Below are 55,684 nucleotides of genomic sequence, written 5' to 3'. Positions count from 1 at the left end.
AGCCCCCTCCCCGGAGGGGGCTCAGGGCGTTTCTCGGGGAAGGATCGGGGTGGTGCCCCATACCGGGACGCCGGCGCGCGCGACAGGCTCGGAGCAGGCGCACGCACGCGGCGCCGGCATCGAGAGGAGCCTCCCCGTGAACGACCACCACGCACCGACGCCCGCACCCTCCGGACGGCGCGACCGGCGTGCCGTCCGCCGCGGCGGCGTGGCCCTTGTGCTCGGCGCGGCACTCGTGACCGCCGCCGGGTGCTCCTCGGTGGTCGCAGGCCCCACGACCACCCAGGAGCGCGACGTCGAGGGCGTGCGGGCGGTCGACCTGCGGACCTCGGGCACGCTCACGATCGAGCTGGGCGAGGCACCCTCGCTCACCGTGACGGCGCGCGAGAACGTGATCGACGAGCTGACGTCCGAGGTCGACGACGGCACGCTCGTGCTCGGCCGCGAGGGCGGGCCGCGGTGGGGGACACCCGGCCGCATCGAGTACACGCTGGTGGTGACGGAGCTCGAGGCGCTCGCGGTGCGTGGGTCGGGCGACGTCGAGGCCGACGACGTCGCGGGCGAACGTCTGAGCGTGACCGTCGAGGGCTCCGGCGACGTCGTCGTCGAGGCGGTCGAGGTCGGGACGCTCGACGCCCAGGTCGCGGGGTCCGGCGGGCTCACGCTCGCCGGGCGTGCGGACGCCCAGAACGTCGTCGTCGAGGGCTCGGGCAGCTACGACGGAGGCGACCTCGAGACCCGGGAGGCCGTGATCGCGGTGCGCGGCTCCGGGGGCGCCGACGTCCACGTCACGCGGCGGCTGGACGTCCAGGTGGACGGCAGCGGCTCGGTGCGCCACACGGGCGGTGCCGAGGTCACCTCGGACGTCGACGGCTCGGGCGACGTCGTCGGCTACTGAGCCGCGGCGGTGCAGGGCCTCGTGCTCACAGCTCCTCGGCCGTGAACGTGTCGCACGCCTCGAGGCTGCCCTCGTCGTAGCCGGTGGTGAACCAGCGCCGGCGCTGCTCGCTCGAGCCGTGCGTCCAGGTGTGCGGGTCGACGCTCCCGCCGGACGTCTCCTGGATGCGGTCGTCGCCCACGGCCTCGGCCGCCGAGAGCGCGTCGGCGAGCTGTGCGTCGGTGATGGGCTCGAGGAACGGGATGCCGGTGTCCGGGTCAGGCATGGTCGCCGCACCGGCCCACATCCCCGCGTAGCAGTCGGCCTGGAGCTCGACCCGCACCGAGTCCGACTCCGCGCCACCGCCGCTGCGGTCCGCCCGTTCCATCACGCCCGCGACGTTCTGCACGTGGTGCCCGTACTCGTGGGCGGTGACGTACATCTCCGCGAGCGAGCCGCCCGAGGCGCCGAACCGGCTCTGGAGCACGTCGAAGAAGCCGAGGTCCATGTAGATGCCCTGGTCGGCGGGGCAGTAGAACGGCCCCGTGGCCGAGGACGCCTGGCCGCAGCCGGTTCCGATCCCGCCGGTGAACACGTCGACGGTCGGCAGCGGCACCTCACCCGCGCCCGCGAGCTCGGCGGCCCAGAACGCGTCGAGCGACTGGACCGTGGCCGACAGGCGGCAGCCGCGCTGCTCGTTCGCCTCGGCGGCGCTGCACTCCTCGATGACCGACGTGGTGCCGCGATCGCCGTCACCACCTCCCTCGAGGCCGTTCACGACGGGGCCGACGTCCACGCCCGTGAGCTGGTAGACGACGAACACCGCGATCGCGAGGATCCCCACACCACCACCGGCGACCACGCCGCCCCTGCGGCGTCGCACGCGACCGCCCTCGAACCGCCCGCCCTCGCTGAACGTCATGGCCACACGGTAGGGCGGCCCGGCCGGGGCGGCGCGGGCAGGGTCGTCACTCCGCGAGGCCCCGCGCGGCGAGGGCCTCGCCGGTCGCGCGGGCACGCCCGACGGCGCGCACCGCGGCAGGGACGAGCACGGCGCGGGGCTCGCGCTCGAGGCCACGTGCGCGCGCTGCGTCGCGCACCTCGGTGCTCGTGCGCACGAGCTCGGGCACGGTACGGAGCATGAGGCCCACGGCGAGGGCGACGAGCTCGGGGCGCAGCCCTAGGTGCCGGGCTGGTCGGGCGGCGCGCCCGATCGCGTCGAGCAGCCTGTCGGCCGGGGTGGTCGCCGTGACCAGGGTCGCGGCGACCACCAGGGTGACGAGGTCCGCGGCCACCTCGACCGCCGTGGCGGGGCCGCGGGCCCACCACTGGTAGGCGCCCACGAGCAGCGCCGTCACGAGCACGGGCCCGAGGCTGCGGGCCGTCGAGCGCAGCGGCAGCCGGGCCGAGGTCGCGAGCAGCGCCGTCGTGGCGAGAAGGCCCACGGAGGCCCAGGCTCCCGTCACCACGAGCACGCCGACCCCGAGCACCGCGAGCCCGAGTGCCTTGGGCCCCGGCCCGGTGCGGTGCAGCCACGAACGTCCGGGGTGGTAGAGGCCGAGCGGTCCGGCCCAGGGCGGGCGCTGCGGCGTGCCGGCCCTCCGCCTCACGACGTCCCACCCATGAGGGCGACGTACGCGTCCACGGCCACGTCGGGGAGGTCGTCTGCGACCACGCGACCGCCGTCGACCACCAGCACACGATCAGCGCGACGGGCGGCGTCGAGGTCGTGCGTGACGAGGAGCAGCTGCAGGTCGAGGCCGTCGAGCAGCTCGTCGACCACACGGCGCCAGCGCAGGTCGAGCAAGGTCGTCGGCTCGTCGCACACCAGGACCGACGGCTCGGTCGCGAGGACGCCGGCGAGGGCCAGCAGCTGCTTCTGCCCGCCCGAGAGGGCGTGCACCGGCACGTCGGCCCGGTCGCCCAGGCCGAAGCGTGCGAGCACCTCGCGGGCTCGGTGCTCGCGCTCGTGCGCGGGGACGTCGAGCCGGCGCAGGGACAGGGCGACGTCCTCCAGCGGGGTGGGCATGACGAGCTGCGCATCGGGGTCGGTGAACGTGAACCCGACGCGCCGACGCACCGCGGCGCCCTCGTGCGCGGTGTCGAGGCCGTCGACGCGCACGACACCGGCCGACGGCAGCGCCAGGCCGTTCACGAGGCGCGCGAGCGTCGACTTCCCCGAGCCGTTAGCCCCGACGACGGCGACGCGGCGCTCGGTCAGGGTGCAGGTGGTGGGCTCGAGCAGGGTGACCACCTGGTCGCCGGCGCCCGCGTACGCGGTGACGGTCGCACCTTCGAGCTCGATCACCGCGCGGTCAGCGCCTGCGCAGGTCCGGGAAGGCGCGCACGACCGCGATCGTCACCACGGCGGCGAGGAGGTTCTTGACGACGTCACCCGGGAGGAACACGGCCCCCGCGGCGATCGCCTCACCCGCGGACATGCCCAGCCGCGCACCCATCACGGTGATCCCGATCGGGTGGATGAAGGTGAGGCTCGCGGCCATCGCCGAGCCGAAGACCGCCAGGAGGACCAGCCTTCGCGCGCGCAGCGCACGCCCCGCGAGCCAGCCCGCGAGGGCCGCGGCCAGGGGGAACGCGAGCAGGTAGCCCAGCGACGGCTTGCCGAGCACCGCGAGCCCGCCGGTGCCCTGGGCGAACACCGGGAGACCCGCGAGGCCGACCGCGAGGTAGAGCAGCACGGCGAGCGCCCCGCGCACGGGTCCGAGCACCAGACCCGCGAGCATCACGCCGAAGGTCTGCAGCGTGATCGGCACAGCCATCCCGGGCACCGGGATCGCCGGCAGCACCGCGCACACCGCGATGAACGCCGCGAAGGTCGCCACGAGGGCGACGTCGGTCGCCACCGAGGCGCGTGCGACGGGCAGGGGGGCGGTGCGGTCGAGCTCGGCCATCGGTCTCCCTCGGTCCGACCCGTGGGCCGGGGTACGGGCGGGTGCCCGGGAATCAGGTCGGGCGTCACGCTAGCCGGTCGTAGGATGAACGGCGTTTGTGCCCGTCCACAAGGCCCCCGGGCACCCGTCGGAGGAAACCTCAGTGATCACCGCCCACGACCTCGAGCTGCGCGTCGGCGTCCGCGTGCTGCTCGAGCCCACGTCGTTCCGCATCGCTGCGGGCGACCGCATCGGGCTCGTGGGCCGCAACGGGGCGGGCAAGACGACGCTCACCCGTGTGCTCGCGGGCGAGGGCGTGCCGACGGCCGGCCGCGTCACGGGGACCGACGTGGGCTACCTCCCCCAGGACCCTCGCACGGGGGACCTCGAGGTGACGGCGGTCAACCGGATCCTCTCGGTGCGCGGCCTCGACACGATCGTCGCGAGCATGCGCGCGGCCGAGGGCGCCATGGCGAGCGCCGACGACGAGACGCGCGACGACGCGATGGACCGGTACGCGCGCCTCGAGACCCGGTTCACCGCGGCCGGCGGCTACGCCGCCGAGAGCGAGGCCGAGCGGATCGCGGCGAACCTCGGCCTCGACGCGCGCGTGCTCGCCCAGCCGCTCGGCACGCTCTCCGGCGGGCAGCGCCGACGCGTCGAGCTCGCGCGCATCCTGTTCTCGGGCGCCGACACGCTGCTGCTCGACGAGCCCACGAACCACCTCGACGCCGACTCGATCATCTGGCTGCGCGAGTACCTCAAGGACTACGCAGGCGGGTTCCTGGTGATCTCCCACGACACCGAGCTCATGCGTGCGACGGTGAACAAGGTCTTCCACCTCGACGCCAACAGGGCCGAGATCGACCAGTACAACCTGGGCTGGGACGCCTACCTGCTCCAGCGCGAGACCGACGAGCGCAGGCGCCGGCGTGAGCGCGCGAACGCCGAGAAGAAGGCCTCGGCCCTCCTCGCGCAGGCCGACAAGATGCGTGCCAAGGCCACCAAGGCCGTGGCCGCGCAGAACATGGCCCGTCGCGCCGAGAAGATGCTCGCGGGCCTCGAGGCCGAGCGCGCCACGGACAAGGTGGCGCGGCTGCGGTTCCCCGAGCCCGCGCCGTGCGGCCGCACCCCTCTCACGGCGAGCGGGTTGTCGAAGTCCTACGGCTCGGCCGAGGTGTTCACCGACGTCGACCTCGCGGTGGACCGCGGGAGCCGCGTCGTCGTGCTCGGGCTCAACGGCGCGGGCAAGACGACGCTGCTGCGGATCCTCGCCGGGGTCGAGCCGGCGGACACGGGCGAGGTGGTGCCGGGGCACGGCCTCAAGATCGGCTACTACGCCCAGGAGCACGAGACCCTCGACACGAGCATGACCGTCGTCGAGAACCTGCGGCACGCCGCCCCCGACCTCACGGACACCCAGGTCCGCTCCGTGCTCGGCTCGTTCCTGTTCTCGGGTGACGACGCGGACAAGCCCGCACGTGTGCTCTCCGGTGGGGAGAAGACGCGGCTCGCGCTCGCGGCTCTCGTCGTCTCCTCCGCGAACGTCCTGCTGCTCGACGAGCCGACCAACAACCTCGATCCCGCGAGTCGCGCCGAGGTGCTCTCGGCGCTCCACGGGTACACGGGTGCCGTCGTGATGGTCACCCACGACGAGGGTGCCGTGGACGCCTTGCAGCCCGAGAGGGTGGTGCTCCTGCCCGATGGGGACGAAGATCTGTGGAACGACAGCTACGCGGACCTGATCTCGCTCGCCTGAGCGGGCGGTGCGCGGCGCTCCTCGGTGAGGAGGACGGTCATGGGCGAGAAGTACCGCAAGGGTGCGCGCATCACGGGTGAGGGACGCCAGGACCTCGCGGCGGACCTCGTCGAGCGCTACCGCAAGGGCGAGACGATCCGCGAGATGGCCGAGGACATCGGCCGCTCGTACGGGTTCGTGCACGGGGTGCTGGTCGAGGCCGGCGTCCAGATGCGCGGACGCGGCGGGCCGACGCGCGGTGCGGCGGGGGAGGCGAGGCGGGCGGCCCTGCGGGGCGGTACCTGACCGCAGCGCGCTCGCGGACAGGGCGGCGGGTTCGCGCGCGCCGTCACCGCCCGCGCGCGGACTCCTGCGCGTCGAGGATGGCGTCCTCCTCGTCCTCCGCCGTGGGCCGACGACGACGCCGCCGCGGCGTGCGTCCCGCGGTCGGCGCGACGTGCGGGCCGCGCGCGGCCACGTCGGCGCGTTCCGCTGCCGGCAGTCCCGCGAGCTCGGCGTCCGCCTCGTCGCGTCGCAGCAGCAGCACGGCGCCGACGAACGCGCCGACGGCGAACACCCACCACTGGAACGCGTAGGACAGGTGCGAGCCGTAGTCGGTCGTCGGGCCGGGGAGAGTACGCAGCCCGGCCGGTGCACCGCCGTCCTCCTGGACGACGGCCGTGTAGAGGTCGAGCGTCTCCTCGACCGGCCAGCCGCCCGCGCGTGCGACCTGGGCCGGTGCGAGCGCCTGCACCTGGCCGGGGGGTGCGTCCCGGTCCGCGAGCCGTTCGGACGCGCGCAGGCGCACGACGAGGTCGACCTGTGCGGCGGGTAGCTCCGGCAGGTCGTCGACCCCGGCAGCGTCGTCGCTCGGCACCCAGCCGCGGTCGACGACGAGCACGCGGCCCGCGAGCGGGCCCTCGGTCAGCGTGAGTCCCGCGAGCACGTGGTACGCGGGGACGGAGTTGACAGGGCGGTTGCGCAGCAGCACCGTCGACCCGGGCAGGTAGGTGCCGCGTACGCGCACGTGCCGCCAGACGTCGTCCGCGTCGAGAGCGCCGTCCGGCGTCAGGACGTCGGCGAGCGGCACCACCGGGGCTGCCTCGTTCTCCTCGACGAGCGCGATCGCGGCGCTGCGTTCCTGGTGCCGGCTCCACTGCCACAGCCCCGCACCCACGCAGCCGAGCGCGACGAGCGCGGCGACCGCGAGGGTCGACACCCAGCGGCGAGCGCGTGGCCCCACCTCAGCCGTCCGCGGGCCCGAGGGCGCTCACGGGGACGGTCTCGCGGTGGAACCCCCGCGCTCCGAGGAACTGCTCGAGGTGCTCACGGTGGGCGTCGCACGCGAGCCAGACCTTGCGACGCGCGGCGGTGTGCAGCTTCGGGTTGTTCCAGCGCAGCCCCCACGCGGCGGCTGTTCGGCACCCGCGGGCGCTGCACACGACGTCGTCGTGCGGGGTCTCGGCCGTCATCGCGGCGGCCCCTGCGGGGCGGCGGGCAGCGACGGGGCCTCGAGGTAGGTGTCGGGCACCTGCCCGCGCTCACGGCCCGCGTTCGCGAGCACGACCGCGACGTAGGGCAGCACCACCGCACCTGCGAGGAGCAGCCACCGCGTCCAGTGGTCCACGAGCACGGCTCCGACGAAGCAGGCCATGCGGATCGACATCTGCGCGAGGTACCGGTGCGCGCGGCGTGCGAGATCCGCCTCGAGGGGCTCGGGGGCCGACGTGATGCTCGCGACCTCGGGCTCGCCGCCGCGGCGACCGGCGCGCCTGCGCCACCCGCCCGCGTCACCACGTGCTGCCGTCACCGCACGAGTTTATCCCGGCTCGCGGCGGGTCTCCGCCCCGGGGCCGGGCCTGCCGCGACGGGACTCGCGGACGGGCGTCGTGCCGCGGGCTCGCCGTCGGCTACCGTCGGGCGCGCACACGCAGCCCGCCCACCGGGCGGCCACGACCCGAGGAGCCTGAGTGAGCGACGCCACGACACCCGCCCCTGCACCCGCACCGACCGGCCGCAGCGTGCTGGTGACGGGCGCGAACCGGGGGATCGGCAGGGCCATCGCCGAGCGGTTCGTCGCGGCGGGTGACCGCGTCTCGACGATCTACCGCAGCGGCGACCTGCCCGACGGCGTGCTCGGCGTGCACGGCGACATGCAGGACACCGCCTCGATCGACGCGGCGTTCGCCGAGGTCGAAGCGGCTCACGGCCCGGTCGAGGTGCTCGTCGCCAACGCGGGGATCACGCGTGATCAGCTCCTCATGCGGATGACCGACGAGGAGTTCGAGCAGGTGCTCGACGTCAACCTCACCGGGACGTTCCGGTGCGTGCGCCGTGCCTCGAAGGGGATGATCCGGCTGCGCCGCGGGCGCATCGTGCTGATCTCCTCCGTGGTGGGCCTCTACGGCGGGACCGGGCAGGTCAACTACGCGGCGTCGAAGGCGGGCCTCGTGGGCATGGCGCGCTCGATCACGCGCGAGCTGGGTGCGCGGGGCATCACGGCGAACGTCGTGGCTCCAGGGTTCATCGACACGGCCATGACCGCGGCATTGCCCGCCGAGCGCCAGGAGGCCTACCGTGCAGCGATCCCGGCGGGTCGGTTCGCCGAGCCCGACGAGGTCGCGGGAGTCGTCGAGTTCCTCGCCTCGCCCGCGGCCGGCTACGTCACCGGGGCCGTGATCCCGGTCGACGGCGGGCTCGGCATGGGCCACTGACCGACACCGACCGACACCACCTGACACCCGCCCGCGCGGGCGACGCGAGCCACGACGAAGGGAACGACCATGGGCCTGCTGGACGGCAAGAAGCTCCTCGTGACGGGGGTGCTCATGGACAGCTCGATCGCCTTCCACGTCGCGCGCCTCGCCCAGGAGGAAGGCGCCGAGGTGGTGCTGAGCTCGTTCGGCCGTCAGCTGCGCCTCACCCAGACGATCGCGCGACGGCTCCCGAGGCCCGCTCCTGTGGTCGAGCTCGACGTCACGTCGCCCGAGGACCTCGAGGCGCTCGCGGGCCGGGTCCGTGAGCACGTGGACCACCTCGACGGGGTCGTGCACTCGATCGGCTTCGCGCCGCAGTCCGTCATGGGCGGGAACTTCCTGGCAGGGGAGTGGGAGGACGTCGCGACGGCCGTTCAGGTCTCGGCCTTCTCGCTCAAGTCGCTCGCCGTCGCCGCGCAGCCCCTGCTCGGTGCGGGGTCGAGCGTCGTCGGGCTCACCTTCGACGCACGGTACGCGTGGCCCGTCTACGACTGGATGGGGGTCGCCAAGGCCGCGTTCGAGTCGACCGCGCGCTACCTCGCGCGTGACCTCGGCCCGTCGGGCGTGCGCGTCAACCTCGTCTCCGCAGGCCCGATCCGCACCACGGCCGCGAAGTCGATCCCGGGGTTCGAGGCGATGGAGGGCGGGTGGCCCGAGCGCGCCCCGCTCGGCTGGGACGTGCGCGACCCCGAGCCGACCGCTCGTGCCGTCGCTGCGCTGCTGTCCGACTGGTTCCCGGCGACGACCGGTGAGATCGTCCACGTCGACGGCGGCTTCCACGCGATGGGGCTGTGATGCCCGACGAGCGCGGCCACCGACTGGTGCTGCTGCGCCACGCCAAGGCCGAGCCCGCCGGCCGGATCACCGACGAGCTGCGTCCGCTCGCGCTCACGGGCCGCAGGCAGTGCCCGGACGTCGCCGCGGGCCTGCGGACGGCGGGGCTCGTGCCCGAGCAGGTGCTGGTGTCCTCCGCGGTGCGCACCCGGCAGACCTGGGAGCTCGTGCGGGGCTCGCTCGGTGACGAGCCCGAGCCCGAGACCGAGGTGGACGACCGCCTCTACGGCGCGCGACCGGCTGACGTCCTGGACCTCGTGCGTGCGCTCGACGACCGGGTGCGTCACGTGCTCGTCGTGGGCCACGAGCCGACCATGTCCGGCACCGCGGCGCTGCTCGCGGCCGAGGGCGACCCCGCGCACCTCAGCCAGGTGCGGACGGGTCTGCCCACCGGGAGCTTCGCGGTGCTCGAGCTGCCCGCCTGGTCACGCCTCGACGCCGGGGTGGGACGTCTGCTCGACGTGGTGCGTCCCGTGCACTGACCCTCGCGGACCGGTCTCGGGGGCGGTCAGTCCTGTGCCGGCTCCAGGCCGAGGGCGGCGAGCACGCCGTCGAGGCGACCGCTCACCACCAGGTCGGCCTGGGCGCACACCACCGGCTTGGCGTTGAAGGCGATACCCGTGCCCGCGGCCGCGAGCATCTCCAGGTCGTTCGCGCCGTCACCCACGGCGACGGCGCGATCGAGCGGGACGCCCACCTGCGCCGCGAGCTCGCGCAGCGCGGCGGCCTTGGCCGAGCGGTCCACGACCGGACCGCTCACCCGGCCCGTGAGCTGCCCGTCAGCCACCTCGAGCGCGTTGGCGCGCACGAACCCGATCCCCAGGCGTGCCGCGAGCGGGCCCACGACCTCGACGAAGCCACCCGAGACGAGCCCGAGGGTCCAGCCGCGCGCATGCAGCTCGTCGCACAGGCGCTCGGCCCCCGGACTCAGCTCGACCTCGGCCAGCACGTCGTCCACCACCGTTGCGGGCAGGCCGGAGAGCGTCGCGACGCGCGCGTGCAGCGAGGCCGCGAAGTCGAGCTCCCCGCGCATCGCGCGCTCGGTGATCTCTGCGACCTCGGGCTCGGAGCCCGCCCTCGACGCGAGCATCTCGATCACCTCACCGGTGATGAGGGTCGAGTCCACGTCCATCACGAGGACGCTGGGCCCGTGGTCGAGCGGTGCGGGGGGCGTCGTCACGGTGGCAGGTTAGCCGGACGGGACGCACCCGCGGGTGGGCGTTCAGGCGCTGATCACCGTGCCCTTGGGCACCACCGTGATCCCCGACTCGGTGACCGTGAAGCCGCGCGCACGGTCCTGCTCCGGGTCGAGCCCCACACGGGCGCGTTCCTCGACCACCACGTTCTTGTCGAGGATCGCGCGGTGCACCTGCGCGTGGCGTCCCACCACCGTGCCGTCCATGACGACCGAGTCGCTCACCGAGGACCAGGAGTGCAGGTACACGCCCGGCGACACGACCGAGCCCGTGACCGTGGCCCCCGAGACGATCACGCCGGGAGAGACGAGGGAGTCCGCCGCGTGACCCAGCCGCCCGGGGCCGGCGTGGACGAACTTGGCCGGGGGCAGCTGGGCGTAGCCGCTGAAGACGGGCCACTTCGTGTTGTAGAGGTTGAAGACCGGGTTGACCGAGATGAGGTCGATGTTGGCGTCGTAGTACGAGTCGAGCGTCCCCACGTCACGCCAGTAGTCGCGGTCCCGGTCCGTCGACCCCGCGACGTCGTTGCGGATGAAGTCGTACACGGCCGCCGTGCCGCGCTCGACGAAGTACGGCGCGATGTCGCCGCCCATGTCGTGTCGCGACGTCGGGTTCTGCGCGTCCTGCGTGACGGCCTCGACGAGGGCGTCCACGTTCGCGACGTAGTTGCCCATCGACGCGAGGATCTCGCCGGGCGAGTCCGCCAGGCCCGTCACCTCGGTCGGCTTCTCGAGGAACGCCGCGATGCGCGTCTGGTCCTGCGGGTCGGTGTCGATCACGCCGAACTGGTCGGCGAGCTCGATCGGCTGGCGGATCGCCGCGACCGTGAACTCGGCGCCCGACGCGACGTGCGCGTCGACCATCTGCTCGAAGTCCATCCGGTAGACGTGATCGGCGCCCACGACCACGACGATGTCCGGCCGCTCGTCCTGGATGATGTTGAGGCACTGGAAGATCGCGTCGGCGCTGCCCAGGTACCAGTGCTTGCCCACGCGCTGCTGCGCCGGGACGGGCGCCACGTAGTTGCCGAGCAGCGGGGACATGCGCCAGGTCTTGGCCACGTGACGGTCGAGGCTGTGGGACTTGTACTGCGTCAGCACGACGATCTGCAGGTACTGCGAGTTGACCAGGTTCGACAGTGCGAAGTCGACCAGGCGGTACATGCCGCCGAAGGGCACCGCGGGCTTGGCCCGGTCCTTCGTGAGGGGCATGAGCCGCTTGCCCTCGCCACCGGCGAGGACGATTGCCAGGACGCGAGGTTGGGCCATGGCTCGACCCTAGGGCCGGGCCGGCCCGCGAGCCAGACGTCAGCGGGCATTCGGCGCTAGCGTGTCGCCTGTGCGCGTCGATCTGCTGACCAGGGAGTACCCACCCCACGTCTACGGCGGTGCCGGCGTGCACGTCGCGGAGCTCGCGCGGGTGCTGCGCAGCCGGGTCGACGTACGCGTGCGCTGCTTCGACGGGGCACGCGCCGAGGACGGCGTGGACGGCTACGACGTGCCCGCGGGCCTCACGGGCGCCAACCCCGCGCTCGCGACCTTCGGTGTCGACCTGCTGATGGCGGCCGACGTCGCCGGGGCCGACGTCGTGCACTCCCACACCTGGTACGCGAACCTCGCGGGCCACGTCGCCGGGCTGCTGCACGGCGTGCCGCACGTGGTGAGCGCGCACAGCCTCGAGCCGCTGCGCCCGTGGAAGGCCGAGCAGCTCGGGGGCGGCTACGCCCTGTCCGGCTGGGCGGAGCGGACGGCCTACGAGGGCGCCGCGGCCGTCATCGCCGTGAGCGCCGGCATGCGTGCCGACATCCTGCGCTCCTACCCGTCGGTCGACCCGGAGCGGGTGCACGTGGTGCACAACGGGATCGACCTCGACGGCTGGCGCCGGCCGCAGGGCGAGGGCGTCGCACGCGCCGAGGCCGTCGTGCGCGGGCTCGGCATCGACCCCGAGCGTCCGACCGTCGTGTTCGTCGGTCGGATCACGCGGCAGAAGGGCCTGCCCTACCTGCTGCGCGCGGTCGAGCGGCTCGCGCCCGAGGTCCAGGTGGTGCTGTGCGCGGGCGCACCGGACACGCCCGAGATCGCGGCCGAGGTGAGCGGCCTCGTCGCGGACCTGCGCGCGCAGCGCGACGGCGTCGTCTGGATCGAGCAGATGCTCCCGCGTGAGGAGCTCGTGGCCGTGCTGGCCGCGGGATCGGTGTTCGCGTGCCCCTCCGTCTACGAGCCCCTGGGCATCGTCAACCTCGAGGCGATGGCGTGCGGGCTGCCCGTGGTGGGCACCGCGACCGGTGGGATCCCCGAGGTGGTCGACGACGGCGTGACCGGCCTGCTGGTCCCGATCGAGCAGGTGCAGGACGGCACCGGCACCCCCGTGGACCCCGAGCGCTTCGTGAGCGACCTCGCGGCGGCGCTCGAGCGGGTCGCGCTCGACCGACCGCGCGCCGAGCAGATGGGCCGTGCGGCGCGCGCCCGCGTCGAGGAGCACTTCTCGTGGGACGCGATCGCCGACCGCACGCTCGAGGTCTACCGCTCGGTGCTCGCGTGACCTGACGGCGCCAGGCCGCCGTGCGCGGTCGCCGCGGTGACCGCACGCCGCGCCGCGTGGTCGACGTGACGCAGGGCGGCCGAGCGCTGGTCGGCCTGCCACAGGTTGATCGCCCCGCCGTCGTCGGCGGTCGCGAGCTCGACGATGGCCCGGAGCCTGAGCGCGGTCGTCAGCACGCCGACGGCGCGTGGGGCGGTGCCGGGCGGCAGGGCCCAGCCGGGGTCCGCCGTCGAGCGCAGGCTCGCGATGGTCTCGGCGGCGTCGGGTCGCCAGCGTGCGACGTCGAGCCCCGCGAGGGCCTCGGTCGCCTCGCGCAGCACGTGCCGCAGCGACTGCTCGGCCTCGGGAAGGGTGCCGACCACCCCCGGCAGCGTGGGTCGCCAGTCCGGGACCTCGTGCACGTGCCACGTGACCAGGTGCCCCTGCTCGTGCACGCTGCCGAACGGCACGACGTCGGGCACGGCCGCCCAGGCCCTGCCCTCGCGGTGCACGAGGACGCACTCGCCGGCCTCGAGGGCGGCAGGACCCACGGGGGCGGGCGTACCGCTCGGGTCGCCGGGGACCGGGAGGACGGCGGCTGCCGAGCGCTCGCCCGTGCCGCACACCGCGACGAGGTCCGCGAGCGGTGCGCCGTCGGGGAGATCGGGGTGACCGACGACGGTGTGCGGCTCGTCGTCGTCCTCGACGGCGCGGACCGCGCGGCGCACGGGTTCGGCGCCCGCTCCGACCGACTGCAGCCACAGGGCGAGCACGACGGCGCGTGGGGGGAGGATCACGCTGTCCATCCCCGTGACCCTACGCGGCGGCCGCCCGCCGGGCGCAGCCCCGCGCCGCGGGTAGGGTCAGGGGCCATGAGCGCGGTGCTGGACCTGCAGGACGTGAGCGTCCGTCGCGGGACGACGACGATCCTCGACCACGTGAGCTGGACCGTCAGCGAGGGGGAGCGCTGGGTGCTGCTCGGCCCCAACGGCGCGGGCAAGACGACCCTGCTCCAGATCGCCGCGGGGCGCATGCACCCCACGACCGGGGCGGCGCACGTGCTCGGCGAACGCCTCGGCGCGGTCGACGTGTTCGAGCTCCGACCGCGCATCGGGGTCGCGTCGGCCGCGCTCGCGGACCGGATCCCGGCCTCGGAGACCGTGCTCGACGTCGTGCTCACGGCTGCCTACGGGATGACCGGGCGCTGGCGCGAGCAGTACGAGGCGCTCGACCACGAGCGTGCGCGCGTGCTGCTCGACGTGTTCGGCGTGGGTCGCTTCGCCGACCGCCGGTTCGGCACGCTGAGCGAGGGGGAGCGCAAGCGCACCCAGATCGCCCGGGCCCTCATGACCGACCCCGAGCTGCTGCTCCTCGACGAGCCCGCGGCGGGCCTCGACCTCGGCGGGCGCGAGGAGCTGCTCGGTGCGCTGAGCGAGATCGCCCAGGACCACCGGTCCCCGGTGCTCGTGCTCGTGACCCACCACGTCGAGGAGATCCCCGAGGGCTTCACGCACGGGCTGCTGCTGCGCGACGGCCATGTGCACGTCGAGGGGCCGCTCGGTTCGGTGCTCACCCCGGGGCACCTCTCCGAGACGTTCGGGACCGAGCTCGAGGTGGACCGTCACGGCGCGCGCTGGAGCGCACGCGCGCGCACCTGAGGTGCTGCTCCCGTCCGCCCTCGGTGGCACGTGCACGCCACTAGGATCGGCACAGCACGACGACGACGCGTGACGAGGGGGTCGCATGGACCAGATCGAGATCCACTGGCTGTGGTGGCTGGTGGCCGCGATCGTCCTCGGCGTGATCGAAGTGCTGACGCTCGACCTGGTGCTCCTCATGTTCGCCGTCGGAGCGACCGCGGCGATCGTCGCGAACGTCGCGGGCGCGAGCGTGACGGTCCAGGTGCTCGCCTTCGCCGCGACGTCGCTCGTGATGCTCGTGGGTCTGCGGCCCTACCTGCTGCGCAACCTGCGCCGACGCACGCCGCTCGTCGAGACCAACGCCGCCGGGCTCGTGGGTCGTGCGGCCCTCACGCTGTCCGAGGTCACGGCGCGTGGCGGTCTCGTCAAGCTCGCGGGCGAGGAATGGAGCGCGCGGACCACGCCCGGCGCCGCAGCGATCCCCGCGGACGTCGAGGCCCGCGTGCTCCGCATCGACGGCGCAACCGCCGTCGTCGGCCCGCTCGAGCCGGACGAACCGCCCGCCTCGACGCCCCACGTACCGACCCCGCCCGACGACCCGGAGGACAGGTCATGATCGAGAACCCGACCGTGAGCGCGAACCAGCTGATCATCTACCTCGTGCTGGGCCTCGTCGCCCTGTTCGTGATCATCACCCTGATCCGTGCCGTGCGGATCGTCCCCCAGGCCCAGTCGTTCATCGTCGAGCGGCTCGGGCGCTACTCCCGCACGCTCGACGCGGGCCTGCACCTGCTCATCCCGTTCATCGACCGCGTGCGCGCGGGCGTCGACCTGCGCGAGCAGGTGGTCTCGTTCCCGCCGCAGCCCGTGATCACGTCGGACAACCTGACGGTGAACATCGACACCGTCATCTACTTCCAGGTGACCGACCCGAAGTCGGCCGTCTACGAGATCGCGAACTACGTCACGGGCATCGAGCAGCTCACCGTCACGACCCTGCGCAACGTCGTCGGCTCGATGGACCTCGAGCAGACGCTCACCAGCCGCGACTCGATCAACGGCCAGCTGCGCGGCGTGCTCGACGAGGCCACCGGCCGCTGGGGCGTACGCGTCAACCGGGTCGAGCTCAAGTCGATCGACCCGCCGCAGAGCGTGCAGGGCGCGATGGAGCAGCAGATGCGCGCCGAGCGTGACCGCCGCGCGGCCATCCTCACGGCCGAGGGCGTCAAGCAGTCGCAGATCCTCACGGCCGAGGGTGAGAAGCAGGCCGCGATCCTGCGGGCCGAGGGCAACGCGCAGTCGGCGATCCTCCAGGCCGAGGGTGAGGCACGCGCGATCCTCCAGGTGTTCGACGCGATCCACCGCGGCGACGCCGACCCGAAGCTGCTCGCGTACCAGTACCTGCAGATGCTTCCCGAGGTCGCCAAGACGCAGTCGAACAAGGTCTGGTTCATCCCGACCGAGTTCACCGCGGCGCTCAAGTCGATCGCGACCGGCTTCGGCGGCGCGGCGGACGACGAGGGGGACGGCCAGCCCGCCGCGAGCCGCCCGCGCGGCACCTCGCCGGTGCGCGAGTCGGACCTGGGGCCGAGCGCCCTGACCGACCCGAAGCAGGCGCTCGAGGAGGCCCGGCGTGAGTCGCAGGCCGCGACCAAGGACGCGACGACGGCCGGCACGATCAGCCGACGTCCGCGGGGCGGGGGCGACGAGCCGCCCGCGCCGACGACGGGCGGCTGATCCGGCGCTCCGCCTGCGGCGAAACCCGTTGACCGGGACCGCCCGCGGGGCGAGGCTCGGAGCACCATGCTGCTGCGGCTCCTGCGCGTCCACCTGCGCCCCTACCTCGGTCCGCTCTCCGTCGTGCTGGTGCTCCAGCTCGTCCAGGCGGTCGCGAACCTCTTCCTGCCGAGCCTCAACGCCGACCTGATCGACGACGGGGTCGCGCGCGGGGACACGGGGGTGATCCTGAGGCTGGGGACCGTGATGCTCGGGGTGACCCTGGTCCAGGTGGTCTGCGCCGTGGGGGCCGTGTGGGCGGGTGCACGGGTCGCGATGTCGGTGGGGCGTGACGTGCGCGGCGCGGTCTTCGACCACGTGCAGACGTTCTCCGCGCGCGAGCTCGGGCACTTCGGTGCGCCGTCGCTCATCACCCGCACCACCAACGACGTCCAGCAGGTCCAGATGGTCGTCTTCATGATCCTGACGATCGTGGTCGCGGCGCCCGTGATGATGGTGGGCGGCGTGGTGATGGCGCTGCGCGAGGACGTCCGGCTCTCCGGCCTGCTGCTCGTGGTGGTGCCGGTGCTCATGGCGCTCCTGGGGTTCGCGATCGCCCGCATGCGCCCGCTGTTCGGTCAGATGCAGACACGCATCGACCGCATCAACCGGGTGCTGCGCGAGCAGATCACGGGCATCCGGGTGGTCCGCGCCTTCGTGCGCGACGCGCACGAGCGCGAGCGGTTCGGTGACGCGAACGCCGAGCTCATGCGCGTCGCGGTCGCCGTCGGCAGGCTGATGGCGCTCGTGTTCCCGTCGGTCTTCCTGATCATGAACCTGTCGAGCGCGGCGGTGCTCTGGTTCGGGGCTGGTCGGGTCGAGGACGGCTCGATGCAGGTGGGCTCGCTCGTCGCGTTCCTGAGCTACCTCATGCAGATCCTGATGAGCGTGATGATGGCCGTGATGATGTTCATGATGGTGCCGCGGGCCGAGGTCTCGGCCGAGCGCATCAGCGCGGTGCTCGGGACCTCGAGCACGGTGGTGCCACCCGCGCGGCCCGTGACGGCCCCGGTCACCGGTCGCGTCGAGCTGCGCGGTGCGGGCTTCGCCTACCCGGGCGCCGACGAGCCCGTGCTGCGCGCGGTGGACCTGGTGGCCGAGCCGGGCCGCACCACCGCGATCATCGGCTCGACCGGCGCGGGCAAGACGACGCTCCTGCAGACGATCCCGCGCCTCTACGACGTGACGGCGGGTCAGGTGCTGCTCGACGGGGTCGACGTGCGCGACCTCGCGCTCGAGGACGTGTGGCGACGCATCGGCCTCGTCCCGCAGCGTCCCTTCCTGTTCAGCGGCACCGTCGCGGACAACCTGCGGTACGGCGACGCCGACGCGTCCGACGACGACCTGTGGGACGCGCTCGAGGTGGCGCAGGCGGCCGAGTTCGTGCGTGCGATGGGCGGGCTCGAGGCAGCAGTCACCCAGGGCGGGAGCAACGTGTCGGGTGGGCAGCGGCAGCGCCTCGCGATCGCGCGCGCCCTCGTCCGCCGGCCGGCGGTGTACCTGTTCGACGACGCCTTCTCGGCGCTCGACCTCGCCACCGATGCTGCGCTGCGCACGGCACTCGCGCCACGGACGCGCGAGGCGACCGTCATCGTCGTCGCGCAGCGCGTGAGCACGATCCGGCACGCGGACCAGATCCTCGTGCTCGACGACGGCGCCGTGGTGGGCCGTGGCACGCACGACGAGCTGCTCGCGACGAGCGAGACCTACCGCGAGATCGTCGAGTCCCAGATCACCGCCGAGGAGATGGCATGAGCACGACGGCGACGCCACGCGCCGGCGGAGCGCGACCCGGCGGCCCTGCGCCCGGGCAGCGGCCCATGGGCCACGGGCCCATGGCCGCCGCCATGCCGACGGCGCGTGCGATGGACTTCCGCGGGTCGCTGCGCAGGCTGCTCGGCGAGCTGCGGCCCGAGCGCGGGCCCGTGGTCGTCGTGCTCGTCCTCACGGTCGCGAGCACCGCGGCCATGGTCATGGGTCCGCGCGTGCTCGGTTGGGCGACCGACGTGATCTTCCGCGGGGTCGTGGGACTCAACCTCCCTGCGGGCACGGACCAGGACACGGCCGTGGCGGGGCTGCGCGCGCGGGGCGAGGACGAGCTGGCCGACATGCTCGCCGCGATGGACGGGCTCGTCCCGGGGCAGGGGATCGACACCGCCGCGCTGGGCCGCGTGCTGCTGGGCGCGGTCACGCTCTACCTCGCCGCGTGGGCGCTCGGCTGGGTGCAGGGCGTGGTGACGACCGGTCTGGTGCAGCGGACGGTGCTCCGGCTGCGTGAGCGGGTCGAGGCCAAGCTCGGCCGGTTGCCGCTGCGCTACGTGGACGCGCACCAGCGCGGCGAGCTGCTCTCGCGGGTCACCAACGACATCGACAACCTCGCGCAGACCATGCAGCAGACGCTGAGCCAGCTCATCAGCGCGTTGCTGACCGTGGTGGGCGTGATCGTCGTGATGTTCTGGATCTCACCGCTGCTCGCGGTGATCGCGCTGCTCACCGTTCCCGCGGCAGCGCTCGTCACCGCGCTGGTCGCCAAGCGCGCGCAGCCGCAGTTCATCGCCCAGTGGCAGCGCACGGGCACGCTCAACGCCCACGTCGAGGAGATGTACACCGGCCACGCGCTGGTCAAGGTGTTCGGGCGTCAGGAGGTCTCCGCGCGACGGTTCCACGACGAGAACGAGGCACTGTACGACGCGACGTTCCGCGCGCACGTGATCAGCGGCCTGATCCAGCCCGCGATGATGTTCCTGGGCAACCTCGGCTTCGTCGCGATCGCCGTCGTCGGCGGCCTGCGCGTGGCTGCGGGTGCGATCAGCCTGGGCGACGTGCAGGCGTTCATCCAGTACTCGCGCCAGCTGACCCAACCCATCACGCAGGTGGCGTCGATGATGAACCTGCTGCAGTCGGGTGTCGCCTCGGCCGAGCGGGTCTTCGAGCTGCTCGACGCCGAGGAGGAGAGCCCCGAGCCCGCCGAGCCGGCGGTGCTGGGGCCGGTGCGCGGGCGCGTCGAGCTCGAGGACGTGTCGTTCCGCTACGAGCCCGACACCCCGCTCATCGAAGGGCTCGACCTGGTGGTCGAGGCGGGGCAGACCGTCGCGATCGTGGGGCCCACCGGTGCCGGCAAGACGACGCTGGTCAACCTGCTCATGCGCTTCTACGACATCGACAGCGGGCGCATCCTGCTCGACGGCGTGGACGTCGCGACGACCGACCGCGAGCAGCTGCGCTCGAAGATCGGCATGGTGCTGCAGGACCCGTGGCTGTTCCACGGGACCATCGAGGAGAACATCGCCTACGGTCGCCTGGGCGCGACCCACGAGCAGGTGGTCGAGGCCGCGCGGGTCACGCACGTCGACCGGTTCGTGCGCACCCTCCCGGACGGTTACGCGACCGTGATCGACGAAGAGGGTGGGAACGTCAGCGCGGGGGAGAAGCAGCTCCTGACGATCGCGCGCGCGTTCCTCGCCGACCCGGCGATCCTCGTGCTCGACGAGGCGACGTCGAGCGTCGACACGCGTACCGAGGTGCTCGTGCAGCAGGCCATGGCCGAGCTGCGGCGCGGGCGCACGTCGTTCGTCATCGCGCACCGGCTGTCGACGATCCGCGACGCCGACGTGATCGTGGTGATGGAGGACGGCGCGATCGTCGAGATCGGGAGCCACGCGAGCCTCCTCGAGGCCGGCGGGGCGTACGCGCGTCTGCACGCGAGCCAGTTCGCCGCACCTGCCGCACCGGTCGACTGACGGCGGGACCCCGCGCGGCTGGGAGGATGGCCCGCGTGCCGATCCACCACGTGACCGACCCGGACGACGAGCGCCTCGGCGACTACACGCGGCTCACCGACGTCGCGCTGCGGGCCAAGCACGAGCCCGCCAAGGGCCTCTACATCGCGGAGAGCTCGACGGTGATCCGCCGGGCCGTCGCCGCGGGCCACCGGCCCCGCTCGTTCCTCATGGCCGAGCGCTGGCTGCCGGACCTGACCGACCTGCTCGAGGAGGTGGGCGCGGGGCCCGACGGCGACGTGCCGGTGTTCGTGGGCGAGGCCGGCGTGCTCGAGGCGATCACCGGGTTCCACCTGCACCGCGGGGCCCTCGCGGCGATGCACCGCCCGCCGCTGGCCCCGGTGGGCGACCTGCTGGCGCAAGCGCGCGAGGGTGAGGGCGCGCGCCGCGTGGCGGTGCTCGAGGACGTCGTCGACCACACGAACGTGGGTGCGGTCTTCCGCAGCGCGGCGGCCCTCGGCGTCGACGCCGTGCTCGTCTCGCCGAGGTGTGCCGACCCGCTCTACCGGCGCAGCGTGCGCGTCTCGATGGGCACGGTGTTCCAGGTGCCGTGGACCCGGTTCGAGGCGTGGCCGGACGGGCTGGACGTGCTGCGCGCGCAGGGCTTCACGGTGGCCGCGCTCGCGCTCGCCGACGACGCGCGCACGCTCGACGAGCTCGAGGCGGACCCGCCCGAGCGACTCGCTCTGGTGCTGGGCACCGAGGGTGACGGCCTCTCACGCGCGGCGGTCGAGGCCGCCGACGTCGTGGTGCGCATCCCGATGGCGGGCGGGGTGGACTCCCTCAACGTCGCGGCGGCGTCGGCCGTCGCGTTCTGGGCCACGCGGCGGTGAGCGGACCGGGCCGGGCCCGTCGGGAGGGGCGACGGCGGGCGCCGAGGACGCTCAGGCCGTGGTGAGACCGAGCGTGTCGGTGAGGACCTGCTCCGCGTCGACGCCGTAGACCAGGACCGGTCCGAGCCGCTCGAAGCGGTCGAGCAGCTGGATCTGCACGAAGTCGTACTCGAGCTCCGGGTCGGGCGCTGTGAGCACCCGCAGGCGCGCATAGCCGTTGACCTCGCGGCCCAGGATCGTGCTCAGGTCGGCGTCGGCCTTCTCGCCCGACTCGAAGAAGACCGTTACGTGGTACGTGCCGTCCACCACGACCTTGAGGTCTGTGGCCTTGGTGAACGGGTTCGTCGTCGTGCTGATCTCGACCCCGTTGCTGCCGGACAGCTCGTCCCGGACCTGCGAGAAGGCCCAGTCCGCGTCGTGCTCGGGAGCGGCAGGGACGTAGGCGTGCAGGCTGGGCATGCGGACTCCTCGGGTGTCGTGGTGAGTGCGCGCCGAACCTAGCGACGGCCGCCGGCGTCACCGTGGCGCTGTCCGCGATCCGGGCTCAGGGCACGAGGAGGCGCGCCCGAACAGCGGCGAGGTCGTCGTCGTCGACCCCCGCGTCGCGCAGGCTGCCCGCGACGTCGTCGGCGAGGAAGGCCAGCAGCACCTCGCGCTTCTCGGCGACCACGGCGTCGAGCTCGTCGTCGTCCAGGGCCGGGTCGTGCGCGACCGGGTGCTCGCGCAGCCGGGCGTTGCACGCGCGGACGGCGAGCTCGTAGTCGTCCGCGACCACCTCGTGCGGGACGCCCGCGAGGCTCAGCAGCATCGCGCTGACCTGCCCGGTGCGGTCGCGTCCCTGCGCGCAGTGCACGAGCACCCCGCCCTCGGGCGCACGCGCGATCGTGCGGATCACGGCGGCGACCAGGTGCGGCCAGCGCCTGAGCACCTCGGCGTAGTAGTGCGGGGTGGACAGCAGCGCCGCATAGCGACGCATGAAGTCCTGGTCGGCCTGGTCCTCGATCGGCAGCCGGTGCACGACGACGCCGTCGGGAGCGGTGTACCGCGGCCCCTCGCCGGGGTTGCGCAGATCGACCACGGTGCGGACCTGGGCGGAGACCCGTGCCCACGCGTCGGCGGACAGCGCGCTCGGAACGGCCGAGCGGAAGAGCCGGCCGGGGAGCGTCGTCGTCGTGCGCCCCTCGTGGACCGCGGGCAGCCCACCCAGGAACCGGCTGCCCGGGAGCTCGGGCCACGCCGGGACCTGCGCGGTCACCGCGCTGCTCACCGGGCCAGCCCCTCGACCACCTCGACACCTGGCATGCGCGCCAGCAGCTCACCCGGGAGCGCGAGCTTGGACCTGCGCAGGCCGCTGCCGATGATCACCTCGCCCGCGAGTGGCACGCGTGAGTCCACGAGCACGCGCCAGCCCTCGGGCAGCCCCACGGGGGTGATGCCGCCGTACTCCATCGCCGACTCCTCGACCGCGCGGTCCATCGGGAGGAACGACGCCTTGCGTACGTCGAGCAGCCTCTTGATCGTGCTGTTCACGTCGGCCCGCGTGGTCGCGAGCACGACGGCGGCCGCGGTGCGCTCCACCCCGTCGCGACGGCCCGCCACGAGCACGCAGTTGCCCGAGGCCTCGAGGCCCAGGCCGTAGGCCTCGGTCAGCGCCGCGGTGTCCGCGAGGTCCGGATCGATCTCGGTGCCGCGCACGGACTCGAGGACCGCGGGATCGTCGTCGGCCCAGGTGCGCAGCGCCCGTGCCGTGCTCGGGGCGAGCAGCTGCGGGTGGTCGAGGGCGGGGGACCAGGTGAGGGTTCCGTGAGCCATGGCGGCCATCCTGACGGCCGACGGCGGCCGAGGCGAGCCCCGCCGTGCGATCAGGGTGCGTCCGCGTGCGAGCGAGGTGCGAGCGGCGTGCGAGCGGCCGCGCCGACGCTCGTCCTGCACGGGCCCACGGGGGGCCCGCAGGAGGAGGAACGCATGACCACGCAAACCATCAACGCGCCGGCCACGGACCCGGAGGTGACCACGACGTCCACCGACATGTTCGCCACCCCGGGACCGGGCAGCGACGCCTTGGCCGAGCGGCTGCTCGCCGCGACCCTGGGCGCGATGGAGCTCACCGCCGTCTACCTGGGCGACCGGCTCGGCTGGTACCGCGCGCTCGCCGAGGCCGGGCCGCTCAGCTCGGCCGAGCTCGCGGGGATGACGGGCACCGCCGAGCGGTATGCGCGCGAGTGGCTCGAGCACCAGGCGGCGAGCGGGTACCTGGAGGTGCTCGACACCGCCGCGCACCACAGCAGCCGGCGCTTCCGGCTGCGTGCCGGCGCGGCCGACGTGCTGCTCGACGTCGACAGTCTCTCCTACACGGCACCGCTCGCGCGGCTCGTCGCGGCGAGCGGCCGGGTGATCGACAGCCTGGTCGAGGCGTACCGCACGGGTGGGGGCGTCGGCTGGTCCGAGCTCGGTGCCGACGCGCGCGAGGCGCAGTCGGCGATGAACCGGCCCCTCTTCCTGCACCGACTCACGCAGGAGATCCTGCCGGGCGTTCCCGAGCTGCACGCGCGGCTGGCCGCCGGGGCGCACGTCGCCGACATCGGCTGCGGTGAGGGTTGGTCGGCGATCGGCCTCGCGCTCGGCTACCCGCAGGTCACTGTCGACGGCTTCGACATCGACGGTCCCTCGGTCGACGCGGCGCGCCGGCACGCGACGGCGTCGGGCGTGGCCGACAGGGTGCGGTTCGCGACCGTGGACGCCGCCTCCCGCGGCGAGGACGGCGCCCGATACGACGTCGTCATGGCGTACGAGTGCGTGCACGACATGGGTGACCCCGTCGCCGTGCTGCGCGCGATGCGCGGGATGGTCGCGCCCGACGGGTACGTGCTGGTGGTCGACGAGCGCGCGCAGGAGGACTTCACGGCGCCGGCCGACCCGGTCGAGCGCCTGTTCTACGGCTACTCGCTCATCTGCTGCCTGCCCGACGGCCTGTCGCACGAGAACGGCGTGGGGACGGGCACCGTGATGCGGCCCGACGTGCTCGCGGGGTACGCCACCCGCGCAGGGTTCGCGCGGGTCGAGGTGCTTCCCGTCGAGCACGAGGCGTTCAGGTTCTACCGCCTGCACCTCTGAGCCGGTCACCGGGTGCTGCTCGAGGTGCCGCGCAGGGTGCGCAGCACGTCGAGCAGCACCTCGGCCGCGTCGTCGACGTCGCGTGCGCGGCCAGCCGCCTCGGCGGCCGTGAGCTCGTCGGGTCGCAGCCGGCCGGCAAGCTCGTCGCGCGCCCGTTCGAGCCGTGCGAGCTCGGCTCCGAAGCTGCGGGAGACCCGGGTGGGCGCGACGGCGGCCCAGAGCTCGGCGGCCGCACGCGGCTCGCCAAGACGCAGCAGCAGGTCGACGACGTTGCGCAGGGTCGTGACGAGGTGGGTGCGGTCGGCGCGGTCCCGCCACCAGCGCACGACTTCCTCGACCGCGGGGACCGCCGCCGCGGGATCGCCGTGCCGCACCCGCAGGCTCGCGGCGGAGACCCGCACGACGCCGCCCAGGTAGCGGTGGCCGGCCGCGTCGGCGAGCGTGCGGGCACGGTCGAGGTGGGTCAGTGCCGTCCCCGGGTCCGCCTCGGCCTCGATCTCACCCGCCGTGTACGCGAACCAGCCCAGGTTGGACGGACCGAGCTCACCGAAGCGCGCCACGAGCACGTCGCGCCTTCGGGCGAGCTCCGCCCTCGCCGTGGCGGTGTCGCCCTCGTACGCATGGGTGAGACCGAACGAGACGGCGGCCGCGGTGGCGTAGACCGGGTCGCCGACGTCGAGCGCGAGCGCGTGCAGCTCGCCGGCCCGACGGCGGCACTCGGCGAACCGGCCGTCGTAGATGGGTGCGTCCGCCAGCAGGTCGAGGGCGCGTAGCCGCTCGACGTCGTCGCGCGCGAGGTCGAGGGCCAGCTGGGCGCGCTCGACCGCGGCGCCGAGCTCGCCGGCCTTGACGAGGCGCGCCGCGATTCCCAGGTGCGCGACCGCGACGCCGTCGTCCTTGTCCAGCAACGGGGCGAGCCTCGCCGCCCAGTCGAGCACCTCGTCGTCGAGCGTGCTGACCGCGAACAGGTGCAGCGCCCCCGAGAGGTGCGTGCCGAGCGCCGGGTGGTGCTCGCGGGCCCAGGCGTGCGCGGCGCGCAGCTCGGGCACGAAGGAGGACAGGCGGGTGACCGCACGTGGCTCGGCGGGTGTGCGCAGCCGGGCGTCGGCCTCCCTCGCGACCTCGAGCACATGGAGCGCGTGACGTTCGCGGAGCGGCGCGAGCACCTGCGCGGGCTCACCGGACCGCACGGCCGAGCGCACCGTGTGGAGCATCCGGTACCGGCTGCGGCCGTCGGCGGCCCGGGGGTCGAGCACGAGCAGCGAGCGACGTACGAGGGCCTCGACCACTTCCGGCCCGGCGCCGAGCACGGCCTCGGCGTCCTGCGCCTCGACCGGGCCCGAGAACACGGGCCAACGGTGCAGCGCGGCTCGCTCGGCGGGTTCCAGCACGGCCTCGGACCACGCGATGACCGCGCGCAGCGTCCGGTGCCGCTCGGCGCCGCGCCGGCGGGGGTCGCGCAGCCGCGCGAGCTCGTGGTCGAGCTCGCGCTCGAGTGCCGCGGCGAGATCGGGCAACGCCGTCGTCGCGGCCCGCGCGGCCGCCATCTCGATCGCGAGGGGGAGCCCGTCGAGGCGCTCGACCACGCGGTCCACCAGAACCGGGTCGAGGTCGGAGCGTGCACCGGCCGCCACGGCGCGCTCGACGAAGAGGCGGCGCGCCGCCGGGTCGGCGCCGTGCGTGGTCAGCGCCTCGACCACGTGCACGTGCTCACCGGGGAGGCCGAGCGGCTCGCGGCTCGTCGCCAGCACGGTCACGCGGTGCCCCGCGAGCAGGTGCTCGAGCACCTCGGCCACCGCGTCGACCACGTGCTCGCAGTTGTCGAGCACCACGAGCAGGTCGAGCCCGCCCGCACGCCGCAGCGCGGGCGGCACGGGGCCGCCCTGGGTGCCGACGTCGAGGGCCGTGAGCACGGCCGACGGCACGGACGCCTGGTCGTCGAGGGTCGTGAGCTCGACCACGCGCGCCCCGGACCGGTGGTGCCGCGCGCGACGCCGGGCGACCTCGAGCGCGAGTCGCGTCTTGCCGACGCCTCCCGGGCCGACGAGCGTGACGAGCCGGGCGCGGTCGAGCAGGGCCGCGACCGTGCCGACGTCGCGCTCGCGTCCGACGAGGCTTGACGGGACCACGGGGACGTCGCCCGGGACCGCGTCCGACGACGGGCCCGTACGCTCGTGCGGCCGGGGCGCGTCGCGTCCAGGCGCAGTGAGGGCGTCGGTGTGCGCCTGGCGCAGGCCCGCCGAGGGCAGCAGGCCGAGCTCGTCGAGCGCATCGGCCGCGCGGCTGTACGCCGCGACGGCGTCCGCCGGCCGTCCCGCTGCGACCAGGGCGTCGATCAGGCTCACCCACGCGCTCTCGCGCGTCGGCTCGGCTCCCACGAGGGCCTCGGCCTGCTGCACGGCCTCGGCCACGCGTCCCGTCGCGACCAGGCGGGCGACGAGCATCTCCGCGGCGTGGAGCCTGCGCTCGGTGAGCCGGGCGGCCTCGCCACGGGCGGCGCGGCCGTCGACGGCACCGCCGAAGGGCGGCCCGCGCCAGAGCGCGAGCGCGTCGTGCAGCAGCACGACCGCCCGCGCGTCGTCGTCGGTCGAGGTAGCGGCGTCGACGTCCGCCTCGAACCTCTCGGCGTCCGTGGTGAGCTGCTCGACCGCGAGCCGGTAGCCGCCGTCGTCGGCCTCGACCGGGAGGCCCAGGCCCGTGCGCAGCCGCGACACGTGGGTGTGCAGGGTGTGCCGGGCGCTCGGGGGTGGGTCGTCCGGCCACAGGGCGTCGACCAGCTCGTCGACGCCGACCGTCGCGCCGTGGTGCGCCAGGAGGGCGGCCAGGAGCGACCGGCGCCGGGAGCCGACGACGGCGGTGGTGTGTGCGTCCTGCCGGAGGGTGAGGGGACCCAGGACCCCGAGCTCCATGCTCGCGATGCTAGGCCCGCCCTGCCAGGGACCGACAGGTCATACCTGAGCCGCTGCCCGGGGAGCGGTCAGGCCTGGAAGGTGGGCGTGAGCGTCGCGCGGCCGAGGGTGTGGAAGAGGGCCAGGAAGGCCGCCTTCGTGGGGCTCGCGTCGCCGTCGAGGTCGAGGTGGTCGACGTCGAGCGCATGCACGGCGAGCACGTAGCGGTGCGCGCGGTCACCCGCGGGCGGCGCGGCACCGGTGTAGCCCACCGAGCCGCCGTCGTTGCGCAGCTGGACGGCGCCGTCGGGCAGGTGGGTGCCGTCGGGCGAGCCCGCACCCGTGGGCAGCTCGGTGGTGCCGAGGGGGAGGTTCGCGACGGTCCAGTGCCAGAAGCCTGCCGGGGTCGGGGCGTCGGGATCGAAGCACGAGACGAGGAAGCCACGTGTGCCGTCGGGGAAGCCCGACCAGGTCAGCTGCGGCGAGGTGCTCCCGCCCGCGGCGGTGAAGCGCTCCGCGAGGGTCTCGCCGTCGGTCACGTCCGTGCTGGTCAGCGTGAACGACGGGACCGGCGGGAGCTGGCCGTAGGGCTCGGGGGCGACGGGACGGTCGGCGAGGTCCATGGTGTCTCCGGGCGGTCGCGGCGGGTTGTCGGCTCCCATCATGCCGAGCCCTGGGGCGTGCGCATCCGGGACCGACCGGCAGACGGGTGACGCGGGCGGTGGCGGTCCGGCGGCGGATTGACAGCCCTCACGGTGTCGGCGTCTACTGAGAGAGTAGTCGAACAGGTGTTCGAACGTGAGGTTCGAGCCGTCGCCGTCACCGCGGGAGGAGTGCGATGAGTGCCGTCTCCGTGGACGACGTCGTCTCCCGGCCAGACGACGCGCGAGGTCCCGACGACGAGCGTGCCGCAAGGGTCGCACGCGCCCGGGCCGCTCTCGCACGGGCCGAGGAGCGCACGGGTGCGGCGCGCTGGGTGCGGCCGGTGCGTCCGGTGCCGCACGGGCCCGACGAGGACGTGGTGGAGGCGCCCGCCCGCCCGCCCGCACCCGAGGTCGAGCCCGCGGGCGCGGCACGTGTGCTCCCGGTCACCGGTCACCTCGCCCGGCTGCTGCCCTCGGGCGGTCTCGACCGTGGCAGCACCGTGGTGGTGCAGGGGTCGACGTCGCTGGTCCTCGCGCTGCTGGTCGAGGCCTCGCGTGCGGGCAGCTGGGTGGCGGTCGTCGGCCTCCCGGAGGTGGGGGTGCTGGCCGCGCACCACCTGGGCCTGGTGCTCGAGCGCGTCGTCCTCGTGCCCTCGCCGGGGCCGGACGGTCCCGTGGTCCTGGCCGCGCTGCTCGACGGGTTCGACGTGGTCGTGGTGGGCCCCGAGGTGCCGCTCTCGGCGGCGGACCAGCGCAGGCTGGGTGCGCGCGCACGTGAGCGTTCCGCGGTGCTGCTCCCGACCGGTGCGTGGCCCGGGGCGCAGGTGGTGCTCACGGCCGAGCGGTCGCAGTGGGAGGGGCTCGGCAGGGGCGACGGCCGCCTGCGTACGCGGCGGCTCACGGTGCGGCGCAGCGGTCGCGGCGCAGCGACCCTCGGGCGGAGCGCCGACGTCCAGGTGCCGGGTGCAGGGACGGCCGGGGCCGCACGGGCCGGTGCGACGGTGCTGACCGACGAGGCCACCGGGCTCGAGGAGCGTGCGGGGTGACGGCCCGCACCTCTCCCGTCCGGACGGCCGCGGTGTGGGTGCCCGACTGGCCGGTCCTGGCCGCGACGACCGCGGAGGAGGTCCCGGCGCACCTGCCCGCCGGGGTCCACGACGGGCGCCGGGTCACCGCGGTCTCGGCCCTCGCGCGTGCGGCGGGTGTGCGGCGCGGCATGCGGCGCCGGCAGGCCCAGGAGTGCTGCCCCGAGCTCGTGCTGCTCCCTGCCGACCTGGGCCGTGACGTCCGCCTGTTCGAGCCTGTCACGGTCGCGGTCGAGGACGTGGTGGCCGGCACCGAGGTCGCCCGGCCCGGCCTGCTCCTGCTGCCCTCGGACGGTGCGAGCCGGTACCACGGCTCGGAGGAGGCGCTCGCGCGGCACCTCGTCGAGACCGTGGCCGAGCAGACCGGCCACGACGCGCAGGTGGGAGTGTCCGACGGTGTGGGGGCCGCGGTGCTCGCGGCGCGCGGCGGGCGGCTCGTGCCCGCGGGCACGGCAGCCGCCTTCCTCGCCCCACGGGGCATCGGCGAGCTCGTGCACGTCGCGACCGACGAGCAGACGGCGACGCAGGTGGCCGAGCTGGTCGACCTGCTGGGACGGCTCGGGCTGCGGACGCTGGGCGACCTCGCCCGCCTGCCCCGCGCCGACGTCGAGGCGAGGTTCGGACGGGTGGGCGGCTGGGCGCACCAGGTCGCCGCGGGGGAGGACGACCGCCCGACGGCGCTGCGCCGCACCCAGCCCGACGTCGCCGTCGAGAGCGAGCTCGACCCGCCCGTCGAACGCGTCGAGGCCGCGGCCTTCGCCGCGAGAAGACTCGCCGAGCAGCTGCACGCGCAGCTGGTCGAGCGGGGTGCGGGCTGCGGTCGCCTGCAGATCACCGCGCGCACCGAGGACGGCCACGAGCTCACGCGCACGTGGCGCACCGACGCGGTGCTGGGTGGGCTCTCGGCCGCGCGGATGACCGACCGGGTGCGCTGGCAGCTCGAGGGCTGGCTCACCCACGCGCCCGTCGGTGGCGGGGAACGCGAGGGTGCTCCCGCCGTCGCGCCGCTGGTCAGGCTCGCCCTGCGGGCCGAGGACGTCGTGGCGGTGGGGGCCGAGCAGGGACGGCTGTGGGGCGAGGCGCGCGGCACCGACCTGCGCGCCCACCGCGCGCTGCTGCGCGTGCAGGGACTGCTGGGGGCCGACGCCGTGCTGAGCGCGGCCGTCCAGGGCGGGCGGGACCTGCGGGACCAGGTGCACCTGGTCCCGTGGGGGGACGCCGCCCCGCCCGCACGTCCGACGACGGCGCCCTGGCCTGGTCGGTTGCCCGGACCGGCCCCCGCGACCGTGCTCGCCGAGCCGCTCGAGGTCCAGCTGTGCGGGAGCGACGGCCGTCGCGTCCAGGTGGACGCCAGGCTCGGCATGAGCGCCGAGCCTGCGGTGGTGTGGTGGCCCTCGGGCCCGGGCGACCCCGAGCGGGAGACCGCCGTCACCGGCTGGGCCGGGCCCTGGCCCGTGGTGCAGCGGTGGTGGTCGACCGCGCCGTCGCGCCGGGTCTACCTGCAGGTGACCCTCGCGGACGGCAGGGCCGTGCTGCTGGCCCTGCACGACGGCGTGTGGTCGGTCGAGGCGCACTATGACTGAGGCGCGCCATGACTGACGACGCCCCCCGCTACGCCGAGCTGCACGCCCACTCGGCCTTCAGCTTCCTCGACGGCGCCAGCCAGCCCGAGGAGCTCGTGACCGAGGCCCACCGGCTCGGCCTCTCGGCCCTGGCGCTGACCGACCACGAGGGCCTGTACGGCGTGGTCCGCTTCGCGCAGGCCGCGCGTCGTGTGGGGTTGCCGACGGTCTTCGGCGCCGAGCTGCACCTCGCCGCACCGGGTGGCGTGCTGGACCCGCCCACCGGGACGCCCGACCCGCGCGCGACGCACCTGGTCGTGCTGGCCCGGGGCCCGGACGGCTATCGCGCGCTGTCCCGCGCGATCGCGCAGGCCCACCTCGTGACCGGCACCAAGGGCGCCGCGGACCACCGGCTCGAACGGCTCGCCGAGGCCGCCGACGGTCAGTGGCTCGTGCTGACCGGCTGCCGCAAGGGTGCGGTGCGACAGGCCCTGGGGGACCCGAGCGACGGGCGCGCCCTCGACCTGGACGCCGCACGCATCGAGCTCAACCGGCTCGTCGCGCTGTTCGGCCGCGAGAACGTGGCGGTCGAGGCGATCGACACGGGCGACCCGTGGGACTCCGAGCGGGTCGACGCGCTCGCCGAGCTCGCGCGGCGTGCACACCTGCCGCTCGTGGCGACGGGGAACGTCCACTACGCGCGCCCGGCCGACGCCGACCTCGCGGGGGCGCTCGCCGCGGTGCGCGCCCGCTCGAGCCTCGAGGACGTCGACGGGTGGCTGCCCGGTGGCACGGGGGCGCACCTGCGCTCGCCGGTCGAGATGGCGTGGCGCTTCCGGCGGTACCCGCAGGCCGTCGCGACCGCGGCGCAGCTGGCCACCGAGTGCGCGTTCGACCTCGCGCTCGTCGCTCCCGACCTCCCGCCCTACCCCGTGCCGCCGGGCCACGACGAGGCCAGCTGGCTGCGCGAGCTCGTGCGGCGTGGCGCGCTCGACCGGTACGGGTCGCCCGAGGCCGAGCGGGTGCCGGGCGCCTACCGCCAGATCGCGCACGAGCTCGACGTGATCGAGAGCCTCGGCTTCCCGGGGTACTTCCTCATCGTCCACGACCTGGTGGCGTTCTGCCGTGAGCGCGGCATCCTCGCCCAGGGCCGCGGCTCGGCGGCCAACTCGGCGGTCTGCTACGCCCTCGGGGTCACGGCCGTCGACGCGGTGCGGCACGGACTGCTCTTCGAGCGCTTCCTGGCCCCCGAGCGCGACGGCCCGCCGGACATCGACGTCGACATCGAGTCGATGCGTCGCGAGGAGGTCATCCAGTACGTCTACGAGCGCTTCGACCGCGAGCACGCAGCCCAGGTCGCCAACGTCATCTCCTACCGTCCGCGTTCGGCCGTGCGCGACGCCGCCCGCGCCCTCGGGTACGACGTCGGGCAGCAGGACGCGTGGAGCAAGAGCATCGAGCGCTGGGGCTCGCTGCGGGGGCCGGAACGCCCCAGCCCGTGGTGGCGGCTCGAGCGCGCCGCGCCCGTGGGGCCGCTCGGCCACGGACCGCCCGACCGCCCGCACGCGGGTCATCCGGGACCGCTCGACGTCGCGGGCACGCCTACCGCCGACGGGCACGACGTGGTGCCGGCGCACCTGCCGCCGTCGGCCGCCGAGGAGGCGCACGTGCCCGAGGCCGTGATCGACCTCGCCGAGCGCATGCTGCGGCTGCCGCGGCACCTGGGCATCCACTCGGGTGGGATGGTGCTGTGCGACCGCCCGGTGATCGAGGTGTGCCCCGTGGAGTGGGCGCGGATGCCGGGTCGCACGGTGCTCCAGTGGGACAAGGACGACTGCGCCGACGCCGGCCTGGTGAAGTTCGACCTGCTGGGGCTCGGCATGCTCTCCGCGCTGCGGATCGCCTTCGGCCTCGTGGCCGAGCACGAGGGTGTCGAGCTCGGGCTGCACACGCTGCCGCAGGAGGACCCGGCGGTCTACGACCTGCTGTGCGCGGCTGACACGGTGGGGGTGTTCCAGGTCGAGTCACGCGCGCAGATGGCGACGCTGCCACGGCTCCAGCCGCGGCGCTTCTACGACATCGTGATCGAGGTCGCGCTCATCCGCCCCGGCCCCATCCAGGGCGGCTCGGTGCACCCGTACATCAACCGGGTGCGGGGGCGTGAACCCGTCACCTACCTGCACCCCCTGCTCGAACCCTCCCTGGCCAAGACCCACGGCGTGCCGCTGTTCCAGGAGCAGCTGATGCAGATGGCCATCGACGTCGCGGGTTTCTCGGGTGCCGAGGCCGACCAGCTGCGCCGGGCGATGGGCTCCAAGCGGTCCGTCGAGCGCATGGAGGCGCTGCGCGAGCGGTTGATGACGGGCATGGCCGCGCGCGGTGTCGACGACCCCGCGGTGCGCGAGCAGGTCTACGACAAGCTCAAGGCGTTCGCGGACTTCGGCTTCCCCGAGTCCCACGCCTACTCGTTCGCCTACCTCGTCTACGCGAGCTCCTGGCTCAAGGTGCGCCACCCGGCGGCCTTCTACGCCGGGCTGCTAGCGGCCCAGCCCATGGGCTTCTACTCACCGCAGTCGCTTGTCGCCGACGCGCGGCGGCACGGCCTGACGGTGCTGCGCCCCGACGTGCAGGCCTCGGGCGTGCGCGCGGGTCTCGAACGTCTCGCACCTCGACGGGACGGGTCGCACGAGGCAGGTTCGGGGGTGGGCGGGCCCACGACTGCCCCGTCGGGGAGAGCGGCCGAGCCGTCCGCACCCGGGACCCGCACCCGCCCTGGTCAGGTGGCGCTCGCCGTCGACCCCACGCTCGCGGTGCGCCTCGGCCTCGCGTCGGTGCGCGGGGTGGGGGAGGAGGTGGCCGAGCGGCTCGTCGCCGAGCGCGTGGACGGCGGTCCGTTCGCGGGGCTGCGTGACCTCGTGCGACGTGTGCGGCTCAGCACGGCCCAGCTCGAGTCCCTCGCCACGGCGGGTGCGCTCGGCAGCCTGGGTGTCGAGCGCCGCGAGGCGTTGTGGGCCGCGGGCGCGCTCGCGCTCGAGGGCCCCGACACCCTCCCGGGGGTCGCCGTCGGCATCGAGGCGCCCACCCTGCCGGGCATGGGCGAGGTCGAGACCGCGATGGCGGACGTGTGGGCCACCGGGGTGTCGGTGGACTCCTACCCGACCCAGTACGTGCGCGAGGGGCTCGACGCGGCGGGGGTGCTGCGGGTCGAGCAGGCGTTCGTGCACGAGCCCGGACGGCGCGTCGCGGTCGCGGGGGTCGTGACCCACCGGCAGCGGCCGGGCACGGCCCAGGGGGTGACCTTCCTGTCCCTCGAGGACGAGACCGGGCTGCTCAACATCATCTGCACCGCGGGCCTGTGGCAGCGGTTCCGGCGCATCGCGCGCGGATCGCCCGCGCTCGTGGTGCGCGGACGCCTCGAGCGCGCGGACGGCGCGACGAACCTGCTCGCCGAGCACCTGGCCCCGCTGTCGCTGCGCGTGCCGAGCACGTCGCGCGACTTCCGCTGACCGCCGCGTCCGGGCGGCTACTCCTCGTCGTCGTCACGTGCCGGTGCCGCCGCGACCTCGGGAGGCCCGACGGCAGTCTCGAGCTGGGCGAGGTCCGTGGGCGGGTCCACGTGCCGCAGGCGCGCGAACACGGCCCAGGCCACCGCGATGAGGGGCACCGCGATCACGGCCCCGAGGATGCCCGCGACGAGCGTCCCGCCGGTGACCGACAGCGCGACGACCACGGGGTGCAGCGACACCTGCTTGCCCATCACGAGGGGCTGCAGGATGTGGCCCTCGAACTGACCGATGAGGGCGATGACCACGCCCACGAGGATCGCGTTGACCACACCGTTGGCGGCGAGGGCCACGATCATCGCGATGACCATCGCGAGCGGGGCGCCGATGAGCGGGATGAACGCGCCGATGAACACGAGCACCGCGAGGGGAGCGGCGAGCGGTACCCCGAGGATGAGCAGCGCGATCACGGCGAGCACGCCGTCGGCCGCCGCGATGATCACGGTGCCGCGCGTGTAGCCCGAGAACGTGTACCAGGCGACCCCACCGCCGATGTACCAGGACTCACGCATGCGCGACGGGATCTGGTTGAGGAACCAGCCCCACATCTCCATGCCGCGGCTCAGGAAGAAGACGGTGCAGAACGTGGCGAGCGCGAGGACCATGAAGACGAGGCCCACCGAGCTCGCGCTCGACAACGCCTGGCTCGCGATCTCGCTCGAGTTCTCCGAGATCCACTGCTGGGCCTGGTCGAGCCAGCCCTGCACGTCCTCGTTGGTCACCGTCAGGTGCAGGGGGCTCGACTCGAGCAGCTCGAGGATCGCCTGGATGCCGACGTTGAACTGCTCGCCCAGGCGGGTCCACTGGCCGGCCACCGAGAAGCCCACGTAGGTGAGCAGGCCCAGCACCACGAGCACCGCGCCGATCAGCGACAGCGCGACCGCGAGCCCGCGAGGCATCACGCGCGACATGCCGTTGACCACCGGTCGCAGCACGGCGGTGAACACGAGCGCCAGGAACACCGCGATGAAGACGAGGAGCACCTTGGCGGTGGCCCAGAAGACCAGGGCGATCGCGGCGATCACCACCAGGATCCGCCACGACCAGCCCGCCATCGCGCGCAGCCACTGCGGGGCGGACTGCTCGTAGCCGACGACCGACGGGTTGCGCCGCGCACCGGCGACACGCTTCGCGGCCGGGGTGGCCCCGGCCAGATGGCGTGTGCTGGCCTTCGGTCGCTCGGTCTCGACCCCGGAGGCGTCGTCCCGCTCGGTCATGTGCGTCCTTCCCCCGAGGCGCCGACGGCGCCCACCGGCGTCCAGTCTGCCGCCTGGGCGCGAGGTCAGCAGACCCGCCACACCGTGCTATCTTTGCTGCCGCGCTCGAGGGATCCGCAAGGGTTCGTCGGGTCCACTCGTCCGGGTGGCGGAATGGCAGACGCGCTAGCTTGAGGTGCTAGTGCCCGTATAGGGCGTGGGGGTTCAAGTCCCCCTCCGGACACTCGTTGAGACAGCGACCTGAAGGCCCCTGAACCGCGGAGACGTGGTCGGGGGCCTTCGTGGTTCGCTCAGGTCGTGAGTCCGCTCGTCAGTCCGCCGTGGTGGCGACGAGCCTATCGGCGACGATGACGGCGTCGCCTGCGTACTCCTCGAAGACGTTCTCGTCGTAGGGGATCTCGTAGTCCTCCTGGAACTCGCCCAACGACAGCCGGCGCACCGTGCCCGACACCTCGACGGTCGTCTCGTCCTCGACGACCAGGTCCGTGATGTCGAGGCCCAGCTCCGTGAAGTCCGTCTGCGGGCTCAGCACGAGCACCGACGGCTCCAGCACGCCCGGGTCACCCATGAGGAAGGCGCCGGGGTCGAGGACCTGGACCACCTGTCCGGTCACCGTGACCGGGCGCTCGATCCACGCGGTCTCTCCGTCGCCCGCGTCGAGCTCGGCCCCCGCGACGTCGGCCACGGTCACGTCCTCACCCGGCTCCGGTGCCTCCTGGCCGCAAGCGGCGAGCGTGCCGACGCCCAGGGTGAGGGCCGCCGTCCACGACGTGACGGTCGTCCATCTGCGCTGCATGGTGTGCTCCCGTCCTCGATGCGTCCGACCAGTCTCGGCTCCGAGGTGGGTGTCCGCGACCGGGGTGGGGCCGCGCTGCGTCTATGCGCCGTGCGGCCGGTCCCGGCGCCGCAGGGCGGCGATCACGAGCACGAGTGCACCTGCCAGGACCAGCGCGGCCGCCGCGGCGATCGCCGAGTCGGCTGCGAACCCGGTGCTCGCGAGGACGCGCCCACCCGACGCCGCCGTGGAGACGCCCGAGGACCTGCTGGCGTCCGCGGTGTCGTAGCGCAGCACGAGGGTCTGCGCCGTGTCGACGCCCACGAGCACGAGGTAGTGCTCGCCGGCCTCGAGAGGGAGGTCGGTGAGCACCGCGCGGCCGTCGCGCACCGGGAAGGTGCCCAGCTCGCGCGGTGAGGAGTACGCGTAGACCGTCACCGCCGAGTCCGCCGCGTGCCACGGCACGTCGAGGTCCACGCGGCCCGGCAGGGTCGACAGGTCGAGGCCCGGGACGACGTCGTGCACGTCACGCGCGTCCGGGAAGCGCTCGGCGACGTCCTCGTGGTCCGAGCCGACACGGTCGGTCACCGACCACACGGTGACCTGCGCGGCGCGCGTCACCACGACGCTGCCGTCGGTACCCGTGAGCGTCGCCCGGTACCAGCCGGCGTCGTCCGCGCTCACAGGGATGCGAAGGGTGAGGTCTGCAGCCCCCGGGACCGCGTGCCACGGACCGTCGACCGCCGCGGCACGCTCCCAGACGACGGTCGCGGTCGCGGAGGCGTCCGCGACCCGGACCGCCAGCTCGGTCGTGCCACCCGGAACCGCGTCACGCACGTCGCGCGGTTGGGCGGTCACGACCTGCGCCGAGGTCGCCGCGAGCCGCCACACGGCGGTGTCGCGCCCGCCGAAGCCGTCGTCGACCGACAGGGCCAGCGTCGCCGCGCCGGGGGCGGTCGGGACGAGGCCGGCACGCGCGACGGCGCCGTCGACGGCGGACGGCGTGCCTTCGAGCGTCCAGCCGGACCCGTTCACGAGGGTGGTCACGCCGCCCGACGTGCCGGGGACGAGTCCCGTGACGCGAGCGTTCGTCGGGGTGAGCGTGAGCGTCAGGCGATCCCCGTCGGCGTCGGTGACGGCGAGCGGCGCGAGCGATGCGGCCTGGCCGGTGACGGCCGCCTGCGGCGTCGTGGGCACGCCCGTGAGCCGGGGGAGCGCGTTGGGCAGCACCGGCACAACGAAGCCCGACGAGGTGGCGTTGCCCGCCTCGTCGACCGCGGTCACGCGCACGTGCAGGTCGCCCGGGCCGGCCGCCGCCGGGTCGCGCAGCACGAGCCTCGTCCCGTCGAGGTCGAACAGCGTGTCGTCGGCGCCGCCCGCACCGAGCTCGAAGGTCACGGGCCGGCCGCCGTCGTCGGCGCTCATGGTGCCGACGGTCGTGCTCGCCGTCTGGGTGGCCCGCACCGGGAGCGGGTCGAGCGACGGGGCGGACGGCGCGGTCGTGTCCACCACGACCGCGAGGGCCGGGCTCGCGCCCGAGGTCAGGGTGACGCCGAGGACGGCGGCGGTGGCCGTGGCCGTCAGCGTGTGGTCGCCCTCAGCGAGCGGGTTCGTCGTGAGCTGCCACGCACCGGTGCCGGTGGCCGTCGTGGTTCCGACGGTCGTCCCGCCGTCGCGCAGCGTGACCGTGCTGCCGGGCCACGCCGTGCCGGTGACGACCGGCGTCGTGGCGCTCGTCACGCCGTCGTGCGGGGTACCTGTGTCGCTCGCCTCGACGAGGCGGAGATCCGTCGGGGCGGGCGGAGGCGCGGGGACCAGCTCGAGCCGGCCTCCGGTGGCGACCACGGACGCGGGTGTCGCGGTGCCCGGCAGCACGACCGTCGCATCCGCGCCGGCGGCGTCGTCGAGCCCGATGTGGACGTGCAGGCGCCCGGGAGCCTGCTCGACCTCGACCTGGCCGCGGGCGACCGACGCGCCCGTCCCCGTGCTGACGTCGACGAGCGGCTGGACCGGCTCACCCGGTGCGGCGAGGTCGCGCACCTCGACGGCGTCCCCCACGGAGAGGTCCGTCACCGTGTCCGTCCCGTTCGGCGACGAGGCGTCGAGGACCACCACGTCGTCGCCGCCGCGACCGGTGAACCGGTTGTCGGCGGAGTTGCCGATCAGCACGTCGTCGCCCGAGCCGGCGACGACGTTCTCGATCAGGGCCCCCGGTGCGTCGGCGGGCGCGTAGGCGGTGGCGACGTTGGCGTCGTGCGTCCTGCCGTCGGCCGTGTCGAGCACGGCGTGCTGCCCGCCCAGGTCCGTCCAGCCGCCCGGGCGCAGGTCGACGCGCAGGTCCGTCGCGTAGGAGAAGAAGTTGTACGTGTCCGAGCCGCCGGCGTCCCAGACCGTCATCAGGATGACGGGAGCCGTCGGGTCGAAGCTGTACGTGGTGTCGCCCGCGTTCTGGCCCGAGCTGCCGTACAGGTGCTGCAGCGCGGCGACGTCGTGCAGCATGGGCCCGGTCGGGTAGCTGCCGTCGGCGAGCGAGTAGCTGCTGACCGGCCCCGCGACGTAGGAGCGGAAGCTCATGACGCTGAGCGGGACGCCGTCGGTCTCGGGTGCCGCGGCGGGGAAGCCGTCCACGGCGGTGTGCGGGTGCTTGAGCCCCAGGGCGTGCCCGATCTCGTGCAGCGCCGTGAACGACGAGTACGAGCCCGGTCGGGCGAGGTCCGCGCCGTTGATCGCCGCGCCGAGCTGCACGTCCACGTGCGTGGTGTCCGGCCCGGGGAAGTCCGAGGCCCGCGCCGTGATGTTGTCGGGGGAGTGGAGCCAGTACACGCGCAGGTCGGCGGCGGCCGCGTCGCTCGTCCGGGTGAAGGTCAGGCGCGAGACCGCTGCCCAGCGGCTCAGCAGCGCCTCGACCGCGCCGGTCTCCGCCGTCGTCAACGCACTGAAGTACAGGGCGTCGGCCCCCACCTCGGCGGCGCTCGCGGGGAACGCGACGGTCAGGTCGGCGTCGGCCCACCGGCCACCGACGAGCAGCGGGTCGACGTACGGCAGGCCGCTCGCCTCGACCGTCGCCGGGGCCGCCGCGGCCGGGCTGGGCAGCACGAGGGCGGCGGGCGTGCCGAGCACGACGAGTGCCAGGGCGAAGGAGAGCGCGCGTACGAGCCGCGCGGACGACCTCCGGGCGCGGTCGACGGCGGGCGACGAGGCGGTGGGGGACATCGGCTTCCGTTCAGGCAGGACGAACGTCCCAGGCACGGGACCATCGCGAGGCTAGGGAACCCGGCGCACGGAGCGCGTGGGCCGAACGAGTTGATCTTCGACCGCGGCCGGGACGCGGCAGGATGTCCCCGTGGCCGGTCGAGACCCCGAGTACGCGATCCGACGCGCGGTGAACCTCCAGGACTGGGCGGACCTCACGTTCCTGCACTGGCGCGTGGACGCCGGAGCCGTCCAGCAGCGGCTCCCGCGGGGGCTCGAGGTCGAGGTGCTCGACGGCGACGCGTGGCTCGCCGTCGTGCCCTTCCGTATGCGGGACGTGCGCATGCCCGGCCTGCCCGCGCACCCCCGCTGGTCCACGTTCCCCGAGTGCAACGTGCGCACCTACGTGCGCGGGCCGGGTGGCCGCACCGGCGTGTGGTTCTTCCGCCTCGTCTGCCCGCGCCGGTCGTTCGTGCGGGCCATGCGACTGGTCGGCCTGCCCTACGTGCACGCCGCGTCGTCAGCCGTGCGTGCGCCCGACGGCGTGCACACGTACGCGTTCGCGGGTCTGGGGACCGACCGCGACGAACGCTTCGAGGCGCACACCACGGTGGGCCCCGCGATCGCCGACGCCGACCGCAGCGAGCTGCTCGACGCCCTCACCGGCCGGTGGGGGACCTGGGGTCGCGTGGGCCGCCGACTCGTGCACGTCCCCGTCGAGCACCCGCCCTGGCCCCTGCACGACGCGCGAGTCGAGCTCACCGCCCTGCCGTGCGACGTCGCCGGCCTCGAGCTCCCGCCCGGGGCTCCGCTCGTGCACTTCTCGCCAGGGGTGAGCACGCGCGTCGGGTCGCCACGGCTGGTGCAGGACCGGTAGACCCTCCGCGCGGTCCCTCGTGCCCGGCTACAGCGCCCAGCCGATCCCGTCGGACCGGGCCGCGGGTGTCCCCTCCCGTGCCTGCACCCACCCCAGCACCTCACCCGCGGGCCGGGGGCGGCTGTGGACGAATCCCTGGACCTCGTCGCAGCCCAGCTCGCGGACCGCCGCGAGCGTCTGCTCGTCCTCGACGCCCTCGGCGATCAACCGGAGCTCCAGACGGTGGGCGAGATCCGCCGTCGCCGTCACGATCGCGCGTGTCCGGTCGTCGTCCAGCAGACGGCGGGTGAACGACCGGTCCAGCTTGAGCTCGGTCGCGGGCAGGTCGCGCAGGTAGGACAGCGAGGAGTAACCCGTGCCGTAGTCGTCGATGCTCAGGCCGACGCCGCGGGACCTGATGGCACGGGCCGCCTGAAGCCCGCGCTCGGGGTCGTCCATGAGCGTGGACTCGGTCACCTCGAGCACGAGGTCGGCCGGCGGCAGGCCCGTCGTCTCCAGGACGTCGTCGACGAGCGGCAGCAGGTCCGGGTCCGCGAGGAAGGACGCCGAGATGTTGACCGAGACCCGCAGCGTCACCCCGACCGCGCGCCACTGCACGGCATCGCGTGCGGCCTGGCGGAGCACCTCGCTCGTGAGGGGTCCCATGAGGCCGTCCTGCTCGGCGAGGTCGATGAACTGCGCCGGGGAGAGCAGCCCGTGCCCCGGATGCTGCCAGCGCACCAGCGCCTCGACCCCGCGGACCGTGTCGTCCCGCAGGTCGATCTGCGGCTGGTAGTGGACCACGAGGGCGTGGCCGCGGAGACCGAACGGGGCGAGGACCCGTCGCAGCTCGTCGGTGCGGCGCGCGCGCTCGTGCACGGCCCGGTCGATCTCCTCGTCGTACAGGTCGGTGCCCGAGCCCCTCGCCTTCGCCCGCGAGAGGGCTGCGTCCGCGCGCCGCAGCAGCTCGTCGGGATCGACCTGGTCGTGCTCGGGTGCCTGGGCGACGCCCACGCTCGCGTTCGCGCGGACCCGTCGACCGTCGATCTCGAGGGTCGATCCCGCGACGACCGCGAGACGCTCACCCATGAGGCGCGGGTCCGTCGGCGACGTGTCGAGGACGACGGCGAACTCGTCGCCGCCGAGGCGCGCGACGATCCCGTCGCCCGCGACCGCCCCCACGAGACGGTCGGCGACGAATCGGAGCAGGGCGTCCCCGGCGGTGTGCCCGTACCGGTCGTTGATGCTCGTGAAGCGGTCCAGGTCGACGACCAGGAGCGTGGTCGCCCTGCCTCGGGCGAGCCTGTCGGTCAGGTGCGTGACCAGTGCGCGGCGGTTGGCGACGCCTGTCAGGTCGTCCGTCAGCGCCTCGTGCCGGCTCTGGGCGAGGTGGACCAGGTCGCGGACGAGACGACCGATCCGTGCGCCGGCGAGCAGGGCGGCGACGACGGCGAGCAACGCGGCGATCCCCAGGGCGGAGGCGACGTCCTCGCCCGGTGCGACGGCGAGACCGCGAGCGACGAGCAGGGCGACGGAGACGGCGACCGCGAGCACGACTAGGGCTCCCACGGTGGGCGCCAGGGTGGTGGCCGGCCTGGACCGGACCGCTGGGACGCGGGCGGCCGCCGCGACGCTGATGCAGACGGTCGCGACGGTCCAGGCGAGCACGAGCTGACGTGCGGTACCGGCGTCACCCGAGCCCATGACGAAGGAGACCTCGCCCGCGACGACGAGCCCGAGCGCGACGGTGACGAACCAGAGCCGACGATCGCGCGCGAGCCCGCCGAGACCGGCAAGCGACACGACGGTGCCCAGCACCACGACCGCGCCCACGAGGCGGACGAGCGCGCCCTGCAGCACCCAGCCCGTGGGAGCCGTGGGTGCCGCGTCGACGGCGGCGAGCACGACGTTGGCGAGCGCCACGCCGACGAGGACCGCCGCGACGCCGTTGAGCCAGTCGCCCGGGTCGCCGGTGAGGCCCGCGACACGGTTCCACCGGATCAGGCCCTGGTACATCACCGCGAGCGCCGAGGCGGCGACGAAGCCGGCCGCGCCCACCCCGACCTCGAGCGGCAGCGTGACCACGTGGACGAGCAGCACCTGCAGCGACGAGGCGAGGGCGAGGACGTAGAACGCGAGCGCGAACGCCTGCCACAGACGCAGCTCCGAGTCGGCAGCCGTCCTGGCCGACCGCGACCGCCTCGTCAGCTGGACGGCCGCCGCGAGGAACGTCGCGGCGAGCGCGACGTCGCGCACGACGAGCCACGTGCCGTCACCGCGCACGGCGGCCAGCACGGTCAGACCGGCCGCAGCGCCGACCCACCCGACGCCGAGGGCGACGGGTTGTTCGAGCCGTGCCGGGGTCCCGCCCTTCACCTCGACGTCATCGTCCGCCCGGGGTGCGGACTTGAGGGCTCCTCCGCGCACGGCGCTCCGCTCTGAGCGGAACCTCCCGGACGCGACCCCGCGTCGTCGCCGGCCGCGGCCTATCCTGGACGAGCCGGTGCGCCGCGGAGCGTCCGGCCCGTCCGTCCGTGTGAGGTCGTCCCCATCCATCCCGTCGTCTTCGTCCACGGCACCCGGACCAGCTCGGCGATCTGGGCGCGCCAGGTGCGCACCGTGCGCGAGCACGGCCACACCGCCGTCACTGTGGACCTGCCCGGGCACGGCAGCCGGCTCGACGAGCGCTTCACCTTCCGGGGCGCCCTGCGGGCGATCGACCACGCGGTCGTCGGCTGTGCGCAGCCGCCCGTGCTCGTCGGACTCTCGCTCGGCGGCTACGCGTCGCTCGCGTACGCGGCCCGCCACCCGCGCAAGGTCGCGGGCCTCGTGCTGTCGGGGTGCTCGACGGAGATCCGCGGCAAGCCGCTGCGCTTCTACCGCTGGGCGTCGCTGCGGCTCGCGGAGGCCCTGCGGCCCGGCCGCCACACCTGGCACGTGGTGGCCGACATGCTCGCGGCGATGCGTGGCTACTCGCCCATCGGCGACCTGCGCAGGCTCGCCGAGCACGTGCACCTCCCGTTGCCGGTGCACCTGGTCAACGGTGCGCGCGACCCGCTGCGGCTCGACGAGCGGCGGTTCCTCGTCGCCCACCCGCGTGCCCAGCTCCACGTGGTCCCGCGGGCGGGCCACGACGTCAACTCCCACGCCCCCGCGACGTTCGACCGCCTGCTCGTCCACGTGCTGCGCGAGCTGCGCTCCCACGCACCGCACCCCCACGCGCCCGGCGCGACGTAGGTCCCGTCCCGGTCTCGGCCTCGGACAGGCCACGAGGCTGTCGCGTGGTCACCACCTGCGCCACGTGCCAACGTCCCGCGTCCGCTCGAGCGCGTGCGGCTCGGGTGAACGTCCCTAGACTCCGGGGATGACACCGGACTGGCTCCTCCAGGCCACCGAGGGGTCCGAGACCGGTGAGCTGGTCCGCGCGACGGACTGGTCGCGCACGGTGCTCGGTCCGCCCGAGGACTGGCCCCCCGCGCTGCGTGCGGCCGTCGTGATGTGCTTCGGCACGAGGTTCCCCGTGCTGGTCACCTGGGGCCCCGAGCTCACGATGATCTACAACGACGGGTACCGCCTCCTCGCCGCGGACAAGCACCCGGCGGCGATGGGGGCGCCCACCGCAGTCGTGTGGAGCGAGATCTGGGACGACATCGCCCCGATCTTCCGCGAGGTGCTCGACACCGGGCGCCCGTCGTGGCAGGTCGACCAGCTGCTCATGATGCACCGCTCGGGCTTCCTCGAGGAGGCGTTCTTCAGCTACTCCTACAGCGCGCTGCGCGACGAGCGCGGGGCGGTGGCGGGCGTGCTCGACATCGCCTACGAGACCACCGAGAGCGTGGTGGACCGACGGCGGCTCGAGTTCGTCACCGGCCTCGCGGCCACGCTCGCCGACCTCGGCGGCGGGGTCGACGAGCTCGCGGGCGCCGTCGTCACGGCACTCGAGGACAGCGCCGACATCCGCTCGGGCGGCGTCTACCTGTGGGCCGGGGACGAGTCCCCCGAGCAGATCGGGGTCACGCGCGCACCGCTGCCGCTCACGGTCACGCGGGACGTCCTCGGGTCCGTCGCCCGCACGCTCGCGGCCGTGCGGATCGGCTCGTGCCTGGTCGCGCCCCTCGCGGGCACGCGGGACGCGCGTGCCGCCGGTGTCGTGGTGCTCGAGGGAAGCCCCCGCCGCCCCTTCGACGCGGGTCACAGCCGGTTCCTCGACCTCGTCGCCGTCACGATCGGCACGGCCCTGACCAGCACGCTGCGGCACACGCGAGAGGTGCACGAGCTGCGGGTCGTCAGCGACGCGCTGCAGCAGGCGATGCTCCCGGACCTGCCTGACGTGCCGGGCCTCGAGGCGCGCTACCGGCCCGCGGACCGCTCGCTCGCTGTGGGGGGTGACTGGTACGACGTCGTCGAGCTGCGCGACGGGCGCCTCGCCCTGGTGGTCGGGGACTGCGTGGGCCACGGCCTGCGTTCTGCCGCCGTGATGGGCCAGCTGCGCGCGGCGGCCCGGGCGATCGTCCTCGAGGACGGTGACGCGGCGGGCACGCTCGCGGCGCTCGACCGGTTCGCGGAGACGCTCCCTGGTGCCGAGTGCACGACGGTGTTCTGCGCCGTGCTCGACCCCGCCGCCGGACGCCTCAGCTACAGCTCGGCGGGACACCTGCCGCCGTTGCTGCGGCGTGCCGACGGCGGCTCCGCGTGGCTCGACCAGGCCGGCGGTGCCCCGCTCGCGGTCCACCGCGGTCCCCGGCCGCGAGCCTCACGCGACGTGGGCGCGGGGGACACCCTGGTGCTCTTCACCGACGGACTGGTCGAGCGGCGGGGCGAGTCCCTGAGCGCGGGGCTCGCGCGGCTCGAGCGCACCGTGGGTGAGCTCGAGGCCCAGGGGCGCCTCTCGCTCGACGAGCTGTTGACGCGGATGCTCCCGGGCGGCGCGGCCGACGACGTCGCCGCGCTCGTCCACCGCGTCGCGCACTGACGGACAGGGGCCCGCCGGCGCCTGCTCGACCCGCGGCACCACTCGCCCGGGTGTGTCGATGATCACGTCGGGCCCCCGGCACGCGCACGTCCCCGGGGCGTCGGAGGCTTCCCCGTGTTAATCCCGTGCGTCGGTGTCGTTGCGAGCGCGTAGCGTGGTCGCGCCACCGTGGGCTGCTCCTCCGAGCACTCTCGGTCGAGCCGTCCCGGGCAGGGCGCACACACGACGCGCCCATGACGACGCCTCAGGAGGGCACACACGATGAAGAACTCCGTCCTGCGGACCGGTGCCGCTGCGCTGGCCGCCGCCGCACTTCTGCTGACCGCCGGTTGCGCGGCCGACGAGGACGCTCCCGAGACCGAGGAGACCTCGACCACCGAGGAGACCACCGACGAGGGTGCCGAGGCTGGCCCCGCCGAGATCCCTGACGTCACCGTCCTGGTGCTCGAGACGGCACAGGCGAACCTGACCGCCCTGGGCCTCGAGGTCGAGGTGGTCGACGAGACCGGCGCCGCGCTCGAGGTCGAGGACCCGACCGCCTACCAGGTCGTCACGCAGAGCCCCGACGAGGGCACCGTCGAGCCCGGTCAGGTGGTCACGCTCACCGTCCGCGAGCGCTGAGCCGCACCCGACCCGCAGCAAGGCTCGCGTGGCCCGGCCGTGGCCGGGTCACGCGAGCGGCACCGCACCGCCCGGCGCCGGCCGATCGATCGACCGTCAGCGGTAGCGGTCCACCAGCTCGGTGAGCTGGTCCACGTAGGCCCCGCCGAACAGCACCGCATGCATCCCCACGGGGTAGACCTGGTGCAGACCGATGAGGTCGCGCCAGCCGTCCGGCAGGGGATGAGCCGCCTCGTACGCCGCGACGACGTGACGGAGGAACGGCAGGCCGAAGAGCTCGAGCATCGCGAGGTCGGCGAGCGGGTGGCCCGAGTGGGCGGCCGGGTCGATGAGCGTCGCGCCCGCCTCGGTCCACACCACGTTGCCCGACCACAGGTCGCCGTGCACGCGAGCCGGTGGCTCGTCGTCGTCCCACAAGCCGTCCAGCAGTCGTTCGGTGAGCCGGTCGAGCCCCGTGAGCAGCTGCGTGTCCGCACGGGTGGCCAACAGGTCCCGCACCTGCCGCACGCGGTGCTGGGCGTAGTGCTGACCCCAGCGCACGTGCTCACCGGCGAGCAGGGGGTAGGGCTCGGAGAGCGGCCCGAAGAACCCGTCACCCCGCCATCCCGGCGGCGGGGAGCCGAAGTGCCCCGCGGGGGCCGCGTGCATGCGCGCGAGCCCCGTCCCGAGCTGCTCGGCCGACGCGACGGTGGGCGGCGCCGGCTCCAGACGCTCGAGCTCGATCGCGTCGTCCCGCACGTCCAGGACACGGACCACGCGTGGCCCCCGTGCGTCCGCCAACCACCGCAGCCCCGCGGCCTCGCAGGCGAAGAAGCCCGCCGGAGCGCTCTCCCGGGACTTCAGGAACACGGCGGTCATGGAGCCCAGTCCATCACGGGACGCACCGGTTCGCCGCTTTCGCCGGTGCTGCGGAAAACGCCTTCTGATGAGGGGTGATTCGTGGATTCCGCACATGGGGTAGGCACAGACGCGCGAAAGGGGCTGTCGCGCGCCGCTGCGACGTGGGATTCTCGCAGCACGGCGACGGAGGAGGCAGCATGCGGGTCGGGGTCCCCAGCGAGGTCAAGAACCACGAGTACCGCGTCGCGCTGACGCCCGCGGGCGTCCATGCGCTCGTCGCCGCTGGTCACGAGGTGCTCGTGCAGGCCGGGGCCGGGGTCGGCTCGGGCATCGGGGACGACGCGTACGTCGCGGCGGGTGCCCACGTGGTGGCCACGGCCGCCGACGCCTGGGCCGCACCGATGGTCTGCAAGGTCAAGGAGCCCGTCGCCGAGGAGTACCCGTACCTGCGGCGCGACCAGCTGCTGTTCACCTTCCTGCACCTGGCCGCGAGCAGGGCCTGCACCGACGCGCTCCTGACCGCGGGTACCACGGCGATCGCCTACGAGACGGTCGAGCGCGACGACGGCGCGCTCCCGCTGCTCGCGCCCATGAGCGAGGTCGCCGGTCGACTCGCGACGCAGGTGGGCGCATACCACCTGCTGCGCAGCGAAGGGGGCCGGGGCGTGCTCCCGGGCGGGGTCCCGGGGGTGCCGCCGGCGTCGGTCGTGGTGATCGGTGGTGGTGTGGCGGGCCGGCACGCGACCGACATCGCCGTCGGGCTGCGCGCCGACGTGACGGTCCTCGACGTGAACGTGCCCCGCCTGCGCGAGCTCGACGCGGCCTACGGAGGGCGCGTGCGCACGCTCGCGTCGAGCGCGTGGGCGGTCGAGGAGGCCGTGGCAGGCGCCGACCTCGTGGTGGGCGCGGTCCTGGTGCCCGGGCGGCGTGCGCCCACGCTCGTGCCCGACGACCTCGTGGCGCGCATGCGCCCGGGTGCGGTGCTGGTCGACATCGCCGTGGACCAGGGAGGCTGCTTCGAGAGCACCCGACCGACGACGCACGACGAGCCGACCTTCCGCGTGCACGAGGCGATCTTCTACTGCGTCGCGAACATGCCCGGGATCGTCCCGGTGACCTCGACGCACGCGCTCACCGCGGTGACCCTGCCGTACGTCCTCGCGCTCGCGGAGCACGGGTGGCGGGACGCGGTGCTCGCCGACCGCGGTCTCGCGCGCGGGCTCACGACGCACGACGGCGCGCTGCTGCACGCGGGGGTCGCCGACGCGCACGGCCTGACGGTCACCGGGTTCGACGACGTGCTGGGGCGGGGCGACGCCGGGCGACGGTGACGGCGGGCCCGGGCGGAAAGGCCGGGTCCGCCGTCGTCGGCGGCGTCTAGGGTGCCGGGATGCACACCCTCCGGGACGACGTCGTCGTCCTCACGCCGCCCACGCTCGACGACGTCGACGACATCACCCTCGCGTGCCAGGACGCCGAGATCCGCGAGTGGACGACCGTGCCCAGCCCGTACCTGCGTGAGCACGCGGTCGGGTTCGTCACCCACATGATCGAACCGGGCTGGGCCACGGGAAGCGACCTGGTCTGGGCGGTCCGCGTCGACGGACGGCTCATGGGCGCGATCGGCCTGCACGGGATCGCCGAGGGCTCGGGCGAGATCGGCTACTGGCTCGCCCCGTGGGGCAGGCGTCAGGGCCTGCTCGGCCGCGCCGTGGGCCTGGTGCTGGACCATGCGTTCGACCCGGCCGGGGTGGGGCTGCTGCGGGTCACGTGGCACGCCTACGTGGGGAACTGGCCGTCCTTGCGGGTCGCGTGGCGCGCGGGCTTCGAGATCGAGGGCGTCTCGCGTCTCGACGGCGTCCAGCGCGGCGTACGACGCGACTCGTGGCGCGGGACGCTGCTGCGGCACGACCCACGCGCGCCGCGCGCGCCGTGGCCCGACGAGGCACCGGTCGAGCTGCGTGCCGTGGTGCCGCAGGTGCGCGGCATGCCCGTGCCCGTGCGCCTCAGCCCACCTGCGGATTCGACATCCGCACCGGCGGGCGGGGAAGGATGAGGCCATGACGTCGACCACCCTGGACCCCGCCAACCCGTTCGCCCGACGTTCGGAGCTGCCGTACGGCCTTCCCGACTTCACCGTCATCGCCGACGAGCACTACCTGCCGGCGTTCGAGGCCGGGATGGTCGAGGAGCTCGCCGAGGTCGACGCGATCCTGGCCGACCCGGCTCCGCCGACCGAGGAGAACACCCTGGTCGCCCTCGAGCGTTCGGGCGCGTTGCTGCACCGCGTCGCGACGGTCTTCTTCAACCGGACGAGCGCGGACAGCAGTCCCGCGCTCGACGAGCTCGAGGAGCAGCTGGCACCCAGGCTCGCGGCCCACGAGGACGCGATCCTCCTGGATCCCCGGCTGCACGCGCGGCTCGAGGCGCTCGCGGCACGGGTCGACTCGGGCGAGGTCTCGCTCGCGGCCGACGCGGCCTGGTTGCTGCACACGTTGCGTCGCGACGTCGCGCGGGCGGGTGCGGCTCTCGACCCGGTCGCGCAGGCGCAGGTGCGCGACCTCAACGCGCGGATCACGACGCTCGAGTCGCGGTTCGGCCGTCAGCTGCTCGCCGAGTCGAACGCCTCCGCGGTGCTCGTCGAGGACGAGGCCGAGCTCGAGGGCCTGGGCGGCGAGCAGGTGGCGGCCGCGCGTCAGGCGGCCGCCGACCGCGGGCACGAGCACGGCTGGCTGATCGAGCTCACGCTCTTCAGCTCCCAGCCGGTGCTGGGCGCGCTGCGGCGACGCGACGTGCGGCGGCGCGTGCACGAGGCGTCCGTGGGACGTGGGGCGCGTGGTGGGGAGCACGACACCCGCGCGACGCTGCTCGAGCTCGCGCGTCTGCGCGCCGAGCGCGCGCGGCTGCTCGGGTACGAGCACCACGCGGCGTACGTCGCCGAGGACGCGACGGCACGCACGACGGCGGCCGTCGCGAGCATGCTCGCCCGGCTCGCGCCCGCGGCGGCCGCGAACGCGCGCCGCGAGGCCGCGGACCTCGAGGGTGCGCTGCAGGCCGACGAGCCAGGCGCGACGCTCGAGGCCTGGGACTGGCCCTACTACGCCGAGCGGGTGCGCGCCGAGCGCTACTCCCTCGACGACGCCGCGCTGCGGCCCTACCTCGAGCTCGAGCGCGTGGTGCACGACGGTGTCTTCCATGCGGCGAACCGGCTCTACGGCCTGACGTTCGCCGAGCGCGTCGATCTCGTGGGCTACCACCCCGACGTGCGCGTGTTCGAGGTGCGCGATGCAGGTGGCGGTCCGCTCGGCCTCTTCCTCGCGGACTGGTACACGCGTGAGTCCAAGCGCGGCGGCGCGTGGATGAACAACCTCGTCGACCAGAGCCGGCTGCTGGACGACCTGCCGGTCGTGGTCAACAACCTCAACATCCCCAAGCCGCCCGCCGGGGAGCCCACCCTGCTCACCTGGGACGAGGTGATCACCGCGTTCCACGAGTTCGGGCACGCGCTGCACGGGCTGCTGTCGGACGTGCGCCTGCCGTCGCAGTCGGGCACCGAGGTGCCCCGGGACTTCGTCGAGTACCCGTCGCAGGTCAACGAGATGTGGGCGTGGGAGCCGTCGGTGCTCGAGCGCTACGCGGTGCACCACGCGACAGGAGAGCCCATGCCGCGGGCCTGGATCGAGACGATGCTCGCCTCGCGCCAGTTCAACGAGGGCTTCGCGACGACCGAGTACCTCGCGGCGGCGATCCTCGACCAGGCGTGGCACACGCTCACGCCCGAGGAGGTGCCCACGGACGTGGCCGAGGTCGAGGCGTTCGAGGCACGGGCGCTCGAGGCGGCGGGCATCGCGGTGCACGCCGTGGCCCCGCGGTACCGGACGAGCTACTTCAACCACGTGTTCGGCGGCGGGTACGCGGCGGCGTACTACTCCTACATCTGGTCCGAGGTGCTCGACGCCGACACGGTCGAGTGGTTCGCCGAGAACGGCGGCCTGCGCCGCGAGAACGGGGACCGCTTCCGGACGGCGCTGCTCTCGCGCGGCGGGACCCGTGACGTCCTCGACTTCTTCCGCGACCTGCGCGGACGCGACCCCGAGATCGCGCCCCTGCTCGCCCGGCGCGGGCTCGCCTGAGCTCGCGACCGTGGGGCCCGTCCTGCGGGCGTGCCCACGCTCGGCGGCAGGTAGCGTGGCCGCATGTCTGCTCCTGCTCACCAGCCCGCCGTGACCGCCGAGGACGAGGTCGTCCGCCTCTGCCAGGACCTCCTGCGGATCGACACCTCCAACTTCGGCGACGGCAGCGGACCGGGGGAGCGGGCGGCCGCCGAGTACGTGATGGCCGCCCTCGAGGAGGTCGGCCTGAGCCCCGAGCTGTTCGAGAGCGCCCCGGGCCGGGCGAACGTCGTCGTCCGACTGCCCGGTCAGGACCCGACCCGCGACGCCCTGGTGCTCCACGGGCACCTCGACGTGGTGCCCGCAGCAGCCGCCGACTGGAGCGTGGACCCCTTCGGCGGTGAGGAGCGTGACGGCCTGCTCTGGGGGCGCGGCGCCGTCGACATGAAGGACATGGACGCGATGATCCTGGCCGTCGTGCGCCAGATGGCGCGCGAGGGACGCCGGCCCGCGCGCGACGTCGTCGTCGCGTTCTTCGCCGACGAGGAGGCGGGCGGCGCGTACGGGGCGCGCTGGGCCGTCGACCACCGCCCCGAGCTCTTCGAGGGTGCCACCGAGGCCATCAGCGAGGTGGGCGGGTTCTCCGTCGACGTGGGCGGACGCCGCGCCTACCTGCTCCAGACCGCCGAGAAGGGGATCGGCTGGCTGCGCCTGGTGGCCGAGGGACGTGCCGGGCACGGGTCGCAGGTGAACACCGACAACGCGGTGACCGAGCTCGCCGCCGCGGTCGCCCGCATCGGCGAGCACCGGTGGCCGCTCCAGATGACGCCGACCGTGCGCGCGCTCCTCGACGGGGTCGCCGACCTCACGGGGCTTCCCTTCGACCCCGAGGACGAGGAAGGCGTCGATCGGCTGGTCGAGGCGCTCGGCCCGGCCGCCCGGTTCGTCGGCGCGACCATCCGCAACACCGCCAACCCCACGCAGCTCACCGCCGGCTACAAGGCGAACGTGATCCCCGGGGCCGCCGAGGCCGTGGTCGACACGCGCTTCCTGCCCGGCTACGAGGAGGACGCCCTCGCGACCCTCAAGCGGCTCGCGGGTGACCGCGTGTCGATCGAGGACGTGCACCGCGACGTCGCCCTCGAGGTGCCCTTCACCGGCGACCTGGTGGACGCGATGGTCGCCGCGCTCCACGCGGAGGAGCCCGACGCCGTGGTGCTGCCGTACACGCTCTCGGGCGGCACCGACAACAAGTCCCTCTCGCGGCTCGGCATCACCGGCTACGGCTTCGCGCCACTGCGCCTGCCCGCGAGCCTCGACTTCTCCGCGATGTTCCACGGGGTCGACGAGCGCGTCCCGGTGGACTCGCTGCGGTTCGGCGTCCGGGTGCTCGACAGGCTCCTCGCCTCCTGCTGAGCACGGCCGCACGGGACCCTCGCACACGCCTCGTCGCGAACTCCTCACGAACGTGGTGAGCCTGCCGAACTGACAGCGGGGCGGTGGGCACACCGGTGCGAGAGCGAAGGAGCACGTGTTCATGTCTGACGAGGCCGACGCGCGTCGATCCCCCCGCAGCTGGTCCGACCTGTCGGTGCGGTGGCAGGTGCTCATCGTGCTCGGCGCGATGATGCTGGTCACCGCCATGACCCTGGTGACGGCGAGCTCGGGCCTGCGGCAGACCGCCGCGACGGCCGGCGACCTGTACTCGCGCAACGTCCAGGGCACCTACCTGGCCGGCGAGATGAAGTCCCAGATGGTCCTCGCCCGGTACAACGCGGTCAGCGGTGGCCACGCGGCCGACCCGGCCGCCGCCCAGGAGTTCAACGCCGCGCGCGACGCGGCGCTCGCCCAGATCGGGGTGCTCGCCGAGCAGTACCTCGCCGAGGCCGAGCCGACGCCCGAGCAGGTCGGCGTGCTCGAGACCATCCGCGACGACGTGGCCGCGTACGCCGACGCGATCGCCGAGACCGACCGACTCATGGCCGAGGGGCGTGCCGCGGACCGCGACGAGCTCGTCAGCTCGACCGTCGCGCCGCTGGGGCGCCAGGTGGCCGAGGCCCTCGACCAGATCGCCCAGCTGCAGGTGGAGGACTCCGCGGCAGCCGCCGCCGACGTGGCGTCCCAGAGCTCGCGCACCCAGCTGGTCTCGGCCGGCGCGGGGGTGCTCGGCGTGCTCGTGTCGGTCGCCCTCGCACTCGCCTTCGCGCAGTCGCTGGCCCGCCGGCTCGGCGTCCTGGCCTCGACCGCGCAGCACCTGTCCGCAGGAGACCTCACGGCGGCCTCCGGGCTGCGGCAGCGTGACGAGGTCGGGAAGGTCGGGCTCGCGCTCGACGCAGCGGTCGCGCGTGTGCGCGAGCTGTTGACCGGCGTCGACGGGGTGCTGCGCGAGGTGGCGGACTCTGCTGCGGACCTCTCCCGCTCCCAGGGCGACGTGGCCGCGAGCTCGGAGCAGACCTCGGCCCAGGCGGGCGTGGTCGCCTCGGCAGCCGGTGAGGTGTCGCGCAACGTCCAGACGGTCGCAGCAGGTGCGGAGCAGATGGGGGCGTCGATCCGGGAGATCGCCCAGAACGCCAACGAGGCCGCGAAGGTCGCCGGCGAGGCGACCGGTGTGGCTCAGGAGACCACCGCGTCGGTGGCGCGCCTGGGTGCGAGCTCCGCCGAGATCGGCAACGTGATCAAGGTCATCACGCAGATCGCCGAGCAGACGAACCTGCTGGCGCTCAACGCGACGATCGAGGCAGCGCGTGCCGGTGAGGCGGGCAAGGGCTTCGCGGTGGTCGCCGGCGAGGTCAAGGAGCTGGCGCAGGAGACCGCGAAGGCCACCGAGGACATCGCACGTCGGGTGGAGGCCATCCAGGGCGACACCACCGAGGCCGTCGCCGCGATCGAGCGGATCAGCGCGATCATCGCGCAGGTCAACGACTACCAGCTCACGATCGCGTCGGCCGTGGAGGAGCAGACCGCGACGACCAACGAGATGTCGAGGGGAGTGGCCGACGCGGCGTCGGGCACGGGAGAGATCGCCGCGAACATCTCCGGGGTCGCGGACGCGTCGAACGAGGCCAACCGCGTGCTCACCGAGCTCCAGGGCTCGGTGGTCCGCCTGTCGACGCTCACGACGGACCTCGGGGACAAGCTCCGGGCCTTCACCTTCTGACGCCGCGGGAACCGCGGGCCCTCACCTCGCGGGTGGCCGCGACGCTAGAGCGTGCTGCGTACGCGGATGATCTTGCGTCGCAACCAGACGCGTCGCTCGCCACCCGCGTACAGGCGGGTACGGGCGAGCTCCCAGCGGCCGTACTCTGCCTCGTCGGTCAGCAGACGGCGGGCGTCCGAGCGGCTCGTCGTGCGTCCGATCGTGAGCATGCGGTACTCGTACTGCCCGCCCTCGCTGCGCCATCCCTCACGGGCGGGGCGCGTCGTCGTCCCGCCGTTCCTCCGGTCACCCAACCCGCATACCTCCTCGACGGCCGACGGTCGGCAGATCGAGTGCCATTGTGCACGCACCGGCGCTACGGTCAGGTCATGACCGTTGACCCGCGTGCCGCCCTCGACCGCCTGCTCGCCGCGCTCGAGGCCCACCACCAGGCGGTGAGCACGCGCCGTACCGATGACGACCCGGCGGTCGACGACGCCTACGACGTGCTCGCCGACGCGTTCGAGGTGTACGACGACGCGCTCGTGCGTGTCCACGGCGAGACCCTCCCGTTCTACCTCGCGGACGACGAGACGGACGACGACGAGGGCGAGGACGACGACGTCGACGAGGACGACCTGGACGACGACGACCTGCTGGACGGCACCGAGCTCGACGACGACTGACCTCGTGCGCCGCGTGCGGCGCGGTGCGGGTCGGCGGACATGGCGGGGGTGCGGTGGTGCGTCCGGATCGCGGTGCGGCGTCAGCGCCGCTCGGGGTAGCCCGACGGCGGTGCGCTCACCTCGTCGAGCGCCGCCACGATCGCCTCGGGCAGCGCGAGGTCGAGGTCGAGGGCGGCCGTGAGCTGGTGCGCCGTGCGCGCGCCGACGATCGCCGACGCGACCGCCTCTCGTCCGAGCACCCACGCGAGGGCGACCTCGAGCGGCGAGCGGCCGAGCCCGTCGGCCGCCGTGACGAGCGCCTCGACCACCGGCAGCGACGTGCGGCCCAGGTAGGGCTCGACGAACCCGGCGAGGTGGGCCGACGCCGCGCGGGAGTCCGCGGGGACCGAGCGCCGGTACTTGCCGGTGAGCACGCCCCGCCCGAGCGGCGACCACGCGAGGAGGCCCGCGCCCAGCTCGCTCACGGCCGGGACCACCTCGCGCTCGACGCCGCGCTGCAGGAGCGAGTACTCGACCTCGACCGCGGCGAGGCCCGGCCCGGGCAGGCCGAGCCGGGCTGACGCGTAGGCGGTCTGCCAGCCGCCGTGGTTCGAGAGCCCCACGTAGCGCGCGCGCCCGGAGTCGACCGCACGTCGCAGGGCGTCGAGCGTCTCGTCGAGGGGTGTGCGCGGGTCCGGGCTCTGCACGAGCCACAGGTCGACCCGATCGGTGCCCAGGCGCGTCAGCGACGCGTCGAGGGCGTCGAGCAGGGCCCCCCGCGACGCGTCGACCACCCCGCCACGGTCGGTGAGCCGGACTCCCGACTTGGTGCACAGGACGACGTCGTCGCGGTCCACGACGGGGCCGAGGAGCGAGCCGATCAGGCGCTCGGCGTCGCCGTCGGCGTACGAGCCCGCCGTGTCGACGAGCGACCCGCCCGCCTCGGCGAACGCCTTGAGCTGGGCTGCGGCCTCGTGCTCGTCGGTGTCCCGTCCCCAGGTCAGGGTCCCGAGCCCGAGGGCCGACACCCGCAGGCCGGTGCGCCCGACACGTCGCTGCTCCATGGCTGTGCAGGCTACCGGGGTGCGCGTCCCCGGCCCGGGTGCGCGCGCGGCGCGCCACGTGCGTCCTCGGACGTCGTCGTGCGCCGGTAACCTTCGCGGCATGACGTGGTGGGAAGCGGTCGTCCTCGGCCTGGTCCAGGGCCTCACCGAGTTCCTCCCGGTGTCCTCGAGCGCGCACCTGCGGATCGTCGGCGAGCTGCTGGGTGGCGGAGATCCCGGCGCCGCGTTCACGGCGATCACCCAGATCGGTACCGAGACCGCCGTGCTCCTGTACTTCCGGCGCGACATCGCGCGGATCTGCGTCGCGTGGTGGCAGGCCCTGCGCGGTGACCACGGCGACGGCTGGCGCGCACGGATGGGCCAGGCCGACCCCGACGCGCGCATGGCGTGGTGGATCGCGCTCGGGAGCGTGCCGATCGTCGTGCTCGGGCTCGCGTTCGAGGACTCGATCAAGGGCCCGTTCCGCAACCTGTATCTCGTCGCCCTGAGCCTCGCCGTGTTCGCCGTCGCGCTCGGCGTCGCGGACCGGGCGGGCGCC

50 protein-coding genes and 1 tRNA gene (1 of these 51 only partly in view) are annotated in these 55,684 nt (G+C 74.2%); 29 read left to right on the top strand and 22 right to left on the bottom strand.

All coding sequences use genetic code 11. The features are described 5' to 3' along the window. The first annotated feature begins 136 nt into the window (after positions 1-136). The gene (locus GXB85_RS02870) at positions 137-898 is read left to right on the top strand and encodes a head GIN domain-containing protein (RefSeq protein WP_161916124.1); all 762 of its coding nucleotides are present in this window, start codon (positions 137-139) and stop codon (positions 896-898) included. A 25-nt stretch (positions 899-923) separates the two neighbouring features. Here the strand turns inward: GXB85_RS02870 and GXB85_RS02865 are convergent, their stop codons facing one another. The 4 genes from GXB85_RS02865 to GXB85_RS02850 are packed head-to-tail and all read right to left on the bottom strand — an operon-like array spanning position 924 to position 3,789. Then, on the bottom strand, positions 924-1,799 hold the full coding sequence (locus tag GXB85_RS02865) for a neutral zinc metallopeptidase (RefSeq protein ID WP_161916123.1): 876 nt from the start codon (positions 1,797-1,799) through the stop codon (positions 924-926). A 46-nt stretch (positions 1,800-1,845) separates the two neighbouring features. Next, positions 1,846-2,487 (bottom strand): energy-coupling factor transporter transmembrane protein EcfT, encoded by a 642-nt coding sequence (locus GXB85_RS02860; RefSeq protein WP_161916122.1) that lies wholly within the window; start codon positions 2,485-2,487, stop codon positions 1,846-1,848. Then, positions 2,484-3,185, bottom strand: a complete 702-nt coding sequence (locus GXB85_RS02855) for an ABC transporter ATP-binding protein (protein ID WP_161916121.1) — start codon at positions 3,183-3,185, stop codon at positions 2,484-2,486. Before GXB85_RS02855 ends, GXB85_RS02860 begins: the two co-directional genes overlap by 4 nt. 7 nt (positions 3,186-3,192) lie before the next feature. Then, a complete protein-coding gene (locus GXB85_RS02850) occupies positions 3,193-3,789 on the bottom strand; it encodes a biotin transporter BioY (RefSeq protein ID WP_161916120.1) in 597 nt (198 codons plus the stop codon). Between the two features lie 142 nt (positions 3,790-3,931). On the opposite strand from GXB85_RS02850, the gene GXB85_RS02845 reads away from it, so the two are divergent. Continuing rightward, complete coding sequence (locus GXB85_RS02845) at positions 3,932-5,527, top strand: ABC-F family ATP-binding cassette domain-containing protein (RefSeq protein ID WP_161916119.1); 1,596 nt, start codon at positions 3,932-3,934, stop codon at positions 5,525-5,527. Between the two features lie 39 nt (positions 5,528-5,566). After that, complete coding sequence (locus GXB85_RS02840; protein WP_161916118.1) at positions 5,567-5,812, top strand: helix-turn-helix domain-containing protein; 246 nt, start codon at positions 5,567-5,569, stop codon at positions 5,810-5,812. A gap of 43 nt (positions 5,813-5,855) precedes the next feature. Here the strand turns inward: GXB85_RS02840 and GXB85_RS02835 are convergent, their stop codons facing one another. Genes GXB85_RS02835 through GXB85_RS02825 form a run of 3 tightly spaced genes read right to left on the bottom strand, consistent with a single transcriptional unit; the run spans position 5,856 to position 7,316 of the window. Beyond that, positions 5,856-6,749, bottom strand: a complete 894-nt coding sequence (locus GXB85_RS02835; protein ID WP_161916117.1) for an SURF1 family protein — start codon at positions 6,747-6,749, stop codon at positions 5,856-5,858. Between the two features lies 1 nt (position 6,750). Next, positions 6,751-6,978 (bottom strand): hypothetical protein, encoded by a 228-nt coding sequence (locus GXB85_RS02830; RefSeq protein WP_161916116.1) that lies wholly within the window; start codon positions 6,976-6,978, stop codon positions 6,751-6,753. Continuing rightward, on the bottom strand, positions 6,975-7,316 hold the full coding sequence (locus GXB85_RS02825; protein WP_161916115.1) for a DUF3099 domain-containing protein: 342 nt from the start codon (positions 7,314-7,316) through the stop codon (positions 6,975-6,977). The genes GXB85_RS02830 and GXB85_RS02825 overlap by 4 nt, the downstream gene beginning before the upstream one ends. Positions 7,317-7,476: 160 nt before the next feature. Here GXB85_RS02825 and fabG point away from each other — a divergent pair, with 160 nt between their 5' ends. The 3 genes from fabG (at position 7,477) to GXB85_RS02810 (ending at position 9,578) form a co-directional block, all read left to right on the top strand. Further along, complete coding sequence (gene fabG, locus GXB85_RS02820) at positions 7,477-8,220, top strand: 3-oxoacyl-ACP reductase FabG (RefSeq protein ID WP_161916114.1); 744 nt, start codon at positions 7,477-7,479, stop codon at positions 8,218-8,220. Positions 8,221-8,289: 69 nt separating this feature from the next. Then, the gene (gene fabI / locus GXB85_RS02815) at positions 8,290-9,057 is read left to right on the top strand and encodes an enoyl-ACP reductase FabI (RefSeq protein WP_161916113.1); all 768 of its coding nucleotides are present in this window, start codon (positions 8,290-8,292) and stop codon (positions 9,055-9,057) included. Next, entirely contained in the window at positions 9,057-9,578 is a 522-nt protein-coding gene (locus GXB85_RS02810) for a histidine phosphatase family protein (protein ID WP_161916112.1), read from the top strand. The genes fabI and GXB85_RS02810 overlap by 1 nt, the downstream gene beginning before the upstream one ends. 26 nt (positions 9,579-9,604) lie before the next feature. Here the strand turns inward: GXB85_RS02810 and serB are convergent, their stop codons facing one another. Together serB and glgC are read right to left on the bottom strand one after the other, a co-directional pair. Next, a complete protein-coding gene (serB, locus tag GXB85_RS02805; protein WP_370523963.1) occupies positions 9,605-10,276 on the bottom strand; it encodes a phosphoserine phosphatase SerB in 672 nt (223 codons plus the stop codon). A 42-nt stretch (positions 10,277-10,318) separates the two neighbouring features. Continuing rightward, positions 10,319-11,560: a glucose-1-phosphate adenylyltransferase gene (gene glgC, locus GXB85_RS02800; RefSeq protein ID WP_161916111.1), complete on the bottom strand. Its 1,242-nt coding sequence runs from the start codon at positions 11,558-11,560 to the stop codon at positions 10,319-10,321. A 70-nt stretch (positions 11,561-11,630) separates the two neighbouring features. Here glgC and glgA point away from each other — a divergent pair, with 70 nt between their 5' ends. After that, positions 11,631-12,833, top strand: coding sequence for a glycogen synthase (glgA, locus tag GXB85_RS02795; protein WP_161916110.1), 1,203 nt, complete (start codon positions 11,631-11,633; stop codon positions 12,831-12,833). Here the strand turns inward: glgA and GXB85_RS02790 are convergent. Further along, positions 12,812-13,618 (bottom strand): hypothetical protein, encoded by an 807-nt coding sequence (locus tag GXB85_RS02790; RefSeq protein ID WP_161916109.1) that lies wholly within the window; start codon positions 13,616-13,618, stop codon positions 12,812-12,814. The two genes, glgA and GXB85_RS02790, sit on opposite strands and share 22 nt — an antisense overlap. A gap of 66 nt (positions 13,619-13,684) precedes the next feature. Here GXB85_RS02790 and GXB85_RS02785 point away from each other — a divergent pair, with 66 nt between their 5' ends. The 6 genes from GXB85_RS02785 to GXB85_RS02760 all read left to right on the top strand — a co-directional run bounded on the left by GXB85_RS02785 (position 13,685) and on the right by GXB85_RS02760 (position 20,840). Then, entirely contained in the window at positions 13,685-14,470 is a 786-nt protein-coding gene (locus GXB85_RS02785) for an ABC transporter ATP-binding protein (RefSeq protein WP_161916108.1), read from the top strand. A gap of 85 nt (positions 14,471-14,555) precedes the next feature. After that, the gene (locus GXB85_RS02780) at positions 14,556-15,068 is read left to right on the top strand and encodes an NfeD family protein (RefSeq protein ID WP_202627476.1); all 513 of its coding nucleotides are present in this window, start codon (positions 14,556-14,558) and stop codon (positions 15,066-15,068) included. Beyond that, complete coding sequence (locus tag GXB85_RS02775) at positions 15,065-16,189, top strand: SPFH domain-containing protein (protein ID WP_161916107.1); 1,125 nt, start codon at positions 15,065-15,067, stop codon at positions 16,187-16,189. Before GXB85_RS02780 ends, GXB85_RS02775 begins: the two co-directional genes overlap by 4 nt. Positions 16,190-16,255: 66 nt before the next feature. Further along, on the top strand, positions 16,256-17,983 hold the full coding sequence (locus GXB85_RS02770; protein WP_161916106.1) for an ABC transporter ATP-binding protein: 1,728 nt from the start codon (positions 16,256-16,258) through the stop codon (positions 17,981-17,983). Then, on the top strand, positions 17,980-19,968 hold the full coding sequence (locus GXB85_RS02765) for an ABC transporter ATP-binding protein (protein WP_161916105.1): 1,989 nt from the start codon (positions 17,980-17,982) through the stop codon (positions 19,966-19,968). The genes GXB85_RS02770 and GXB85_RS02765 overlap by 4 nt, the downstream gene beginning before the upstream one ends. 26 nt (positions 19,969-19,994) lie before the next feature. Beyond that, positions 19,995-20,840 (top strand): RNA methyltransferase, encoded by an 846-nt coding sequence (locus tag GXB85_RS02760; protein WP_161916104.1) that lies wholly within the window; start codon positions 19,995-19,997, stop codon positions 20,838-20,840. 51 nt (positions 20,841-20,891) lie between these two features. On the opposite strand, the gene GXB85_RS02755 is transcribed toward GXB85_RS02760, so the two are convergent. From GXB85_RS02755 to GXB85_RS02745, 3 genes are all read right to left on the bottom strand, one after another. Next, the gene (locus tag GXB85_RS02755) at positions 20,892-21,299 is read right to left on the bottom strand and encodes a hypothetical protein (RefSeq protein ID WP_161916103.1); all 408 of its coding nucleotides are present in this window, start codon (positions 21,297-21,299) and stop codon (positions 20,892-20,894) included. An 85-nt stretch (positions 21,300-21,384) separates the two neighbouring features. Further along, the gene (locus GXB85_RS02750) at positions 21,385-22,107 is read right to left on the bottom strand and encodes a tyrosine-protein phosphatase (protein WP_161916102.1); all 723 of its coding nucleotides are present in this window, start codon (positions 22,105-22,107) and stop codon (positions 21,385-21,387) included. Next, a complete protein-coding gene (locus GXB85_RS02745) occupies positions 22,104-22,661 on the bottom strand; it encodes a YbaK/EbsC family protein (protein WP_161916101.1) in 558 nt (185 codons plus the stop codon). The genes GXB85_RS02750 and GXB85_RS02745 overlap by 4 nt, the downstream gene beginning before the upstream one ends. 144 nt (positions 22,662-22,805) lie before the next feature. Between GXB85_RS02745 and GXB85_RS02740 the strand changes: the two genes are divergently transcribed. Continuing rightward, positions 22,806-23,954 carry a bifunctional 2-polyprenyl-6-hydroxyphenol methylase/3-demethylubiquinol 3-O-methyltransferase UbiG gene (locus GXB85_RS02740; protein ID WP_161916100.1) on the top strand — a complete coding sequence of 383 codons (1,149 nt, stop codon included), beginning with the start codon at positions 22,806-22,808 and terminating at the stop codon, positions 23,952-23,954. 5 nt (positions 23,955-23,959) lie between these two features. On the opposite strand, the gene GXB85_RS02735 is transcribed toward GXB85_RS02740, so the two are convergent. After that, complete coding sequence (locus GXB85_RS02735; protein WP_161916099.1) at positions 23,960-26,863, bottom strand: BTAD domain-containing putative transcriptional regulator; 2,904 nt, start codon at positions 26,861-26,863, stop codon at positions 23,960-23,962. A 68-nt stretch (positions 26,864-26,931) separates the two neighbouring features. Further along, positions 26,932-27,465 carry a YbhB/YbcL family Raf kinase inhibitor-like protein gene (locus GXB85_RS02730; protein ID WP_161916098.1) on the bottom strand — a complete coding sequence of 178 codons (534 nt, stop codon included), beginning with the start codon at positions 27,463-27,465 and terminating at the stop codon, positions 26,932-26,934. Positions 27,466-27,680: 215 nt separating this feature from the next. Here GXB85_RS02730 and GXB85_RS02725 point away from each other — a divergent pair, with 215 nt between their 5' ends. Genes GXB85_RS02725 through GXB85_RS02715 form a run of 3 tightly spaced genes read left to right on the top strand, consistent with a single transcriptional unit; the run spans position 27,681 to position 33,639 of the window. Then, the gene (locus tag GXB85_RS02725; protein WP_161916097.1) at positions 27,681-28,532 is read left to right on the top strand and encodes a hypothetical protein; all 852 of its coding nucleotides are present in this window, start codon (positions 27,681-27,683) and stop codon (positions 28,530-28,532) included. Next, positions 28,529-30,154 carry a DNA polymerase Y family protein gene (locus GXB85_RS02720; RefSeq protein ID WP_161916096.1) on the top strand — a complete coding sequence of 542 codons (1,626 nt, stop codon included), beginning with the start codon at positions 28,529-28,531 and terminating at the stop codon, positions 30,152-30,154. Before GXB85_RS02725 ends, GXB85_RS02720 begins: the two co-directional genes overlap by 4 nt. A gap of 8 nt (positions 30,155-30,162) precedes the next feature. After that, positions 30,163-33,639, top strand: a complete 3,477-nt coding sequence (locus GXB85_RS02715) for an error-prone DNA polymerase (RefSeq protein WP_161916095.1) — start codon at positions 30,163-30,165, stop codon at positions 33,637-33,639. A gap of 17 nt (positions 33,640-33,656) precedes the next feature. On the opposite strand, the gene GXB85_RS02710 is transcribed toward GXB85_RS02715, so the two are convergent. Continuing rightward, on the bottom strand, positions 33,657-34,913 hold the full coding sequence (locus GXB85_RS02710) for an AI-2E family transporter (RefSeq protein ID WP_161916094.1): 1,257 nt from the start codon (positions 34,911-34,913) through the stop codon (positions 33,657-33,659). A 139-nt stretch (positions 34,914-35,052) separates the two neighbouring features. Between GXB85_RS02710 and GXB85_RS02705 the strand changes: the two genes are divergently transcribed. After that, positions 35,053-35,136 (top strand) — tRNA-Leu (locus GXB85_RS02705). A gap of 87 nt (positions 35,137-35,223) precedes the next feature. Here the strand turns inward: GXB85_RS02705 and GXB85_RS02700 are convergent. Then, positions 35,224-35,709, bottom strand: a complete 486-nt coding sequence (locus GXB85_RS02700) for a hypothetical protein (protein WP_161916093.1) — start codon at positions 35,707-35,709, stop codon at positions 35,224-35,226. Positions 35,710-35,790: 81 nt separating this feature from the next. After that, entirely contained in the window at positions 35,791-38,901 is a 3,111-nt protein-coding gene (locus GXB85_RS02695) for a M10 family metallopeptidase C-terminal domain-containing protein (RefSeq protein ID WP_161916092.1), read from the bottom strand. A 130-nt stretch (positions 38,902-39,031) separates the two neighbouring features. Here GXB85_RS02695 and GXB85_RS02690 point away from each other — a divergent pair, with 130 nt between their 5' ends. After that, positions 39,032-39,757 (top strand): DUF2071 domain-containing protein, encoded by a 726-nt coding sequence (locus GXB85_RS02690; RefSeq protein ID WP_161916091.1) that lies wholly within the window; start codon positions 39,032-39,034, stop codon positions 39,755-39,757. 27 nt (positions 39,758-39,784) lie between these two features. On the opposite strand, the gene GXB85_RS02685 is transcribed toward GXB85_RS02690, so the two are convergent. After that, complete coding sequence (locus tag GXB85_RS02685) at positions 39,785-42,163, bottom strand: bifunctional diguanylate cyclase/phosphodiesterase (protein WP_161916090.1); 2,379 nt, start codon at positions 42,161-42,163, stop codon at positions 39,785-39,787. 123 nt (positions 42,164-42,286) lie between these two features. Between GXB85_RS02685 and GXB85_RS02680 the strand changes: the two genes are divergently transcribed. The 3 genes from GXB85_RS02680 to GXB85_RS02670 all read left to right on the top strand — a co-directional run bounded on the left by GXB85_RS02680 (position 42,287) and on the right by GXB85_RS02670 (position 45,329). Further along, positions 42,287-42,973: an alpha/beta fold hydrolase gene (locus GXB85_RS02680; RefSeq protein WP_161916206.1), complete on the top strand. Its 687-nt coding sequence runs from the start codon at positions 42,287-42,289 to the stop codon at positions 42,971-42,973. Between the two features lie 127 nt (positions 42,974-43,100). Next, a complete protein-coding gene (locus GXB85_RS02675; protein ID WP_161916089.1) occupies positions 43,101-44,708 on the top strand; it encodes a SpoIIE family protein phosphatase in 1,608 nt (535 codons plus the stop codon). Between the two features lie 261 nt (positions 44,709-44,969). Beyond that, entirely contained in the window at positions 44,970-45,329 is a 360-nt protein-coding gene (locus GXB85_RS02670) for a PASTA domain-containing protein (protein ID WP_161916088.1), read from the top strand. Between the two features lie 96 nt (positions 45,330-45,425). Here the strand turns inward: GXB85_RS02670 and GXB85_RS02665 are convergent, their stop codons facing one another. Beyond that, complete coding sequence (locus tag GXB85_RS02665; RefSeq protein ID WP_161916087.1) at positions 45,426-46,187, bottom strand: fructosamine kinase family protein; 762 nt, start codon at positions 46,185-46,187, stop codon at positions 45,426-45,428. A gap of 179 nt (positions 46,188-46,366) precedes the next feature. Here GXB85_RS02665 and ald point away from each other — a divergent pair, with 179 nt between their 5' ends. The 5 genes from ald (at position 46,367) to GXB85_RS02640 (ending at position 53,438) form a co-directional block, all read left to right on the top strand. Beyond that, entirely contained in the window at positions 46,367-47,500 is a 1,134-nt protein-coding gene (gene ald / locus GXB85_RS02660; protein WP_161916086.1) for an alanine dehydrogenase, read from the top strand. Between the two features lie 59 nt (positions 47,501-47,559). Continuing rightward, positions 47,560-48,225, top strand: a complete 666-nt coding sequence (locus tag GXB85_RS02655) for a GNAT family N-acetyltransferase (RefSeq protein ID WP_161916085.1) — start codon at positions 47,560-47,562, stop codon at positions 48,223-48,225. A 4-nt stretch (positions 48,226-48,229) separates the two neighbouring features. Next, entirely contained in the window at positions 48,230-50,302 is a 2,073-nt protein-coding gene (locus tag GXB85_RS02650; RefSeq protein ID WP_161916084.1) for a M3 family metallopeptidase, read from the top strand. Between the two features lie 63 nt (positions 50,303-50,365). Further along, positions 50,366-51,697 (top strand): M20/M25/M40 family metallo-hydrolase, encoded by a 1,332-nt coding sequence (locus GXB85_RS02645; RefSeq protein WP_161916083.1) that lies wholly within the window; start codon positions 50,366-50,368, stop codon positions 51,695-51,697. A gap of 121 nt (positions 51,698-51,818) precedes the next feature. Next, positions 51,819-53,438 carry a methyl-accepting chemotaxis protein gene (locus tag GXB85_RS02640; RefSeq protein WP_161916082.1) on the top strand — a complete coding sequence of 540 codons (1,620 nt, stop codon included), beginning with the start codon at positions 51,819-51,821 and terminating at the stop codon, positions 53,436-53,438. 44 nt (positions 53,439-53,482) lie between these two features. Here GXB85_RS02640 and GXB85_RS02635 read toward each other — a convergent pair whose 3' ends face one another. After that, positions 53,483-53,731, bottom strand: a complete 249-nt coding sequence (locus GXB85_RS02635) for a DUF5703 family protein (RefSeq protein WP_161916081.1) — start codon at positions 53,729-53,731, stop codon at positions 53,483-53,485. 75 nt (positions 53,732-53,806) lie between these two features. On the opposite strand from GXB85_RS02635, the gene GXB85_RS02630 reads away from it, so the two are divergent. Further along, on the top strand, positions 53,807-54,103 hold the full coding sequence (locus GXB85_RS02630; protein ID WP_161916080.1) for a primosomal protein: 297 nt from the start codon (positions 53,807-53,809) through the stop codon (positions 54,101-54,103). 80 nt (positions 54,104-54,183) lie between these two features. Here the strand turns inward: GXB85_RS02630 and GXB85_RS02625 are convergent, their stop codons facing one another. Then, entirely contained in the window at positions 54,184-55,146 is a 963-nt protein-coding gene (locus GXB85_RS02625) for an aldo/keto reductase (protein ID WP_161916079.1), read from the bottom strand. Positions 55,147-55,246: 100 nt separating this feature from the next. Between GXB85_RS02625 and GXB85_RS02620 the strand changes: the two genes are divergently transcribed. Continuing rightward, positions 55,247-55,684, top strand: the 5' portion of a protein-coding gene (locus GXB85_RS02620; protein ID WP_161916078.1) for an undecaprenyl-diphosphate phosphatase. 435 nt of this gene lie beyond the right edge of the window; only the first 438 of its 873 coding nucleotides appear in the window; the start codon lies at positions 55,247-55,249; its stop codon lies off the right edge, out of view.

This window comes from Cellulomonas sp. APG4, assembly GCF_009996735.1.
In the GTDB taxonomy this organism is placed as follows: Bacteria; Actinomycetota; Actinomycetes; order Actinomycetales; family Cellulomonadaceae; genus Actinotalea.
The sequence above is the reverse complement of the archived record's forward strand: the minus strand, read 5'-3'. Positions and strand labels throughout refer to the sequence as shown.

Coding starts and splice junctions, on each gene's coding strand:
- GXB85_RS02655 (WP_161916085.1), top strand. CDS start 47,560: ATGCACACCCTCCGGGACGACGTCGTCGTCCTCACGCCGCCCACGCTC.
- fabI (WP_161916113.1), top strand. CDS start 8,290: ATGGGCCTGCTGGACGGCAAGAAGCTCCTCGTGACGGGGGTGCTCATG.
- GXB85_RS02735 (WP_161916099.1), bottom strand. CDS start 26,863: ATGGAGCTCGGGGTCCTGGGTCCCCTCACCCTCCGGCAGGACGCACAC.
- GXB85_RS02640 (WP_161916082.1), top strand. CDS start 51,819: ATGTCTGACGAGGCCGACGCGCGTCGATCCCCCCGCAGCTGGTCCGAC.
- GXB85_RS02775 (WP_161916107.1), top strand. CDS start 15,065: ATGATCGAGAACCCGACCGTGAGCGCGAACCAGCTGATCATCTACCTC.
- GXB85_RS02780 (WP_202627476.1), top strand. CDS start 14,556: ATGGACCAGATCGAGATCCACTGGCTGTGGTGGCTGGTGGCCGCGATC.
- glgC (WP_161916111.1), bottom strand. CDS start 11,560: ATGGCCCAACCTCGCGTCCTGGCAATCGTCCTCGCCGGTGGCGAGGGC.
- GXB85_RS02645 (WP_161916083.1), top strand. CDS start 50,366: ATGTCTGCTCCTGCTCACCAGCCCGCCGTGACCGCCGAGGACGAGGTC.
- GXB85_RS02745 (WP_161916101.1), bottom strand. CDS start 22,661: ATGGCCGCCATGGCTCACGGAACCCTCACCTGGTCCCCCGCCCTCGAC.
- GXB85_RS02710 (WP_161916094.1), bottom strand. CDS start 34,913: ATGACCGAGCGGGACGACGCCTCCGGGGTCGAGACCGAGCGACCGAAG.
- GXB85_RS02770 (WP_161916106.1), top strand. CDS start 16,256: ATGCTGCTGCGGCTCCTGCGCGTCCACCTGCGCCCCTACCTCGGTCCG.
- GXB85_RS02695 (WP_161916092.1), bottom strand. CDS start 38,901: ATGTCCCCCACCGCCTCGTCGCCCGCCGTCGACCGCGCCCGGAGGTCG.
- GXB85_RS02730 (WP_161916098.1), bottom strand. CDS start 27,465: ATGGACCTCGCCGACCGTCCCGTCGCCCCCGAGCCCTACGGCCAGCTC.
- GXB85_RS02675 (WP_161916089.1), top strand. CDS start 43,101: ATGACACCGGACTGGCTCCTCCAGGCCACCGAGGGGTCCGAGACCGGT.
- GXB85_RS02625 (WP_161916079.1), bottom strand. CDS start 55,146: ATGGAGCAGCGACGTGTCGGGCGCACCGGCCTGCGGGTGTCGGCCCTC.
- GXB85_RS02790 (WP_161916109.1), bottom strand. CDS start 13,618: ATGGACAGCGTGATCCTCCCCCCACGCGCCGTCGTGCTCGCCCTGTGG.
- GXB85_RS02810 (WP_161916112.1), top strand. CDS start 9,057: ATGCCCGACGAGCGCGGCCACCGACTGGTGCTGCTGCGCCACGCCAAG.
- GXB85_RS02670 (WP_161916088.1), top strand. CDS start 44,970: ATGAAGAACTCCGTCCTGCGGACCGGTGCCGCTGCGCTGGCCGCCGCC.
- GXB85_RS02840 (WP_161916118.1), top strand. CDS start 5,567: ATGGGCGAGAAGTACCGCAAGGGTGCGCGCATCACGGGTGAGGGACGC.
- GXB85_RS02760 (WP_161916104.1), top strand. CDS start 19,995: ATGGCCCGCGTGCCGATCCACCACGTGACCGACCCGGACGACGAGCGC.
- GXB85_RS02715 (WP_161916095.1), top strand. CDS start 30,163: ATGACTGACGACGCCCCCCGCTACGCCGAGCTGCACGCCCACTCGGCC.
- GXB85_RS02830 (WP_161916116.1), bottom strand. CDS start 6,978: ATGACGGCCGAGACCCCGCACGACGACGTCGTGTGCAGCGCCCGCGGG.
- GXB85_RS02700 (WP_161916093.1), bottom strand. CDS start 35,709: ATGCAGCGCAGATGGACGACCGTCACGTCGTGGACGGCGGCCCTCACC.
- ald (WP_161916086.1), top strand. CDS start 46,367: ATGCGGGTCGGGGTCCCCAGCGAGGTCAAGAACCACGAGTACCGCGTC.
- GXB85_RS02665 (WP_161916087.1), bottom strand. CDS start 46,187: ATGACCGCCGTGTTCCTGAAGTCCCGGGAGAGCGCTCCGGCGGGCTTC.
- GXB85_RS02865 (WP_161916123.1), bottom strand. CDS start 1,799: ATGACGTTCAGCGAGGGCGGGCGGTTCGAGGGCGGTCGCGTGCGACGC.
- GXB85_RS02725 (WP_161916097.1), top strand. CDS start 27,681: ATGAGTGCCGTCTCCGTGGACGACGTCGTCTCCCGGCCAGACGACGCG.
- GXB85_RS02740 (WP_161916100.1), top strand. CDS start 22,806: ATGACCACGCAAACCATCAACGCGCCGGCCACGGACCCGGAGGTGACC.
- GXB85_RS02755 (WP_161916103.1), bottom strand. CDS start 21,299: ATGCCCAGCCTGCACGCCTACGTCCCTGCCGCTCCCGAGCACGACGCG.
- GXB85_RS02765 (WP_161916105.1), top strand. CDS start 17,980: ATGAGCACGACGGCGACGCCACGCGCCGGCGGAGCGCGACCCGGCGGC.
- GXB85_RS02650 (WP_161916084.1), top strand. CDS start 48,230: ATGACGTCGACCACCCTGGACCCCGCCAACCCGTTCGCCCGACGTTCG.
- GXB85_RS02850 (WP_161916120.1), bottom strand. CDS start 3,789: ATGGCCGAGCTCGACCGCACCGCCCCCCTGCCCGTCGCACGCGCCTCG.
- GXB85_RS02785 (WP_161916108.1), top strand. CDS start 13,685: ATGAGCGCGGTGCTGGACCTGCAGGACGTGAGCGTCCGTCGCGGGACG.
- GXB85_RS02630 (WP_161916080.1), top strand. CDS start 53,807: ATGACCGTTGACCCGCGTGCCGCCCTCGACCGCCTGCTCGCCGCGCTC.